Below are 57671 nucleotides of genomic sequence, written 5' to 3'. Positions count from 1 at the left end.
ATTTGCAGTAGCTTCCTCTATCTTCTTCGTGACTGCTTCATTATGTTCTTTACCTTCTTGTAAAATTTGAGAATATAGTTCTTGCCCTTGCTTTTCTAATTGCTCTAACTTTTTCGTATCATCAGCTAACGATTTTTCTTGTGTCGCTGCTGTTTCAAAAGCCGTATATAAATTTTCTTCTGGTTTTTCACCGAAACAACCTGATAATAATCCTACTGATAATGCTCCAACTACTGCTACTTTTCCATACTTCAACTTCAATTCCTCCAATTACATACGGTTATCGTGCCAGAAATTCACTGGGAAGTGATTCTCTTCATGGTATGCCTCAAATTCATAACCTTTTTCTTTTAGACCCTTTAAAATTGCTGGCACAGCAGCAACTGATTGCGGGTGAATGTCATGCATTAAAATGACTTCTTGCGGTTTTGTTGCACCAGCTAATACATTTTGAGCGATTTGCGCTGCCGCTGCATCAACTGGCACTTTATTGTATTTCCAGTCTAAAGAGTCAATTGTCCAGTCCCACACTTTTAAACCATCCTCAACTACTTTATTTCGGAGACCTTCATTTAAACCAGGCATCGATCCGTATGGAGGACGTGTTAATTTAGGGGCTTTCCCAATAATATTTGCGATTAAGCCTTGATCTTCTTTCATTTCATTAACATACTCGCCATTTTTATATAACTTCGCAAAATTGTGTGTCATACTATGCATTCCAACATAATGTCCTTCTGCATTTTCACGTTTTACTAAATCAGGAAACTGTTTCACATTCGCACCAATTAAAAAGAATGTCGCCTTCGCATCATGCTGTTTTAACATATTCAATAATTCAGCCGTATATTTTCCTGGCCCATCATCAAATGTAAGGTAAGCAACTTTTCTTTCCTGTCCATTAAAACGACTTGGTGCCGTTTTATTCATTTCAACTTTCGGTTGTTCACTTGCAAGCTGTATTACATTTTCTTGTTTCGCAACAGCTTTTGCTGGTGAAGTAATAGATTGAAACATGAAATACCCAATAGCTACTGCTGCAATCGCTATTAAAACGACTACTACTCGTTTAATATTAAAAGCTTTTTCCATTCTATCGATTCCCTCTCCCTATTAATCTTATATATAAATCACCCAATATAATTATACATCTATTTATTCTTATTACACTATATAAACTTTATATAAATTATAGTGGGAGTTTTATCAAAATTGTTGTTCCTGCCTCAACAAACTCTTTATTCTTTTCATACCAATTCTTGATTGCACTATGTACAACTTTCAAGAAGATTTGTTTTAACCTGTTTGATCTTCCATCAATTCAATTCGCTTTCAATTTGTAATGAGATGAATCTATTTTCTCTACTTTAGGAGTTAATTACCAATTATTCTCCTCTAGTATATCGTACAATTACACCTTTTGTTTATATAAATTTAAATGATTTGAATGTAGACTTGAAAAACCTAGTAGCTTTTCTACTAAAAAAACAAATAAAGCAATCCATTTCCATAAAAAAAGATTGGCTGAGGCCAACCTTTTTTTATACTTATTCATTTCGAGTTGGTTTTGGTGTAACACCTAAATGCTCATTTAACTTATTCGAAATATCTTTCACATTTTTTTCGTTTGGAATGTAATAATAAATACCACCAATACGTTTATCCGTTCCTTCTATTTGCATCTTTTCCATTTGCAAATCTGATCCTGCCATATTTTTCGTAATAGCAAGCATATCATCAAACGTTAAGTTTGTTTTCATATTTTTATCAACTGCATCAAGTAGAGAGCCCATTTTACTAATAGATTGAACAGACATTGCTTTTTTCGCAATTGCTTCAATTACAAGTTGTTGTCTTTGACCACGCATTGCATCACTGTCAATTTTACGCGTTCTCGCAAGTGCAAGTGCTTGTTCTCCATTTAAATGTTGGAAACCTTTTTCTAAATGAATCATACCTGCTTGATCTTTACTATCTTGTTCTGTGAAAGTAACCGGTACATCAATATCAATACCACCAATTGAATCTACAATTTGTACAAATGACTCGAAGTTAAACTTCACATAATAATCAACTGGAACATTTAAAAATCGTTCCACTGTATCTCGTGTACTTTCAACACCACCAAATACGTGTGCGTGTGTAATTTTATCTAATTTTTTTCTAGATGGAATATAAACACGTGAATCACGTGGAATACTTACTAATTTAACTGACTTATCATCTTTATTAATTGTCGCTAATAAAAGTGCATCTGTCCGAACTGCTTCGCCGTATTGGCTTTTTCTCATTTCACTTCCATCTACACCCATAATTAATATTGAAATGTTATCCTTTAAAGGTTCAACTTCTTTATCACGCTTTGATGACTTATCAATTTTTGCATACGCATCACTTACAACAGCTTTTGCTTTGTTATATATAAACGATCCATATCCTACTCCTCCAAAAATAAGTAGGAAAAATGGAATTAAAATGAACCATTTTAATGACTTTCTTTTAGAACGTTTTTTATTACTTCTCGTGTTTTGTTCTAATTCAGAGCTCATACCCATTCGCCTCTCTTTCTCTTTCCCTAGTATAATGTAAGTCTATTAATCTTCATATTGAATTTCCTTTCAATTACCTTACAATTTTGTAAGGTTACTTCATGAATCCAACATGTATTCCATTTCACATTATACTCTTGTGCTTATTTTTGGCAAGTCACTATTTATCAACTTAAAAAACCCAACACTTCGGAACATTCAGATTTACAGAATTATCATTCTGTTATTTGAGGTAGTAAGATTTTCATCTCACAATTTAGTAGGAATAAAGAGTCAAGTTTGTGCCGTAAAATTTTGATTGGTGATGACTAATAATCAGTGAGAGATAAATCCCCCACTGATTAAAGTTTCACTTTATTATTTCTCATTTGGTGTGTATATTATTTGCTTCCCATTATTATTAATTAAAGCTGACTTTGCTTTTATTTTCGTTTGTTCTATTTCCACATCATCATTAGAGAAATTCACAATGATTTTAATGTTTTTTCCATATGAAGCAGATTGTACTAACTTATCTTCTGACAAATATGCAAAGTTCGTCATTTCTTCTTTTACTGCCTTTTCATGAACTTCATTCCAAACTTTCAGATGCTCTGTAATTTCTTTTTTATGCTTATTCCACTCTACTTCATCTAAATGGTACAAAGGAGGAACATTATACAATAACTCATACAACATACGATTTCCTACCTCATCTTTTACTTTCAAACTTCCCCATTCCCAGTGATGCGTTGTAATAACGGAATCATTGTATACTAATTTATATAACGGTACCGAATATACCGGATTTAAATATACTTGTTTATATTCTTCTTTCAACGGTACTTGTTTTGCATATTTTTCAGGAACATTTTGATTTGGTGACCAATACCCACCGACATAATACGGGCTTGTTTTATTTTTCCTCATATCTTCATCGTCCCACTTAATAACTGGTGTTTCAATGCCATGAGCAAATGCAATCGTACTACTCGCAAAATCATTTCCGCCCTCTGAGCCAACTACCATACCTTTTTCTTGTGCAATATAATCCATTCGTTTTAATCGTGCTTTTAAATCTTGTTCTTGTGTCGTTACATGTTTTGTTGAATAATCATCATAAATTTCGCCCGTCGCGTCACAATCAATAAACCATGAATTATATTTAGGGCCATTTTGTAATATATCGTTCATTCGTTCTTTTACACTAGGAAGTGATAATGTCGGATTTAATTTTCGGCCTCTCCCTAAAAACCCTTGCACTTTCTCTCCATTTTTCTTCGTTACAGTACCCTCTTCATATAACGATGGATCATTAAAGGACGCTGTGTTCCAATTTTTATCACCTTTTTCATGAATGGAATGATAAGAATCATACGGACCAACTAAATATCCCATTTTCTTAGCTTCTGTAACAAAATTAGGTTGCATATATCCTTGTTCCCAGTTCGGTAGACCAATCCACGCCTTTTCTATCCCGGCCTCTTTCATTTCCTTTAGTATATCCGTTCCATCTGCATTACCCCATTTACTTACTTCTTCAACCGCATCACCGAGTACTGACTTTAGTAAATGTTTATTTAAGCTATACAGCTCTGTCTTCGATAAGTGATCTACACCTTTCTTTAATAACACACTCGCTTCCTGATCAACTTTCGGGAAAATATCCTCTTTATACAATTCCTTCATTGATAATGCTTCGTTTACATAACGTAAAATAACATTTTTTTGATACTTATCAATGAAATCTTGTTTACTTACTTGTTCAAATACATTCAGTTCCCCAGGCTCTGAACTATTCTTTTGAATAAGCTCTTTTATATGGCTAAACAGCGGACTATTTATTTGCTCCCTTAGCTTTGGCCAATTTACATTACTTTCTGATAAACCATTTTGATTCCAAAAATAAAAATGACCTGCACCGTAAAGTTTTTCAATTTCTTTATTTTTTCTTGCCTTTTCTTGTAATGTTTTAAATTCACCTTTTTCAATAATATTGTCCTTGTATAGTTTTGCGATACTTACTGCATCATTATTTGTCACATATAATTGAAAGCCATATGTTTTATTTTTATTTATACTCGGGAATTCATGTGTAAAATCAAACCCTATTTTCGGATCTGAATGAAATTTCAATTCATTATTAAACATATTATTCGCAATATATACGATCGAATATTTAGAACCATTTAATGCAAAAAACTTCATAGAAAATGATTCAGCAAATGAATATGCATCATCCTTTAAAAACTTCTTCCAATTCTCATCATTACTTGGAATTTGCTTACCTTCCCATAACGGAAGTGTATAATTTTCAGCTTGTACTTTCGGCCATGTAAAACTTTCTGCACCAGTCGATTCCACTTCAATATTTAAGTGCTCTTTTTTCTTTTCTAAGTTTACTTTTACTTTTTGATCTGGATATTCCCACGATGTGCGATCCTTGTCTTTTTTAAAATTCGACACCTTCATTTTCGGTAACGGTTGCGATGCCTGTTCCTTTACACCACCATGTTCTACAGTTAACGTGAAAGTCTCTGGATTTACATCGTAAGTAAAATCTTTATACGTCGCTTTCTTTATTTTAGACTCTTGTAAAGCATTATTACCTTTTACATCACACCCGACTAAAGTCGAAAATGACATAGTAGTAAGAAGACATATTGCTATCATTTTTTTCATCTTCTGCACCTCCACCACTGAATATACAGGAGCTTTGTTACAGGAATGTGGCAAAAAATAATAGGGCCTGCCCCAAAAGCCGAACTTTGAAATGGAGTCATGTTCTTATTGGGTAAATTTGCAACAGTACATGAAATTATATCGAACACAAATAATAAGAGAGGGCCGTCCAATTTTTTTTGGACGACCCTCTTCAAAGTGTAAAAATAAGTTCATTTTTACTAATTATGAGTTCAAACAAATCAAAATTTTAACAAGGTTCCTTAACTGAAAAAGTAACTGTATATAATATATCCTAAAACTAGCACTAAAATTAATATACCTGTACCTTTCCAATTCATACCACCTGTCCTATCAACAGGGCTACCTGATTCCGCCCTGTTGAGTCCATCATTCAAAGAACCGGTAGGATTATTTTTCAATTCACTTTGTCTCATACGCTCTCTTTTTTCTTCTGGTGACTCTTTTGAACTCATATAATCACCTCTAAAATTAATATTCATTTTATATTCTCTTTCTAAAATATTATTACTCCCAAAAAATCCTAGTTAAAATAAATTCCCCATAACTTAAAGAAAGCTAGCGATGCTAGCTTTCTTTATAATCCAATATGTTCTTCCTTATTTACAGTAATCCCTTTATGATCGATTTCAAGCTCACATACTTTCATAGCTGCAAATACTCTTGCTAATTGGTCAGCAATTTCTTGACGCTTCTCATACGGAGTTAAAATAAAAATGGATGGTCCCGCGCCACTAAGCGCTGTGCCATATGCTCCGAATTCTTTTGCACATTTACGAATTGATGGTAATAACGGTACAAGTTCTAAACGATATGGCTCGTGGAAATGATCTCTTTCCATCATTTCACCTACAACTTCCCACTTCTTTTGACATAACGCAGCTACTAATACGTTACTTATCGCACTAGCCTTAACCGCTTCATGAAACGGAAACATCTCTGGTAATACAGATCGACTTTCATCCGTATTTAGCTCTTCATTCGGAATAAGAGAAATTACGCCTAATTCCTTACTTTCAATCCTTACAACCGAAACATTCTTTCCATCCAGTGCTCCGATTACAGTTCCACCTAAAATAGAAGCAGCAACATTATCTGGATGTCCTTCAAAATTTGTAGCAATTTGGACCTTTTGATCAGTTGTTAAATGTAAATCTCCAAGTTGATTCGCAAGCTCTATTCCTGCTACAATCGCTGATGCACTACTTCCTAGCCCTCTTGTCAGCGGAATATTACTAGTAACTTCTATTATATGGGATGATAAAGAAGGACATACTTTACATGCCGTGCTAACAATTAAATTTTTATCGTCTGTTGGAATTGAATCGTCAAAAGAATGTATCACTTGCCACTTATCAGCTTCTCCCTTTACACTCACTTCTAAATATAATGACAAAGCTATCCCAACAGAATCAAATCCAGGTCCAACATTCGCTGTACTAGCAGGAACACGAACTCTTAATGGTATCACGACATAATCACCCCTTTAATATGCTCTTTAATTTGTTCTATATCATTTGACACACTTGCAATATCAAATTTATTAGAAGAAATTGCGATATCAGGATCTTTTAAACCATTTCCAGTTAAAACTGCAACAACTGTTTCGCCTTTTTTGATTTTTCCAGATTGAACATGTTTAATTACGCCCGCTAATGAAGCATTCGATCCTGGCTCTGCGAAAACTCCTTCAGTTTTTGCTAACAATCTATACGCATGTAATATTTCTTCATCTGACACCATATCTATTTCACCATTAGACTGCTCGGCTGCCTCTACTGCATACGACCAACTTGCTGGATTACCGATGCGAATCGCTGTTGCAATCGTTTCAGGTGCCTCAATGACATGTCCTTTTACAATTGCCGCCGCCCCTTCCGCTTCAAAACCGTGAATTCTTGGCTTCTTATAGCCTTTTTCTTTCTCGTATTCACAGAACCCTTTCCAATACGCTGTAATATTCCCAGCATTTCCAACAGGGATAGCTAGAACATCTGGTGTGTTTTGCAACTGGTCACAAATTTCAAATGCCGCTGTTTTTTGCCCTTCAATTCGATAAGGATTCACTGAGTTTACTAATGTAATCGGCTCTTCTGCAGCAATATTTCTTACAGCTCTAAGTGCATCATCGAAATTCCCTTCTATTGAAATGATCTCCGCTCCATAAGCAACTGCTTGCGCTAATTTCCCATGCGCAATCTTTCCTTCTGGTATTACGATAATACATTTCATTCCGAGGCGTGCCGCGTATGCGGCAGCTGATGCTGATGTATTACCTGTAGATGCACAAATGATAGCCTCTGAACCTTCTTCTTTCGCCTTTGCAACTGCCATTACCATACCACGGTCTTTAAAAGAACCCGTTGGATTCGCTCCTTCATATTTTCCGTATAACTGAATCCCTAATTGTTTTGATATATTTAATAATGGAATCAGGGGTGTATTCCCTTCCATTAAGCTGACATCAGGTGTGTTTTCATTCACCGGTAAATAAGAAGCGTACTGTTTTAATAGTCCTTTATACATATTGTTTTTCCTCCTCAATAATGTAGTAACTGTTTATTTCACTTGCGACATCTTCTATCGCTCCTAAAACTTGCTCGAATTGATATTTTGAAGTTTGATGCGTCACAACAACGACTTCTGCAAGCTCACGATTCAAAGGTAATTGAATTACCTCTTTTAAACTCACAGAATAATCGACGAAACATTCTGTTATTTTTTTAAACATTCCAGGCTCATCTCGTAATGAAATGCGCAAAAAGTATTTTGAAACTACTTCTTCATCTCCTTGTAATTCATACGGCTCCGGTTCTTTTAATACACTTTTATTTTTCGGAACTTGATTCATATTTTTAACGATTGAAATAATGTCACTTACTACAGCAGAACCAGTTGGTAACTTCCCAGCTCCAGGTCCGTAAAACATCACTTCTCCTACTGCTTGACCGTGAACATACACCGCATTAAATTCATTATTCACATTCGATAGCGGATGATGACGTGGTAATAAAGTCGGTTCTACACTTAAGTGAATGGATGATCCTTGTTTTTCAGCTTTACCAATTAATTTCATTGTAAATCCTAATTTTTCGGCCATCTCTAAATCTTCTTTTTCAACCTTTCGAATACCTCTAACTTGAACATCATCTAAAGAAACATTCATCGAAAAACCTAAGTTTGCAAGAATTGCTACCTTTCTCGCAGCGTCTAGTCCATCTACATCCGCTGTCGGATCTGATTCTGCAAACCCTAATTTTTGCGCTTCCTGTAAAGCCTCTTCATACGACCATCCATTTTGACTCATCTTTGTTAACATATAATTTGTTGTTCCATTTACGATTCCCATTATTTTTTCAATTTGATCTGAAGCTAGCCCGTCTGATAATCCTCTTAATATTGGAATCCCACCGGCTACACTCGCTTCGTAACATAGGTCACATTCATTTTTATTTGCCAGTTGCAGAAGCTCCGCACCATATACAGCCATTAAATCTTTATTTGCTGTTACGACATGTTTCTTACTTTGCAAAGCCTTCACAATATGCTCTTTCGCTTCTTCAATTCCGCCCATTACCTCTACTACAATATCAATATTTGAATCATTTAGAACTTCATCGACATTACTTGTTACTACGATTCCATCAATGCAAACATCACGTTCCTTTTCCAAATCACGTACAACGACTGTCTTTACCTTTACTTCATATCCTGTATCAAGAGTGATTTTTTTATAATGTTCTTTCAAAATATGGACAACACCACTTCCGACAGTACCTAATCCTAATACCCCAACATTAATAACGTTATTCATCTTCTAATCTCCTCCTAAATAGTTTAATTGTTACACCTGTGAATCACCTTACTCTGCTTTTTAATCATGCAGGTGGTGGTTATTTCCGTACGTACTAATCGTTTCATGTTACCGCACCTCCTTTCAAAGTAATAAAAAAACACACTCATCCCTAGGAAAGGGACGAATGTGTTTTCGTGGTTCCACCCTTGTTCCAACCTAGACTTACTTTCTTCTAGATTGCTCAAGTTCAGATAACGGCTGATACCGTCAATAATTACTAGATTACTCGTTCACTATTGAAGTTCAAAGGTGGTAAGATCATTTTTCGTGTTAGGAAGCTCACAGCCTTGTCTTCCCTCTCTGTAAACCGTAAAAATCATCTCATGTCCTTATCGTTACTTTTTCGTTCATGTCTATTTGTTAACTTATTATAGTTATCAACTTTTCAAAAAGCAAGCCTATTTTTCTTCACAATTTTTAAGAATATGAATAATTATATTTTAAAATAACAAATCATCTAATACAGATTTATTCTCTTGCACATATATTCATCACATACAAATTAGCAATATTCATAGTTAAAGTCTCACTCTAAAACGTTTAGAGTTTCATACTTCAAAACTATATTTAAAAAATAATTTTTAATACAATCTTTCCCTATAACTTTCTTCTAAAGAACGTGCAACTTCCTCTTCTGAAGCATTCACTTTCGCATGCTCCATTAACATTTTCGGTGCTGAAGGTAGCTCTGTTTTATTTAACCATGACTCTGGATCCCACATTTTTGAACGAATAAAAGCTTTTGCACAATGAATATAGCATTCTTCTATTTCAACAACAATTCCAAGTAACGGATTGCGTCCATTCGCCTGCATTTCTTTCAAAATTTCTTCATCGTTCGTAATATATGCTTTACCGTTTATTCGGAGTGTTTCCCCAAGACCCGGAATAAAAAAGATTAACCCTACGTGCGAATTTGAAATTATATTTAAAATAGAGTCTATACGACGATTACCCGGTCTTTCTGGGATGATAATTTTATTTTCATTTAATACATATACAAATCCAGGTGCGTCTCCCCTCGGCGAAGCATCACACTCTCCGAATTTATTTGCAGTAGATAATACTAGAAAAGGCGATTTAGACAGGAAATCTACACAATGGTGATCAAGTGATGAAATAACTTTTTTCAAAGCCCGTTCACTTGGTTGCCCCAATATTTGTCGTAATTCTTCCTCAGTTGAAATTATTGATTTTATTTCCTTATTCTCTATCTTCACTAATAATCACTCCTTTTTCTTTATTTTCCCAAAATTCAATACAAATATTGTATAATAAAATTTGCAGAAAGGGGAATTAAAATGACAGAGTGGTTAACAATATTTGATCCTGAAAGAAATACACTTGGAAAGAAATTACGTGATGACGTGCATCGTGACGGTGATTGGCACGAAACATTTCATTGCTGGTTTGTAGAAAAAGATGCTGAGGATATGTTCTTATATTTCCAATTACGCTCTAATAATAAAAAAGAAGCTCCGGGTATATGGGATATTACATCCGCCGGACATATTATGCATGATGAAGATGTACTAATTGGCGGTCTACGTGAAATTGAGGAAGAACTGGGTCTTTCCTTCCAAACGAATGATTTAACATACAAAGGAATCTATAAAATAGATTATGAAATTTCAAGCCTTACTGATCGTGAGTTTTGTCATATGTATTTCCACAATGTAATAAAACCACTTCCATTTGCACCAGGTGAAGAAGTAGACGATGTGATGAAAGTACATGCAACTTCTTTTCTACAACTATTAAGAAGAGAGATTTCATCTTTAACGACTAATTCTGTTTTAAACAGTAATCCGATAACGATAACATTTGAAGATATTTATCCTTATGCTCTTGAATACTATGAATTTGTTATAGTGCAAGGACAAGAATTGCTAAACAAAAATAGTTTATAAAAAAATAGGACTCCCAGCTTACTTTATTCGGGAGTCTTATTTTTTTATTGCTCAAGTATCTTTAATTTTTTCTCTACTCGTATAAATAATCGTATAATTAACAACAGCATAACAATCATAATCGCTATCATTGTATGTGGATATCTAAACAGTATACTAATAACACTTCCAATTAACATCATAATGAATCCATTTTGTTTCATCACTTCTGCACTATACTTGTTACCTGCATCCCATAATTCCTTATTTTTCATAGACCGTTTCGTACGGTAACCATATGCTGCGTTAATATCCGTCGGTGGATTTTTTTGAAGAATAAGTGCCGCAAGTATAAATATAATACCAATCAATATGCTCATTCCTATGTTTACTAGTGCATCCATCAATTATATCCCCCCTAACTTACACCTTCATTATACTATACAACTCTTAAAATCCCAATTATTAACATTTTTATTTTCTCTCTTTAGATGTCTGGAACATACTTGGAAGTGTTACAAAACGTGCCCCTTTCGTTTTTAACTGCGGAATGATTTTGTCTAGTGCATCGACAGATCCTTGCAAATGTCCACCTGGAGTCGAATGTTGAAGTATGACACTTCCTGGAAATGAATTCCCTAACACATTATTTGTAATCGTATCAGCACTTACCCCTTTCCAATCAACTGTATCAACACTCCACTGTACAATCATAAAATTTTGCTCTGTCGCCCACTTCAATTGATTTTCAAGTATTTCACCGTATGGTGGACGTATAAACTTCGGTGCATAACCAGCTAAATGATTTAATATTTCTTCCGTTTTTATAATTTGATTACGGTATTCAGCCTCATTTACTTTCGCTAAATTCGGATGATTATACGTATGGTTACCAATTACATGCCCTTCATTCGCGATACGCTTTACTACATTCGGAAACTTTTCTGCATTTTCACCAAGTAAGAAAAAAGTAGCTTTTACATTATATTGTTTTAACTTATCTAAAATTTTTGGCGTAAATACTAAATCTGGTCCATCATCAAATGTAAGAGCTACTTCCGCTTTATTGTATGGTCCTGAAAATGCATACGCATATTTTTCAACCCATGAAAAAGGTGTCCATGACCCCCGATTCTCTTCCTTCACTTTGACTTGATCATTTTGCGGAACATTTAATACATACGGCACTGCGTCTATATAGTTTCCATAATAAAATGAATGATATGGCATATAAGCATACGAAACATTTCGTTCTAGTCCCCAATGAAATGGAACGAACATTTCTGGTGCGTAAAAATAATACATGATAAAAACCTCCCTAAAATTTCATATGTGATTCATCTGTACTTTGTTAGAGAAATTCTTATTCATGAACAAAAATAAGACTGTCCGTAATTAGGACAGTCTTACTGCTTTATACAATTAATAAAGTGAAACTTTAATCAGTGGGGGTTTTACTGCCCGTTTATGCGGGATAAATCGATGTACTATCTTTCGGCAAAACTTTCACATGTTTTAAATAGCTTGTCACTTTGTCATCATCATCTTGCGGGTATTGATATCCATATGTGTTAGCAATTTCGTTCGCAACTTCCCTAAATAAATCACCCATTACAAAGAATGACTCCCATATATTTTCATATTCTGCATTTGAAAATGTCTTTCTAAATTGCTCCCACGTATCTTTTTCAACATATTGCTCGAAATGCTTACCAAACTTTCCGGTATTCACTGTAAAATTTGTTTTCATACCAATATGCCATTCTAGCATTACGATTAACATATCACGCATTGGGCCTTCAAGCATTCCTTTCGCATAAGAAAGTTCCTCGCGCCACAATCCTTTTCCTACATTTGTACTGCACCACCAAAATTCATTACAGCAATCCAAAAACTCTTTTTCTGTAGGATTTTTTATAACGTAATCTTTATCACTTGCTGGCGGAAATTCTCCAATACATTTGTCTTTATCCAGTAGTAATTTACTTAAACTATCCTGTCCAATAAATTTATTTATTAAATCAACTGGAACTAGCATTAAATCAATTCGATTCCCATCCATGAACTGCATTAAATACGGAAATTTCCCGTCTTTATCAGCTGGAAGTAACGACATTTCTTCCGGCATTTGCACAATCATTATTTCTCCAAATCTATTAATCCAACTATGATTACACGTAAAAGATTGTATATCTTTTACAACATAAATAATATCATAGTCTTGAAAACAATCTTTTTTCACATTTGGATTCACACGTGACCCATTCATGATGACAGCTCGAATTCTTTCATCCTCTTTTGCTGTATTTATAATTAAGTCTAACATTTCTTTTTCAGTTCTCATCTTCTTATAGCCTCCAAGTTTTTAATATATAATATAAAGCTATGTAAATTGGAGGTCCACGAGCTAAATTCGTTGTACAAGATACACGTTATAATTTTTGAAACTTCTTTTTCATCCCTTTTTCCTCCTTAGATTACTCTGTTACGACTGCCATTACAAACCCATCGTACCCTTTACTTCCTACAGTTTGAAGCGCAGTAGCACTTACACGCGGCTCAGCAGCTATTAGCTCATAGAAATGGCGTATCCCTTGTACACGAGGATCGCTACTAGTATTATCAATAACTTCACCTTCACGTACTACGTTATCCCCAATAATTACAGTACCAGGGCGTGATAGTTTCAGTGCCCATTCAAAATAAGCAGGGTTATTTTGTTTATCCGCATCTATGAAAATAAAATCAAATGGTTCATACTTCTCATTTTCTATTTGTTTTAAAGAATCTAACGCTAATCCTAATCGTATTTCAATTTTATCATTCAAATTGGCACGCTCAATATTGCTCCGTGCAATTTCAGCATGCTTTTCACTTGCTTCTAATGTAACAATTCGCCCTCCAGATGGCAATGCTCTTGCAAGCCATATTGTACTATATCCGCCTAGAGTGCCAATCTCTAAAATGTTACGCGCTCCTTGAATTTGTACTAATAGTTGTAAAAACTTCCCTTGAGTTGGCGATACATCATGTGCCGGTAAATTAGCTACAGCGTTTGCTTGAAGAACTTCTTCTAATGTAGAGTCTTTCGGTATTAATACATCACTCATATATTGATCAACAGCCGTCCATTTCTCAATCGTACTCATGGAAATACCATCCCCTTCAAGTTTTTAATACTTATCTACCATTCAAATTTAATTATACCGAAAATTCCGTTTCATACACAAAAAATAAAGAAGGGACACCCACTCCATTACAGAATAGATGTCCCTTCTTTGTATTTTATATTTATCCCTTACGGATTAGTAGACCAAAGTCCTGCTGATTTAATAAATATACGTTTATTTAATTTCAGCTGCGCTACGATAAACTCTGCAATATCTTCTGCTTGCATTACTTTATCAGGGTTTCCATCAGTTAATCCTAAGTCTACAGCCATGTCAGTTGCTACTGTACTTGGAGTTAACGCTGTTACACGAATGTTATGTTTACGAACTTCCATTGCTAACGATTCTGTTAAACCAAGAACACCAAATTTAGAAGCACTATATGCACTTGTTACAGGTGCACCTTTTTGTCCTGCTGTAGATGAAATATTAATAATATCACCAGATTGTTGTTCAATCATGCTTGGTAAAGCGGCGCGGGTTGCATAGTATACACCCATTAAGTTTACTTGAATGATTTTTTCCCAATCAGCAACTTCTAGTTCTAAAAACTTACCGAACTTAGAAATGCCAGCGTTATTAATTAAAATATCGATAGATCCTAAACCATTTTTTAACGTTTCAATTCCAGTAGTCACCTCTTCATATGAAGATACGTCAGCAGTCGCAATAACAGCTTTTACGCCTTCTGCTTCTACTTCTTTCGCAACTGCTTTTAAGTTTTCTTCTGAACGAGCTAAAAGACCAACATTTACGCCTTCTTTCGCTAATGCGATCGCTACGGCGCGACCAATCCCTCTACCTGCTCCTGTAATTAAAGCATTTTTTCCTTGTAATAATTCTGCCAAGTGTAACACTCCTTAATCATCTCAGTTGTTTATTATATTAAAAGTGTATCTATATTTATGCAAAAAGGCAATGATGCACTTTCATGTGCGTAGGTTACTTATAGGTAACTATGGTAATGGTAAATGTATTTTTAAAGAGAAATAGTGTTAGAAGGATATCCTCCTAACACTATTTTTCTTTATACTTAGGAATACACACAATAAATTCCGTACCATTTCCTTCCACGCTTTCGAATTTTATTTCTCCTTGATGAAGGTCGAGTACTTTTTTTACAATCGCTAAACCTAGGCCACTTCCTCCATAAGCACGGTTTCGTGAAGAATCCGCTATATAAAAACGCTCAAAAACATGTTGCTTCTGTTCTTCTGATATACCAATTCCCGTATCATGAATACTTACTTCCAGGAACTCCGCATGTTCTTTTAACTGAATTGTAATCGTACCACCACTTGGAGTAAATTTAATACTGTTATGAATTAAATTGATCCATACTTGACTCATACTTTCTTGGTCAGCAGTCATTTGCACTTTTTCTAAATCAAGGTCTAACTCAATTTCTTTTTCAGCCCAAAGCGGTTCACTATTTAATACAACTTGCTTTAACTGCTGATCTAATCGATAAGTCACTCTTTCTGGTACATACTCTTCTGATTCTAAAAGTGTTAACTTTAATAAATTTTGACTCAGTTTAGATAATCTCGTTGTTTCAGTTTCAATAATGGTAAGATAATGCTTTCTTTTTTCAGCTGGCAGATTATCATCTTGTAGCGCTCTAGCAAATCCTTTTATAGAAGTTAATGGTGACTGTATTTCATGAGAAACATTCGATACAAATTCCTGGCGCAGTTTCTCCATCGCATTCAGTTCATCTGTCATATCATTTATACTTTTTACGAGTACTCCAATCTCTCCATCATACTTTTCTTCATTTCGTATTTTTACGGAGAAATCTCCTTTTGCAATTTTTTGTATCGGTTCAATGATCGTCCAAATCATCGCTTCTCGCTTCGGTCTCATTAATATTCCGATCAATACCCAAATAAGAACAATAAATACAAAACCGACCATATCACTAATTAGAAACGTAACAAAAGGCGATACGTTTATTTCCAAAGCTTTCATTACACTAGATGATACAAAAAAGGCTATAGACCAAATTATAGTAAGAAAAGTAAAGAGCGCTATTATCGCCCCCATTATTTTTAACATCTTCATCTTACTCATTCGTTTTCTTTGTCTCATTTACTTACCTCTAAGCGATACCCTAAACCCCTTATCGTCTTTATACTAAACTTCGATTGCTCTTCTTGAAACTTTTCACGCAACCGATTAATATGAACGTCTAGCGTGCGTTCATTCCCTTCAAAATCATATCCCCATACGTCTTCAATTAATTGCTCTCTTGAACAAGTTCTTCCCGCTTTAGATCCTAATGTAAAGAGTAACTCAAATTCTTTTAGCGGCAACGTGACCGTTTGTTCTCCGGCGTTAACTTCAAATGTTTTACGATTTAACAGTACATTCCCAACTTGAATAGATTGCGATACTGTAATTTGGTAACGTTTCAATAATGCCTTCACTCTCACAACTAATTCTAGAGGATCAAATGGTTTCACAAGATAATCATCTGTTCCGAGGTGAAACCCTTTTATCTTTTGAGATGTTTCTCCTTTAGCAGTTAGCATCAAAATCGGAATATCATAGTATTTTCTTAATTCAAAACACAAATCAAACCCATCCATATTTGGCATCATAATATCAAGAATCGCCATATCGACTTTCACTTCTTCTATTTTTCGAAGAGCATCTAATCCATCAACGGCCTCATATGTTTGAAAACCTTCTCGTTCCAAAAATACAGAAACAAGTTCTCTAATGTGCGGATCATCATCCACAATTAATATTTTAGGTATCAAGGAATCATATCCTTTCTGCTTAACATACTTTTTAGCACTCTAAAATCAACAATCAGTGAAGTGCCCCCTCACTGATTGTTTTCATTCTATAATGCTCCTTCTTTAATTTTCAACTGCTGCATTGCAAATTCACGGTACATGTCATGTGTCCGTAATAACTCATCATGTGAGCCACTTCCTGTAAGATTCCCTTTTTCAATAAAGATAATTTTATCTGCATCGACAACAGTAGAAAGTCTATGCGCAATAACTAAAGTTGTTCTACCTTTCATTAAGTTATTTAACGCCTTCTGAACAACTGATTCCGATTTACTATCAAGACTTGAAGTCGCTTCATCTAACATCAAGATTTGCGGATTTCGTAGTAACGCTCGAGCAATCGCAATTCGCTGTCTTTGCCCTCCAGAAAGCTTCACACCACGCTCTCCAACTTCTGTTGCATATCCACTTGGTAAATCATGAATAAACGCATCAACATACGCCATCGCTGCTACTTTTTCAATTTCTTCGTCAGTCACTTCGCCCTCAACACCGTAGCAAATATTATCACGAATCGTTCCATCAATTAACGGACTATCTTGTGAAACGTAACCAATTTGACGTCGCCATGACTGTAATGAATATGCTGTAATTGGTTCTTTCCCTAATTTTATGAAACCACTAGTCGGCTCATAAAAACGTTCTAACAGCGAGAATAAAGTTGTTTTTCCGCTACCACTTGGTCCTACAATCGCTGTTACTTTTCCAGATTCAATCGTGAAGTCGATATTTTTCAATACTTTCTCTTCTTCGTTATACTCAAAATGTACATTTTCAATAACGATCGACTGCTTCGCATTTGTAACATTCCTACCTGTTTCATGATCTTCTACTTCATATTCTAAAATCGTATTAATTCTTTCGGTTGCACCAATTGCTTTTTGGAACTGAGTAAAGAACATAGATAACTGACTCATCGGCATAATAATTTGAACTAAATACAAAATAAATGCTACAAGTTCACCTGTTGTTAATGCACCGCTAGAAACTCGCATTCCACCATACCCTACGATAATAACAAGTAATGCCATTAAAACAAACGACATAACTGGTGAAATTAATGCTTGCACTTTTCCTTCTTTCAAACCAAATTGCAATAATTTTTGGATACCTGCATTACCTGTCTCATATTCTTTTTTTTCCGTATTTGAAGATTTCACTAAACGAATTTCTGATAACACTTGTGTTAACACACTTGTAAACGAAGCCGTTTCATCTTGAAGTGCTTTTGAAATCTTATACATTTTTCGTCCAAGTGGAACTAAAATTAGTACCGATAACGGAATAACCGTTAAAAGTAAAATTGTCATTTTCCAGTCTAAAACAAATAATACAATTAATGATCCAATAATTGAGATACCGCCTGTTAATAAGTTTGACAAATGCTCAGAAATTAATGTTTTAACAACACCTGTATCATTTGTCATACGACTAATTGTATCTCCCGTTCTGTTTTGATCATAATAAGACACTGGTAAAATAAGTACCTTTTTCCACAATCGTTCCCTAAGTCCAGCCACAATTTTTTGTCCAATATAATTCAGTAAATAAATAGACAATCCTGCAGCAATTGTTTGAATAATAAAGAATGCAATTAATCCAACAATTTGTCCCGTACTAATTGAGGAAAGCGAAAAATTATCAACTAAACCTTTTGTTAGCATTGGAATAAACAAACTCGCTCCAGTAGAAAGTAAGCTCATTAGTAATGCAAAAATAAGAATGCCTTTCGGTGGATTTGTATCTTTAATGAGACGTAAAAACTGCCTCCAATTCCCTTTTTTCTTTTCTGTATTCCTAACTTCCATTGTCGTTCATCTCCTCGTTTTCAACAAAAATATGATTTCTAAAAATAGAATACGATATAAATGTAAACTGAATGTAAACACACTTTTTCTATTTTTACAAAATATACATATAAACTCATCTTTACAACAGATATACACATCTGATATTATTACCTGGTACTTAATATTATTCTATGTGAATTATAGACTACGCATAGAATAATATTAACTGATTTTATCAATTAGCTAATTTAAAATACTATATAAATCTCCAGCATTGAAAGGAGTATCCTTTTTGCAAACAAATACACATTCCGAAAAGGAAACAATCATTTTTATTCATGGATTAGTTGGAAATCGCCGCGCCTTCAAAAAAGAGCATAAACGATTTTCTGCCTCCTACAACATTATAACTTATGACTTATTAGGTCACGGCGACGATAAAGGAGAAGCTATCGACTTTTCAATACAGCGCCTCGTAGATCAATTATTGAATTTGTATGAAAAAGAGGGAATTAAAGAGGCTCATATTTGCGCTTTAAGCTATGGCTGTTATATCTCTACGACATTTGCACAAATGCACCCAGAAAAAGTATTAAGCATTTGTCATATTGGTGGACATTATAATAATCCTTCCCGTTTATATAACGTATTTCAAAAGTTTTGGGAGAAGCGTGGAGATGACTATTCATCGTGGCTTTCCCAGTATGCAAATACTATTTTTCCAAGCGGGATATTAAGGGCAAATCCGTTCGCTGTTATTTCACGAAATATTTATTACCGTTTCGGATTACAATTACACTCGTCCATTATTGCTGAGTCATTACGACACCGCTTAGAATTCGACTTGAAATCTAAATTAAAAGCACTTCCCCATCCTATATTATGGGTGATGGGAGAACATGATCATCTCTATAAATCTTGTCTCTTTGATTTGAAGTCCATTCTTCCGAACGTTTTATATAAAGAAATTCCATTAGCAGGTCATGCAGCAAACTTATTCCGTCCAAACTATTTTCATGATTTATATGCTAAGTTTTTGCATGGAAAATTGACATAAAGTGAAACTTTAATCAGCGGAGGTTGTCCATCCCCCGCTGATTATTATCCCGCAAATAGCGGGATAAATACTACTATACTGACAGTTTATCCAACTATGAAAAAGGCTTCCCAAGTTTCCCTGGAAAGCCTTTTCTCTATACGAAAAGTATATAAAATACTTTTTCTTAGTATGCTTTTGTGTAACCTAATAGGTGCTTACTCCAGTAAGAGTTGCTTACAGAGCTAATGCGTACACCAGTTGTGTCAGTTTCTGCACTGATGAACTGTCCATTACCTAAGTAAACGCCCATGTGAGAAGGACCTGATTTATAAGTATTTTGGAAGTATACTAAATCACCTGGTTGTGGATTGCTAGTTTTTGTTTTAGAGCTCCAGTATCCAGCAACTGTTTGACGAGCGCCGTTATGACCAGTTTGATTTAATACGTAGTGAATGAATCCACTGCAGTCAAAACCAGCAGGTGTTGTACCAGCAGTTCTGTATGGTGAACCATTTAAAGATCTTGCGAATCCAGCGATTGAAGATGTGTCTCCACCTGTTGGTGCTGTTGGTTTTTGTACTTGATTCGTACCTTGGTTACCACCAGTAACTACATTGTTCACTCCGCCTTTTACAAACTTCACAAAGTCTGCACTTACGTAACCTGTGCGGCCGTTATGGTTAATTTTATACCAACCATTTTCAGCGCCAGTAACGTTTAATACTGTACCGTTTGTTACCCCACCAATTACAGGGTTATATGTAGCTGGACCTGTACGTACTTTTAAAGCTCCTGTATTAACAACATATGATCCACCAGTTTGAACTGTAGTAGTATTGTTGTTGTTGTTTGTAGTTGGTTGCTGAGTTTCGTTAGATACAGCTGAACCACCTTTTGTTACGAAGTCTTTGCTTACGTATCCAGTTCCACCATTGAAGTTAATTTTAAACCAATCTTGAACTTCACCTACAACTTGAACTGTTTTTCCTTTATTTACAGAACCTAAAACAGTATGAGATGCACTTGGGCCTGTACGTACGTTTAATGAAGAAACGTTTACTGTGTAAGTACCTGTTCCTTGCTGAACAGTAGTAGTAGTTCCTTTATTGCCACCAGTTGTTACGAAGTCCCCACTTACATAACCTGTTTGACCATTTACACTAACTTTGAACCAACCGTTTTCTTGTCCAATTACTTGAAGTACTTGACCTGATTTCACTTTAGAAATAACGTTATGTCCTGTACCAGCACCTGAACGTACATTTAATACATCAGCTGTTACTGTGTATTTTAATTCAGAAGTTGTTTCTACCGTTTTTGTTTCAGTTACAGTCGTTTGAGTTTGAGTTTGAGTTTGTCCATTAATTTCTTTTAGCGCATCATTTGAAACTTGTGCATGAGCAGAATCCATTCCAGGAACTGCTACACCTACTACAGATGCTGCTGCTAAACCTGCGATTACTTTTTTCATAAGTTGTCTTTACTTCCTTTCCCTACTATCCTCTTGAGAAAACTATAAACTTAGTACTTTACAATATTATCAAAGTAAAATATTCATCCAGTTCCATTTTTTAGCAAGAGTTTTATTTTTCACACATCGTTTATTTTAAACGATTGAAGTGAATTTAGTGTGAACTTCATGTGAACTTTATCATTAAACAGTGTGTTTTTGCAATGCTTTTTTCAAATTTCTTATGTATTTCATTGAAAATTCGACATTTCATTCATTATCTTAATATATATTTTTCTTTTGCTATCCACTTTAAAAAACTCTATTAATCTAATACAATGCAAAGAATGTATTTTCTAGTAAAGTCCCTTCCATGAAGCATACTCTTCTCATGACAAAAAATGCTTTTTTTATCAATAGTATAATATTTTTAGAAAACTATTTTTGATATTATCCATCGTTTTTAAAAGGTTTGACGATTTGTAAGATTTAACTCCAAAAATCCTGTTCTAATTTGACGAAAATGCACATTCCACTATCTATTTTTCACTATCTATGGAATTTTCAGTATATTTATATTATCATATATAAAGTAGGATTTTAATCCATACAAATTTTATTCACCCCACACTGAAACCAATCGAACTTTTACAGGTCGGTATTCTATACGTATCATTGAATTTTGATATGGAAGCCTTACTGCCCGCAAATAGTGAGATAAAAAAAGGAGATATATTTATGAAAAACATAATAGATGATCCTATACATAAAAATATAGAACTGTACTATGCTTTTTTTCAATTCGTTTCAATTATAACATTACAAAAAGTATCAACTATTGAAACACGTAAAAACAAATTAAAAAATCAGATGAAAAATTCCTACAAAAAAAATCCTTACTACTTATAAAAGGTGAACAGATTATATCTCTGTTCACCTTTTATTTTTTATTTTATTTGTAAATTTTCACACGAGTTTCTAATGGCTGATATTCTTTATCTCCTGCCGAAACTACCGGTTTACCAAATGGCATTTGCGCAGTTAACTTCCAGTTTTCAGGTACATCCCATTCTTTCCTTACTTCTTCATCAATCAACGGATTATAATGCTGTAGTGTAGCACCAAAACCTTCAATCTCTAATGCTGTCCAAATCGCAAATTGCAACATTCCAGAAGATTGCTGAGACCATGTAGGAAAATTATCTTTGTATAGTGCAAAGTTCTTTTGCAAACTTTCTACTACTTTACTATCTTCGAAATACAAAACTGTTCCATAGCCACTTTTAAATGCATTCATTTTCTCTTCAGTAGGTGCAAAATTATTTTCAGGTACAATTTTTCGTAACGCTTCTTTCGTAACATTCCATAATTTGTCGTGTTGTTCACCTAGTAATACAACAACTCTTGCACTTTGAGAATTAAAAGCCGAAGGTGTATGTTTCACAGCATGATAAATCACTTCTTGAATTCTTTCATCAGAAACTACTTGCTCTTTACTAATCGCGTAAATAGATCTTCTGTCTTCAATTGCTGAGTAAAAATCTTTTGCCATCACAATTCCCTCCAATTTTTCATTTGAGGCAATATCATATGTACGAAGCATATAACGCCTCTTAAACTTATTAATAATAAGTTCTTAACTTTATAATATCAACAAACAAAAACAAACTCAAATGATATCACTTGAGTTTTTACTCCCCATACTCTCAAAAATTTAAAAACAGCTTATTAGCACCAACATCAAGGTTCAAATAAACTGTCTGTCTTTTTTTATAGCAATTAACTTACTTCTTCACCTAATTAAGCAATTGAAATGCATAGGACATTAATTTATTTGTTTCTGTAAAACGTTTTGTTTTACTTTTTGTCCCCATAACAACTGTAACAATGCGATTATCGCCTTGTTTTGCAGTACCTGTAAAACAATACCCTGCGCTATCTGTAAATCCTGTTTTTAATCCGTCTATTCCTTCTATATATAAAGCTTTATTATTTTTGTTTAACATCTCATTTGTGTTTGTAACATTAATATTATTAAATGCTAACTGACTTTGACGTAAGTGAGTCACTTCTAATATCTCTGGATAGTCTTTTATAAGATGATACGCTAATTTTGCTACGTCAGCTGCTGTCATTTTTGTTTCACTTCCGTCGGGCTCCTGTAATCCGGAAGCATTCGCGAATTTAGCTTTATCTGACATTTCTAACTGCTGGGCTTTTTCATTCATAAGTTGAACAAAGTTTTTTTCTGTCTTAGCTACATGTTCAGCTAAAGCGACAGCCGAATTATTAGCCGATTCAATCATTAACGCATGATATAAGTCCTTAACAGTTAAGGTATCATTTACTTGCATTGGGATTTTTGCACCCTCTGTTTGTGCCGATTTTGCACTTATTTTCACTGGATCTTCCCAGCGGACTTTCCCATTATGTATACTCTCTAAAACGAGATATGCTGTCATCATTTTTGACATACTAGCAGGGGCAACAGCTTCATTTTCATTATTTTGATAAATAACATCTCCATTACTCGCATCGATAATAATAGCTGCTTTTGCATCAATTTCTGGTGGTATATATTTTGGTGGAACTACTTTTTCAGATAGCCCTGTTTTAGGTAGCTCTGCCACTTGTAAAGGCTGAGTATCTACATTTGTTTCACTCTTTTGAACTCCTTGGAAAAAGAACCAACATATACCCAGAATTACTACTAATGGGATTGTTAATCTTCCCCATTTTAACTGCTTCATTCTAAAACTCCTTTAGCAAACCTTTTATACACTCATGTTTAACCATAACAACAATTACTTTATATCGTCAAGGTAAAAAGCATATTTATTCATCTACAGCAATTATAATTTCAACCGCTTTCTCTTTTCATGTATGTTACACTAAAAACAACGAAATATAAGAATATTCAATAACATCTAAGTACAAAAACACTATATAATAGAAAGGATTTATACAAATGATACTTCCAAAAGCATTAAAATATGGCGATACAATTGGCATCTACTCTCCCTCTTCACCAGTAACCCATACTTCTCCAAAGAGATTTGAGCGAGCAAAATTATACTTACAAAAGAAAGGATTTCATATATTAGAAGGTTCACTAACAGGTCAATATGATTATTATCGTTCAGGGAGCATTAAAGATCGTGCTGAGGAACTAAATGAATTGATTAGAAACCCTAATGTTTCTTGTATCATGTCGACAATTGGGGGAATGAATTCAAATTCATTATTACCTTATATTGATTATGCTTCTTTTCAAGAAAACTCTAAAATAATGATTGGCTATTCAGACGCAACAGCATTATTACTAGGAATTTATGCAAAAACAGGAATCCCTACATTTTATGGTCCAGCACTCGTTCCTTCTTTTGGTGAATTTGAGCCTTTCGTAGATTGCACATACAAATATTTTGCGGATACTTTATTAACTGATCAACACCTTCCTTACGACATAAACCAGCCGTTATTTTGGTCAGATGAATTTATTAATTGGGAAGAAAAAACGAAAGAAAAAGATCTTCGACCGAACAATTGGATTTCAGTAATTGGTGGAAAAGCTACTGGACGTATTATTGGTGGGAATTTAAACACTATACAAGGTATTTGGGGTAGCCCCTATATGCCACATATTCAAGAAGGTGACATTCTCTTTATTGAAGATAGCTCAAAAGATGTAGCTACTATCGAAAGAAGTTTTTCATTACTTAAAATTAACGGCGTTTTTGATAAAGTTTCAGGTATCATCCTTGGAAAACATGAGCAATTTGATGATTGTGGTACAAATAGAAATCCTTACGAAATACTATTAGAAGTATTACAAAATCAAAAGCTTCCTTTTCTAGCCGATTTTGATTGTTGTCATACTCATCCAATGATTACTTTACCAATAGGTATTCAAGTAGAGATGGATGCAACAAATAAAACGATACAAATTATAGAACAGTGGAAAATCTAACTCTACTACCTCTATTATCTTCAACTCTAAAGCTACGTATGGCCTTCTATTGTTTTATATTTTAAAGACAAATTTATAATTAATGTCGGATTAAATGTAATCACCTTAAAAGGCTTGGCATTAAAGCAAGCATCTGCATTAGAATCATTAAGTTATATCATCATTTTAATTTTTAGTTGGTACTTCCTAGGAGAGAAAATAACGAAGCGAAAAATCATTGGCAACATTATTATTGTCATTGGTGTAATCATCTATTGTATACAATAATAAAAAGATCCGTTTATGATAAACGGATCTTTTTATTATTGTCCTAAATTTTGAACCTTATCTTTCAAATCCTGAACTTGTTCTATCGTCTGCATAAGCTCAGAGTTTTTAAACTGCTCTACATTCATTTTTCCTTCCTCTATTTTTTGCATAGAGGTATCAATTAATGTATTTAACTTTTCATTATATCCGACGATTTGCTGGTGAAGGTCCTTCGCTACATCTGGTGGTGTTAATTCATTAAAAGCTGGTATATCTTGTTTAATTTCAGTAAGTTTCGTTTCTAGTTCTTTTCGAGCTTCTCCATTATTAACAGCCTTTTCAGCTAATGCTGGCGCTTCATTTGCAAATGCACTTATTTCATTTACATAGTCTGTCGCTTTTTGAGCGTAATCTATGGAGTTCTTCCCTTCCTCCACTAGCGAACATCCCATCAAACCAATTGAAACTACAATTGAAAGTAACATTGTTTTTGTAAACTTCATTTTGACCTCCTAAATAATTGTCATACTTTTATTCATTTATAAACACTTTATTTTCTTCTTATACACCTTATCACATCATATCTTATTTTTTAATCTTCCTCTTATACATTCTAAAAAAATCATTATTATCCTGTTCAACATGTACCTCGAAACTATCTTCATTTAAATATAAAAACAGACATACTTATTTTAAGTACGTCTGTTTTCCAGGTACGTATAACTCTCACTAATTAAAGTTTCTCTTTATCCTCTCACATGCCCTATTACTGTTATAATATCTATGTCTATATGTACACTAATAATATCTTCTATAATGTCCGTATATCCTTGGCCTAAAGGTGTTCCGTAATGTAATAAAATTTCTTTTTTTTCATAAACTGACTTCGGTACTGTAAAAATAAATTTCCTCATATTCCGCTCATCAGCAGGCTCCAGAATTAAAACAATGCCATCCTCTTCAAACATATAATCACGCCTTCCAACAATCCATTCACTATGGCTCAAGTATTGCCTTGAAAGGATAGGTTTTAAACACCCTTTCTAACAATATATAACCATTTCATGATCAAATAGCTTATACGGCTTATATGATAAGCCACAAATACAAAAAAACACAAACCTTGAACTACCAAGAATTTGTGTTTTTTTTGCATTTCATTCTTATATACCTTTATCAAGCTCATATAACCTACGATATTTCTCATTTTCTTTCAGTAGCTGTTCGTGACTACCTTGCATAGCGATTTGACCACTATCAAGGAAAATCACTTCATCTACATGTTCAATCCCTACAAGATGATGTGTAATCCAAATAACAGTCTTTTCTTCTGTTGCAGAAAACATTGTTTCTATTAAGGCTAATTCTGTTTTAGGGTCTAAACCGATAGTCGGTTCATCAAGTACAATGATTGGTGTTTCTTGCATGAGAGTTCTTGCAAATGCTACCCTTTGCCTTTCTCCGCCAGAAAACCTCTTTCCCATTTCATGCATTTTTGTTTGTAATCCATCAGGAAGAGAAGCAATGTGTGGTGCTAGCTGTGCTTTCTCTAAAGCTTTCCATATCTCTTCATCATTAGCCTCTGGTTTACCGATCCGCACATTATTTCCAATTGTCGTATCGAATAAATGTGGTTTTTGGTTTAATACAGAAATATATTTTGACAGAAAATCCGTATGAGCTTGTTCACCATTCAATATAACTTGGCCACTCACCGGACGTAGTGCCCCAGTTAACAATTTTAGTAAAGTAGATTTCCCTGTTCCACTTCTACCTAAAATAGCAATTTTCTTTCCTGCCTTTATTTGCAATGATACGTCTTTTAATACGGATTCATTACTATTCGGGTAATTATACGACACATTACTCAGTTCAATATCTACATGTTTTGGTACAACGTATTCTTTATCTCCAGGTAACTCCTTACCATCATCTAAAGCGGTATCACTTTCTACGCCATTAAGCCGATGAACAGATTCTACATAAGATGGAATTCGATCAATAGCATCTGATACAGGAATAAGCACATTCGTCACAGATAATGTCATTAATACGAATGCTGCGATAACTGTAGGTGCAATTTGTTCACTTGCTGCTTGATTTCCAGTCCACAAAATCATCGAAATAACTACAATACCTACTATTAAATGAATGATACTATCTCGAATATGGTACCAGCGTTTCACTCTCTTTTCTGTCTTTAACAGCTGGACATTTTGCTCTACATACGCATTAATAAATTCATCTTTTCTACCACTCGCCTGCCAATCAGATAACCCAAATACAGCATCTGTCAATTGTTGATACAAACGATTTCTTCCTCGCTTCAAAGTGACATGATGTCGTTTCATCAAAAGTAGTGATACGAATGGAAGAAGAAAAACAATAACAGCTAACATACAAGCTGCGATAAGTGCAAATACTAAGTCAAATGCACCGATAACAAGTACGAAAATGCTATATACAACTAACGCTAATATACTAGGGAATATTGTACGTAAATATAGATTCTGTAAATGTTCTATATCATCAGACAATACACCTAGTACATCACCAGTTTGAAATCTTGAGCGTAAAAATAACGCCTGTGGTTCTACAATTCTATATAGTTTTGTCCTCATTTTTTCTAAAATTCGTAGAACGACGTCATGCCCTACTAAACGCTCTAAATAATGAAAGACAGCTTGCCCTATACTAAACGCACGCGTTGCAACTATAGGAACATATACAACCATTACATTTTCTGGTCTGAGAGCAGATTTAGAAATTAAATAACCTGAAATGAAAAGTAACATCGCACCTGAACTAACTCCAAGAAACCCGAGGAAAATAGTCAACGTCATTCTACCTTTATTTTGCTGTATATGAGGTTTAATCCAGTTACTCATCGCTCTCCCCTCTCTTCCCTATGAAAATGTAATGTCTCATTCTTTAAAAGCTCTTCATATGTTCCACTTTCTTTAATTTCCCCTTTATTTAAAATAAGAATATGATCCATTTGCTTCATCCAATGGAGACGATGCGTTGCAAGAAATACTAACTTACCTTCAAACAGACGTAACATCGATTGCTTTATTTCAAATTCAGTTTCAATATCAAGATGTGCTGTAGGTTCATCTAATAAAATGATTGGCTTTTTACTTAAAAGTGCACGTGCCATAGCGACACGTTGTTCTTGTCCGCCACTAAGCATACGTCCACCTTCTCCAATCCTTTCGTACATCCCATGTGGTAATGATGCAACGAGCGAACGAAGACCAACTTCATTAATAACTCTCTCAACCTCTTCATCAGGTGTATTCGTTTCATAGAAACAAATATTATCTTTTAACGAAAGTGGAAAAATATAAGGTTGTTGCGGAATATAAGCAATATTTTTTTGCCAATCTTCTCGAGTAGATTCATCAATTTCCACACCATTTACTAACATCTTCCCACCCGAAGGAGGGAGAAATCCTGCTAACACATCGATTAACGTTGATTTCCCTGCCCCACTTTCACCAATAATGCCTATAGCACCGTTACCTTGCCAAGTAAAATCAATTCCCTCTAATATAGCCTTTTCAGATTCATCATTATTTACTTTTACATCTTGTAATTTCAAACTACTAGAAGAATTCCATACTATATCTACATGTGAATCTTTCTTTTCTATTTCTTTTTGTTTCTGTAAAATTTCTTCTATTTGCTCCATTGCAAGTTGTCCATCTAATGTAGCATGATAATTCGCTCCAACTTGTTTTATCGGCAGAAAATATTCCGGCGCTAAAATTAAAATCGTAAGAGCTGGTAACAGTATAATTGTCCCATCTATTAACCGTATCCCTAATCCAACTGCTACAAATGCAATTGATAAACTCGTAAAGAAATCTAATGCAAAAGAAGAAAGAAAAGCAACTCGCAAAGTACGCATCGTTGCTTTTCTATATCGTTTACTTACTTTTTCAATCTTTCCTTCGTGCTGTTTACTTTTCCCTAAATACTTTAATGTTTCTAATCCTTTTAACGTATCTACGAAATGATTAGAAAGTACACGATATGTTTCATATTGGCTATCCGCCATTTTCTGCGCCGCTAATCCTAGAAGGATCATAAATATAATCACAATTGGAATCGTTACAACTAAAATGATTCCAGACTTAATGTCCAGTGTAAAAACATATAGAACAATTAGTCCTGGTACGATACTACTTCTAATCATTTTAGGAATTGTTAATTCAATATAAGTTTTAAATTTCTCAATACCTTCTATCGATAAAGTAACCAGATGGCCAGTCCCATTCGTTTGGACAAATCTCGGCCCTAATGTAAAATATGCTTCTATTAACTGTTTACGTAATGCCAATCCTGTTTTTTCAGCGAAACGCTCAACCAATATTTGCGATGCTCGCACCAACATTTGGCGTGCTGCGAACATGATTCCAAAATAAACAGTTTCATTTAGCACAGCTTGTACTGTTTCTCCTTGAAATAAAAATGTGATTGCTCGTGCTAAAAACACTGTCTGCGCAATGATACTACACGCCTCTAAAATGCTAATAAAACTTAAAGTCACATATAAAACTCGGCTACCAGGATACGACGGAAGTCCTCTTTTTCTTTTCATTAGTACTCCAAATCTTTGTCTGACTTAACAGGTTGTCTAAATACATAGAAACTCCATATTTGACTACCGATAACAAACGGTAAAATAGCAAGAGAGAAATAGCTCATCAGTTTTAATGCATAAGGTCCTGATGCCGCATTATAAATTGTCAAATCATTTACCGCTCCTAATGAGCTAATCATGACACGCGGGAACATACCGATGAACACACTTGCACTTAGCAAAATGATTGTTAAACTTGTCATAAAGAAGGCCCAACCATCTCTTCTTCTTTTATTTAATAAAGTAGAAACAAATAGCGCTACAAAAGCTCCAATTGGAACCATTAGCCACTCTGAACCATGTGCGGTGAAAATATCTGTTTTCCATAACCCTACAGCTGCAAAAACAAGAAGTGTTATTAATGCAAAAGGTGCAATCTTTGTCGCGGCAATACGTGCGCGTTCTCGTAATTTTCCTGTTGTACGTATAGTAAGGAATTGCAAACCATGAACAATACATAGAAGAAGAAACATAACTCCCCCAAGTAACGCAAATGGGTGAAGTAATTTCATGAATCCGCCTACCATATTTTTACTTTCATCAATTGGTACACCTGTCATAAAGTTTGCGATTGCAACTCCCCAAAGTATAGGAGGTAACATACTTCCAATAAACATGCCCCAATCCCAGAAACTTTTCCACTTATGGTTTTCTATTTTCGCACGGAATTTAAAGGAAACGCCTCTTATAATTAAAGCAAGAAGCATAAACACAAACGGAATGTAGAACCCACTAAATAAAGTTGCATACCAGTGCGGAAATGCCGCAAACATAGCGCCACCAGCGCAAACAAGCCATACTTCATTTGCGTGCCAAAACGGTCCAATTGTATTTAAATATATACGCTTTTCCAAATCATTCTTTCCTAAAAACCTTGAAACGATTCCTACACCAAAATCGAAACCTTCAAGTACAAAGAATCCAACGAATAAGGTTGAAATAATTAGAAACCATAACTCATTAAGAGATAACATACTCTTCCTCCTTATCAAATGGATCATGGCTTTGATAATCCTTTTTCACTTTCTTATTCGCATGCCCTTTAATGATACGAACGAATAAGTAAACAGTAATGCCTCCAATAATTACATATAGTGATGTGAATGAAACAAGAGAGAATAATACTTCTCCAAATGAAACGTTTGGAGATACAGCATCTTCTGTTTTCATAACACCAAAGACAACCCAAGGCTGACGTCCCATTTCAGTCATAATCCAACCTACTGTATTTCCGATAAACGGAAGTGCAATTGCATATACCATTAATTTTAAATACCAAGTTTTTTCAGCTAAACGATCTTTTCTTGATAAGAACCAGCCGTATACTCCTAGAAGAAGCATGAATGTTCCACTCATTACCATCGCTCTAAAACTCCAGAACATAGTATGTACTGGCGGAATATAATCTCCAGGTCCATATTTTTCTTCATATTGTTTTTGAATTTGATTCATCCCTTCAACTTGACCGCTAAATTTATCGTATGACAATAGACTTAGCATATAAGGGATTTGAATTTCAAACGAATTTTCTTTCTTCTCTGTATCAATTTTTGCAAATACTGTAAATGGCGCTGGATCCTCACTCGTATTCCATAATGCTTCAGCTGCTGCCATTTTCATCGGATGTGTCTTAATTAAATTTTGTGCTTGTGCATGACCGAAAAATAATACCAATGCTGTTGAAATTGTTCCAACAACGATAGAAACTCTGAAAGACTTCTTAAACACCTCAGTCTCTTGTTGTTTTGCAATTTTCCATGCACTAACACCAGCAATAAAGAATGCGCCTGTTGCAAGTGCCGCTGTAATTGTATGCGGGAATTGCACCCATAGTTGTGGATTTTGAATAATCGCCAAGAAATCATTCATCTGCGCACGTCCATCTGCAGCCATTTCATATCCTACCGGGGACTGCATAAATGCACTTGCAGTTAAAATCCAAAATGCTGATAACATTGTTCCTATTGAAAGGAGCCAAATACATAAAAGGTGAACTCGCTTCGGCAGTTTATCCTCACCGAATACCCATAAACCTAGGAATGTGGACTCAATGAAAAATGCTAATAAACCTTCAATTGCCAATGACGGTCCGAAAACATCACCAACAAAACGTGAATATGTTGACCAGTTCATACCAAACTGAAATTCTTGTAAAATACCTGTTACAACACCTACTGCAAAGTTAACAAGGAATATTTGTGTCCAAAACTTTGTCATTTTCTTATAAACTTCTTGTCCCTTTACCACATACAACGTTTGCATTAACGCAATGATAAAAGCTAAACCAATAGATAGCGGAACGAAAAAGTAATGAAAAATCGTTGTAGATGCAAATTGTATTCGTGCCAATTCGAGCGTTTCCATGCTAAAGTCACTTCCTTCATAATTTTTTATATCGTAATATCGATTGAATTGTATGAATTCACTTCATAACGAACAATTCAATCATTTGGAAATACAAAAAGATAAATTCGTTTATGTACTTTCTGAAAATATAGATTGTCAGTTTTTTAGATAATTACAAAAGAACTTTCTTCATACGATTTACCTTTTCACTATTTCAGTAGTGTTTTATTCGCTAATCGAATTGTATAATATACTTACATAATAAATTCAGGTGATTTTTGACGTATTATTGACAGGATTTTGTCTGAAATATGTCTTTTGTAATTTTTTTGAATTAGATTTCTCACATTTAAAAAACGTATTTTTCAAACATATAACATACTCTTATATCAATTATTATTACGTTTTTCTCTTCATACGCTTGACTTTCCTCTTGAAAAATGTCCTCGAATCAAATCCGGAAATACGCTAGATTTTTGTCAAGAGAAAAATGTATTTCCAAAATTCAAATCAATAATATTGTTATTCACAAATAGAAAAATCCTTTCCTTTTTTAGACTAAAAATTCATTTTTTCGTCATTTTTTCAAACTGCCTAAATAAAAAAGTACCGAGAATAGATTATATTCTCGGTACTTTTATCATTATTTTGTTGTATATTTTCTAACAGCCGGCATAATTTCAGTAGCAATTAATTCAATATTTTTCTCAATCTTATCAAATGGTACACCGCCAAAATCAATTTGTGCCATAAAACGTTGCTGTCCAAATAATTCATATTGGTAAAGCATTTTTTCAATAATTTGTTGTGGGCTACCAATCATTAACGCGTCACGGTGGTCTACTGCATTAGTAAATTGTTGTTTCGGATACCCACCACCGCGTAGCGCAAGCATACCAGCATTAATATGAGGATAATATTCACTAAGTGCATCTTGTGAATTTTCTGCTGTATAAAATAAACTTGTTGTCGCAATTGGTAATGTTGCTGGATCAAAACCACTTTGCTCAGCAGCTCCACGATATGCATCAACCGAAACTTTAAAATTAATAGCTGGGCCACCAAGTGTCGTAAGCATCATTGGTACACCTGCGTGCCCTGCCTTAATCGCACTAGCAGGTGGCCCTCCGACAGCACGCCAAATTGGCATATTGTTATTTTTAGCTCTCGGTATAATTGCCGCATGTTCAAGTGGCGTTCTAAACTGCCCTTTCCATGTTACACTTTCTTCTTTATTTATTTTTAATAAAAGATCCATCTTCTCTTCAAATAGTTCTTCATAATAATTTACATCGTAACCAAGTAAACTATATCCCCCAATACGAGATCCACGACCAGCAACGATTTCAGCACGACCATTAGAAATTAAATCAATTGTAGCAAAATCCTCATATACACGAACCGGATCTGACGTACTTAATACTGTTGCAGAACTCGCGATTTTAATATTTTTCGTAGCTTGTGCAATAGCTCCTAAAATAACTGTATGAGCTTGCGTTGTAAAATGCGCTTGATGACTTTCACCGACAGCAAACACATCAATTCCAGCTTCATCTGCTAACTTGGCTGTTTCAATTAGTTCATGAATTCTTTTTTCTGCACTTATTTTCGAACCATTATGCGGATTTAAAATATGATCTCCAATTGAATATAATCCAAATTCAATTCCTTTACTTGTATCAATACGGTATTTTTCCATAGTTGCTCTCTCCCTTTTAATCAAGTGGTATTAATTTCTCTTCAATCTCTTTTCTTCTCTCTTCTAAAAATGGTGGTAAATCCAGCTCTTTTCCTAATTCTTCAACTGCTGAATCTACTGTAAATCCTGGTCCATCCGTCGCAATCTCAAATAAAATGCCATTTGACTCACGGAAATATAAACTTTTAAAATAAAAGCGATCGATGATCCCTGTTGATTGGAACCCTTTATCTTTCACCGCTTCATTCCAATAACTCAGTTCTTCATCATTTTTTACACGAATAGCTAAATGATGAATACTTCCTTTTCCAGGTCTTTCACTCTCTCCCACTTGCTGTTTCACCAAAATTTCTCCAAAAGATTGACCAGCAATAGATTGATAAATCCCCTCATCGTCTGAACGAGATACTTCTTTATAACTAAACAAGCCTGTTAATGTTTTTGATAATTTATTTAAACTGCGCACTGTCATTTCAACTGTTCCCATACCTAAAATACGATGATTCTGCTCTACAGAAGATTCATCCCATCCAGTCCAATATTCAGGCACCTCTTCACCTTTATTATTTAACAGCACTAACCGTAGGCCATCTGGATCTTCAAAGTGCAGTGCGTCTCTTCCGGCGTAAGTTGTAATTTCCCCATGCGCCACCTGGAGCGACTCAAAACGTCTCTTCCAAAATGTAAGACTTTCTATTGAAGGTACGAGCAAGCCTATTTGTGTTATTGCATTTGTACCACGGATTGTTCTTCCTACATTCGGTATTTCAAAAAATGATAATTCAGTTCCAGCACTCCCTGTTAAATCGCCATAAAACAAATGATACATAAATGGATTATCTTGATTGACTGTCTTTTTCACTCGGCGTAATCCTAATACTTTTTGATAAAAATCATTATTTGTTTTCGCATTTTTTGTCACCATAGAAATGTGGTGATGCCCTGGAATTGTATACATAATATTTCCTCCTCTAATCATCACTTGATTAGTCAATTGATAATGTAAAAAAAATTACTCATGTGGTAATTCTTTTTTTTCACTATGCTTATGAACTTTTGTCATTAACGCGTATAGTATTTTCTGTTCTTCCTCATCTAATACATCATCAAAAAAGGATGATTGAAATGCAAGTTGCTCTGGCAATGCTCCTTCTAATACTGCTTCACCCTTCTCAGTAAGGCTAATCATTTTCGTTTTCCAATCTTGTTTACGTACTATATACTCTTCTTTTTCAAGACGTGTTAACATTCTAGAAATACCACCTTGCGTCACAGTAACTTTTTCGGCTAACTCCATTTGTGTAAGGGGCTGATAAATCCGTATTTGCATAAGTACATCAAATTGAGCTGTCGTCAAATCAAAACGTTTCAAAAACTCATTTGACATCTGATTACTTTGGTTCGTAAACCGTATTAAACGTAACCAGATTAACGATCCTATCGTATTTTCACGCATATATTGTCACTTCCTATCGTGAATCTTACTATCACTTTACCACTCAAGTGATAAAAAAGCAAGTAAAGAGTAAATACATATTTGATCCTAGAAAGCTTACCCATCTGTTTTTCCAATTAGAAATAATAAATTAGCATCAATTGAACTATTTAATTAACGCAATAGACTTTTATACAAAACAACAATCCCACGAATTCCATACACCAGAGTTCTTTTCTAGAAATGGCAAACCCTCCTTTAGATAAGTTAAAGGAGGGACTTCATATTATATAGCTTCACCTAAAACCTTTTTATCTTATATAGAGCTATTCCTTATTACCAAAACCTTATTCCAAAGGGTTTAAACGTTCTGCTCCACCCCTGTACTCTTCTCCTTCTTATCCCTTTTAAAATTCTTCAACTTCTTAACTGTTCCAACTAATCCTTTTGGAAAAACTAGTAGCACGATAATATATAATAAACCAAGTATAATCGTCCATCTTTCAAAAATCGGATACTCCGTCGCTAGTTCTGATAAATAGTATTTCAGTGATTCAATAATCCCAGCTCCAGCGATTGCTCCGATTAACGTTCCAACTCCTCCAATCATTGTCATCAATAATGCGTTTAGTGTCATTTCAATTGAAAATACCGTTGTATTTACAAAACGCAATGTGATAACGAATAAACCACCGCTAATTGCAGCTACTACTCCTGCCACTACACTTGCGATAATTTTATAATGGAGAACTTTATATCCAAGTGCTTCAACACGTTGTTCATTTTGTGAAATTGCCTTTAATACTTTTCCAATAGAAGACTTTGTGAAAAGACGTAATAAAATGAAGATGCTAATTAAACATATAAGTGTTACGTAATAATACGTAAAACGATCACGGAATATATCTGGTACACGAAATGTAAATCCATCTCCTCCGTGAGTCAGCGAACGCCATTTTTCAGCAAGTACAAAAAATAACTGAGAAATAGCGAGTGTTAACATTGCATAAAAATGACTTTTCAAACGTAATGAAAGCATACCGATTATATAACTAACGATAGCTGATACAACAATAGCGGCTGCTATTCCTATAAAAAAGTTCACTATAGACACCCCTTGCCGATCAAATAAGAGTGCCACACCATACGCCCCTATTCCAAAGAACATACAATGACCGAATGAAACAATACCCGTATATCCAAGGAGAACATCAAAACTCATAGCGAAAATAGCAAAGATGAAAATTTGAGTGAACAAAATTAACAAGCTCCGTGAATCATTTACGAATGGAAATACACTTAAACAAATGAGCATAAAAACTCCGAAGTATACTTTAATTCGACCCGATATGCTGTTCACCATGTCACCCCTTTTCACCAACGAGTCCCGTCGGCTTCACTATTAAGAAAAATAGTAACATTAACATATTAATTGCAAGAGATAAATCTGGTATAAAATACGCTGTAAAAGCACCGGCTAATCCGACGATTAAAGAAGCTAGAGCTGAACCTTGTACACTACCTAACCCTCCAATTATTACTACTATAAAAGCTAAAATCGCATACTGCATGCCCATCTCGGCGAAAATAACGCCTGAATATGGTGCAAGTAGGAAACCACCTAATGCTGCCATTCCTGCTCCTAATAAAAAGACAAATGAGAATATCGCTTTTACGTTAATACCGAGAGCTTGAACCATCTCTTTATCCATTACACCCGCGCGAATCATAAGTCCTATCTTTGTTTTTTTCAGCAATAATAGTAAAGCGATGTAAATTAGTATCCCAACTAAAATAACGAATAGGCGATATTTTATTAAGATAACTCCTCCAAATGTAAAACTTCCTTGAAGCCATAACGGTAATTTTGCAGCAATTGGATTAGGACCCCAAAATATTTTGATGCACTCGCTAAGGACGAGCATTCCTCCGAGTGTAACGAGAAGCTGCCGAACATGGTTTCCATACACTGGTCTAATAAGAAATCTTTCTAAAATGAAACCAAGAAACATACCCATAGCGACTGCGCCAATTAGCGCTAATAAATAACTATCTGTCATATTAAATAACCAAACGCCTGTAAATGCTCCCCATGCAAACAAACCACCATGCGCAAAATTTAGTACGCTCATTAAACCGAAAATAAGTGATAGACCAGACGCTAATAAAAAAATAAGCATCCCTGTCGAAACGCCGTTTACAAATAAGTTAATTAGCACATCCACGTTCTATCCCCCCGTATCAATGTTAAGAAATACCTAAATATTTATGACATGTTTCCTTATCCTCTCGCAGTTCCTCCATGAAACCGTTATGCACAATACGCCCATTATCCATAATGTAAAAATAATCACCGATTTGACTAGCCATCATAAAATTTTGTTCAACAAGTAAAACAGTCGTTTTTTCCTTCATTTTCAAAATAGCTACCATTAATTTTTCTATCATTATTGGAGATAGCCCTTTACTCGGCTCATCAATAAGCAATAGTCCATCACTATTAATAAATGCTCTTGAAATTGCCAACATTTGCTTTTGTCCCCCACTTAATAGTCCACTTTTTTTATACCAAAATTGCTTTAAATCTGGAAATAGTTCGAGCATCCATTCTATCTTCTCTTCAGCTTCTTCCCCATTTTTTCCCCTAGCAAGTGCGAATGTCTCTTCTACTGTTAAATCATGAAAAATACCTTGATTTTCTGGTACATACCCTATACCTTTTCTTGAAATTAAATGTGTAGATAATCCATTTACTTTTGTGTTATCATAATAAACTTCTCCATTTGCTATCCGGTGAAACCCCATAACCGAGCGCAATGTTGTTGTTTTTCCAGCTCCATTTCTTCCAAACAATACTGTAATCGTTCCCTTCTCAACCGAAAGGGACACTCCTTGTAAAATATGAAACTGATCTAAATACGTCTCTATATTATTCACTTGTAGTAGTGCCACTATATAATCCCCCTAAATAAGCACTTTGTACTCGTTCGTCTTTCATCATTTCTTCTGGCAATCCTTCAGCCAATAACTCACCATGAAATAAAACGATAAGACGATCTGATAAATCTAGCACCATATCCATTTTGTGTTCGATAAGTACGATTGTGCTCTCTGGATTCTTTTTAATATTTTCGATTACTTGTAATATAGCCGGAACTTCCTCAACTGAAATACCTGCTGTCGGCTCATCTAGTAGTAATACATCTGTCTTTAATGCTAACAACATAGCAAGCTCTAACTTTCTTTTTTCTCCGTGAGCTAAGTCTTTAGCTAATACGTCCCCTTTCTCGTGAAGGAGTACTGTCTTCAAAAGACGTCTCGCTTCTCCAGTTTGCTGCTTTAACTTGGCTGCATTCGGAAAGAAACTGTAATAATCCTGAACAAACGATTGAACACTTAGACGCACATTTTCAAGTACTGTTAGCTCTGGAAAAATATTTGTCAACTGAAAAGAACGACCAATCCCCAAACGCGTTCGATCTGAAATTGATAATTTTGTAATATCCTGCCCTTTAAAATAAACTTCACCTTTCGTCGGAGAAATTTGCCCACTTAGTAAATTGAATAGTGTTGTCTTTCCAGCACCATTCGGTCCAATAATTGAAATGAGCTTTCCTTTTTGTACCGTTAAATTAACATCCTTAATAACATGATGATCCCCAAAAGATACACAAAGATTTTTCGTCTCTAACAAATGTGTCATGAAATCCCTCCCACTGAAAACCATGTTTATGAAAGAAATAAGTATAAAGAGGGTATCCCCTCTTCATACAAAAAACAACAGAAAATTCAGTCTATTTATTTTGAACAGACGGTTCTGTTTCTTTCATTGTTAATTCTCGTTCTAACACTGGTACTGGATAATCAACACCCTCTTGCTTTTTCAGCGTTATAGAATAAAGAGCTTGTAATGCTTGATGATCCTTCTCTCTAAATTTCATCTTTCCTTTCGGTGTCTCAAATTCCATCCCTTCCATTTTCTTAATAAGTGTATCTACATCTGTATCGCCCTTCGTTTTCTTTACAGCTTCGACGATAGAAATTGCTGCTGACATTCCTCCTGCTGTAAACAGATCTGGAACAGCACCATTAAATCGTTTTTTATGTTCTTCTACTAACCAATCGTTCACCTTATTTTTAGGAAGTGAGTGATAATAAACGGAAAACCCTTGCATCCCTATTAGCGCATCCATCGTTTTTAATGCTGGTATATCAGGTGCACCAGTAGAAATTTTAATGCCTTGCGCTTCCACATTCATATCTTTCAACTGTTTCCACGGTGAATTCGCACCTGCCCAAACGATAAATAAATAATCTGGTTTTGAGCTAATAATATTTTGAATATTTGCAGTGAAATCAGTTGAATTCGTATCCGCGTATTGCTCGTTTACAATATTCGCACCTAATTTCTTCGCTCCCGCTTTAAATGCTGCAATTCCTTCACGACCGAAAGCATTATCTGGAGCAAACGTCGCAATCTTTACATCTTTTTTAGCAATTGAGGCAGCCCCAGCAATCGCATCTTGCGAAGAGTTTCTTCCTGTTCTAAAAATATATTTATTCCAGTTCTTCCCGGTAATACTATCAGCAACTGCCGGTTCTACAACCATAATCTTTTTATACTCTTCAGCTAGTGGTAAAACTGCTAATGTATCACTTGAACTAGATGATCCGACTAAAAAGTCAACTTTCTCTTCTTCTAATAATTTCGTAGCCTTCTTAACCGCTACATCTGCTTTTGTTTCCGTATCTTCTACAACAAACTTAATCTTCTTTCCTTCTACTTTCCCTGTTCCACCAGTTGCATAGTCTAACCCTAATTCAAATCCATTTACCGTTTGTTTTCCATATGATTCTAATGGACCTGTTAACGAAGCAAGAACCCCTACCTTAATCGTTTTTTCATCTTCTGTACTTGTCTTCTTTCCTGAACAAGCTGCTGTTACTAATAACGACCCTAAAACACAACCAGTAACCACCGTTTTTAGCCATTTACGTTTTTTCATCGACATTGTGATCCTCCCCATATTTTTCTTTCTGATAGAATCAAATACGCCAAAATAACCCATCCGTAATTATGACTTTTTCTTTGAAAAATACAAACAAATTTGTTAAAAGAATTTAACGAAGTACTTCTACATTCGCCACCACTTTCCAAATACCTCCATTTCTCACAAGTTCATATAGGACTTTCACCACCTAATCACAGTAGCTGCCCAAGTATACCCAGTACCTGCACTAACCGCTACTGCAATATCTCCAGGCTGTAATTTCCCTTGTTCATTTGCAATGTGAAGACCGATACACGGATCAAGCGCTGACATATGCCCATGATGATCTAAATATACAACTTGTTCTTCTACTAATCCCAATCCTTGTAACAATTCTATTAACATAGAACGTTTTGTATGCAGTGGTAATAATACTTTAATATCTTTGGGAGTTAATCCACTTTTTCTTAACGCCTCCCGAATAACCTTTTCAAAATTAGGAGTTGAAACCAGATCTAAACGTTCTTTCATACTAATAGGATCTATTACATCGATATAATGTTGTCGATTCTCAACCGTATCATAGCTAGCAATTTGTTTCGATCCACCTGCTGGAATACGTACATCTTCATGAAATGAACCATCCGTTATAATAGCACTTCCTAATATTTCACCGTTGCTAGCGCCTTTTTTTACTAAGGCTGCACTTCCGCCATCAGCGAAATTAAACATGAAACGTGAGCGTGGATTATCATAATCTACAATTTGAGATTCTTTACATCCACCTACTAATAATATGTTTTCAATTGATTTATCAGAGTAGAGCATATCTTTTGCGACTTTGAGAGCAATTGGAAAGCAAGAACTAACATTCATAATTTCAAAAGCATAAGCATTCTTCAATCCAAGTTCATGCTGAATTTTTGGGGCACTAGACCATACGTGGTAATCTTTATGTGGACTGCCAAAATAAATGACTACATCAATAGATTGAGGATTAACTTGTAGTAATATTGGCTTTGCAGCAGCAATAGCTAAATCTGATGCATGCATCGTTTCGTCTGCGACATGCTTTTCATATAGCCCAAATTTTTCTATAATAATATTCTCAGGGATACCTGTTTTTTTAGATAGGTCTGCAGCTGTCTCTACGCCTTTTGGGAAGAATACTCCTGTCGCTTCAATCCCGATATTCATTAGACTACTCCTCCTTCTTTTGGCACCATCATAGTAGCTACACCTGTTAAAACTAAATCTCCTTTTTGATTATGACACTCTGTTAACAATTTTATTACTCTCTTTTCGATAATAAACTCTTGTACTGTAGCCGTAGCTGTAATCGTATCTCCTATAAAAACTGGTGTTGTAAATTTAATAGTTTGTTCCATATAAACAGAACCCTTTCCTGGCAAATGTACTCCTAACAATTGTGATAATAGACTAGAAGTTAATAAACCATGTGCTATTCTTTGATTAAATCTAGTTTGTTTCGCATACTCATGATCAATATGGATTGGGTTAAAATCCCCACTTAAACCTGCAAATAGTACAAAATCTGTTTCTGTTATTGTTTTACTACAAGATGCTTGTTGCCCAGCGCTATATTTGGTCATCCCTTCACCTACTTTTCAATTGATTAGCTAACTGTACTTTTTGAATTTTACCAGTTGCATTTTTAGGTAATTCCTCTAGAAATACAATTTCTTTTGGAATTTTATATTTTGCTAGAAATAGAAGACAATGTTCAATTACTTCTTTTTCAGTTAATACACTGCTACTCTTTTTCACAACAAAAGCGATTGGTATCTCTCCCCACTGTAAATGTTGTGTACCAACGACCGCTACCTCACATACATCCGAAAGCCTATTAATGACTTGTTCTACTTCAAGTGGATAAATATTTTCACCACCTGAAATTATCATTTCTTTTTTTCTACCGACAATGTATACAAAACCATCTTCATCAACTTTAGCTAAATCACCAGTATGTAACCAACCACCTTGAATAGTTTCTTCTGTTGCATCTGGCCGATTCCAATACTCTTTCATTACATTTGGCCCTCTTATAATTAACTCTCCAACTTCACCAACTTCAACTTTATTTTTATTTCCATCGATAAGTACATAATCACAAAATAGAACAGGTTTTCCAATTGAGCCTACTTTACGTCTTGCATCTTCTTCTGAAAGCATGAATACTGTTGGTGATGTTTCAGTCATACCAAAACCTTGACCGAATAAAAATCCTCTATCTATAAATTCTCTTATCAACTCTTCTGGACACGGAGCACCGCCATTATAAAACCAACGTACTGATTGTAAATTCGTACTTTCAAACTTTGAACAATTAATTAATGCTTGATGAATTGTAGGCACTCCCATCACTACAGTCACTTTATGTTTTTCTATCATGGAAAGCGCTGTGATTGGCTCAAATTTTCTTGGAATAATGATTATTCCACCTGCAAATAAAGTTGGGAATGCGAATAAACCAATCCCACCAATATGAAATAAAGGCAATAATACAATGGAGCGATCATGAATAGTTAGGTCAATCGCAAATGTATTATTGAGCGCATTCCAAAACATATTTTTTTGTGTAAGTACAGCTCCTTTCGGTGTTCCTGTTGTTCCCGAAGTGTAACATATAATAAAGGATGCGTTTTCATTTATATCCTCAAAATAGTGGTTGTTTCTATTTTCTATTCGCTTTAAATTTTTTATCGAAAGAACTCTTTGTACATATGATTCCTTCTCCATTGAAAGTGCCATATTTTGAAATGTTTCCTCTACAAATAAAACCGTGGTTCCACTATCTTTCAACTGAAATATAAGTTCATTTTCTGTTAACCTTATATTCAGTGGAACAGCAATGCATTCTACTTTCGCTATAGCAAATAAAAGCACAATATATTCCAAGCTATTTTGTGATAAAATAGCTACTCGCTCTCCTTTTTGCACATTTAAGTCGTAAATTAAATATGCTGCTACTTTACTCACATACTCATGTAACTGTTTATATGTTATTTCCTCTTCTTCCGTAATAACGGCAATGCGATCTGGATGTAAATATGCTCGTTTTTCAATCCAATAAGCAATGCCTTCCATATTTACCACTCCCTTATCTTTTTCTCAATCCTTCAAATATTAATGACATCGCTGCCTCAAATACCTTCTCCGGAACATCCTTCTCTTCCCAATACCCCCAGCGCATTCCTAGAAATTGACCAATTGACATAAGACAATACGCAATTGTTTCTTTATCAAGTTGTTTAAACTCTCCCGCTTCCATACCAGCCGACAAACTTTTTAAAAATCCATTTGCGAGCTTTGCATAGTACCATCTATATAAATCATCATCAACAACTACCGCCTGTTGTACAATGTTATATAGATTAGGACGATCTTTTACCCATCGAAAAAATGCCTGAAAACCTCTTCTTTGCGCCTCTTCATAACTTGATATCCCCTTCATTTCTTCTTTAATAATTAAGCGTAACTCACGGTTCAATCTACGAATCAATTCATCAAATATATCTTTTTTAGCTGGAAAGTAATTATAGAAAGTTCCGTGCGCTACCTTTGCTGCTTGCGTAATATTCACGATAGAAGCCTCATAATATCCTTTACTACCAAACACCTCTTCTGCAGCACACAATAATTTCTCTCTCGTTTCCAGTCCTTTTGTTGTTAGATTTTTTACATCCATTATTATTTTTTCTGACACCTGAATCACCTCTTAGATTTGATTATAAATTTATTTTTGAATTTTACAATTATTTTCATTAGACAAAATCCGCCAAGTATTTTTCTACATACAAAAAAGACTAACTTATCTTTAAGTTAGTCTTTTAATCTTAATTAGAGCTAAGTTCCACTTTCTCTAACCCTTCAGCCAATTGTTTCTTATCTAACCCTTCCCCTATTACCACCAAGTTTGTCGGGAAACCGAAGTCTTGTTCCAGTAAAGTTGGTACCCCAAACGAATATTGGAATAAGTGAGGGTATTTATCTCCATGGAATTTCACAAAACCTTTCACACGATAAATACTATCTGGTAAATTCGAAAGCCATTCATACAATTTCTCTTGATCAATCGATTTCGTAAATTGATACGTCATTGTTTGTATATGTAAATGTTGTTTAACATGAAGTGTCTCGCGTTCTCCATCACTCACAAATTCAGCTTCTTCTATATCATTTAAAGATATATTACAATACTTTGTTTCAAACAATTTCGCATGATTATTTATTGCTTTTACATCTTCAAATACTTTATTTTTATCTTCATCTGTTAATAAATCTGATTTATTAATAAGAATATGACTTCCATATTTCATTTGCTCATGTAATAGCTGTTGTACATTTGCACTTAATATACTTCGGTTTAACCATCTTACTGCATCTAATACGACTACTATGGACTTCACTTCAAGGAAAGGTGCTAAAATTGGTGATACACATGCATCTAACACTTCAATTGGATGTGCGACGCCTGTTGTTTCTATATAAATTACATCTGGTCTTTCTTGCTGATATAATGAATGCAATTGTATTTCAAGCTCTTCTTTCAACGTACAACAAATACATCCTTTAAGAAGTTCTCTTAAAACATTCTCTTTTCCAATAATATCTGTATCTACCGAGTATTCACCAATTTCATTCATTAATACTGCAACTTTTCTATTCTTCTTTTTCTCTGCTAACAATAAATTTTGTAATAATGTTGATTTTCCACTACCTAAAAAGCCACCTAATATATGAATTTCTACTTTATTCATTCGATCGACCATCCATTTCTTTATTCTAAACGTATTCAAAGCGTAATAATTACGATTTATATTTATCATTTTATTAAAAGAACAACTATTTGTAAACAAAACTGCTAGATTATCGTTTCATTTTCATTCACTTCATGAGCAACTCTAATTCCAGACTCAATCGCTCCTTGCATCCATCCATGTGTTAACGTCGTATGTTCTCCTGCAAAGTGCACCCTGCCAGCTGGCGGCGTAATATATGGAAATACTTCAAGCTCTTGCCCTGGTTCAAAAGCTGTAAATGCTCCGCAAGAATACGGATTTTGACTCCAGCTAAAAGATTCTCCTGCAACATACTCACTATAAACCACGTTTCCATATATTTGCGCTAAATTTTTCAACGCATAACGAATACGTTCTCTATGCGAGAGACTATCCCATGTTAATGCCTCATCTGTCCACGTATAACTTGCTAAAACGATCGCTGCCCCTGGTGTATGAATGCCGTAGCTCGGATAATATGTAAAGCGGATAGGTAAATCTGTAATGGACTTACCACCATATTGTCCTGCTCTTTCCCAAAACCTACTTTTAAACTCTATCGCAATTTTAGTTGAAGCAATATAATTTAATTCACGAATTGCCCGCCTTTTATGATAAGAGAATAAATGATATGGCTGGACTTCTACAAATCGCAAAGCTGAAAATGGAATTGTGACAATAGCGATGTCACCAGTTACTATAAATGAATTTAACGTTTGTTCATGGGTTACTTGCAGCATTACTTTATTATCTTCCTGTATAATTTTTTCTACTTTATACGACATAAAAATATTATCCTTTAGCTCTGGTAAAAATGAATTTGGTAATTTATCCATCCCGCCCGTTATCTCATAATATTTCGTCGTTGAAGTGAAAAAGATCATTTCGCGTAATACTTCAATTAATGACATTCCCATGTATGCTTCCATATCAAGAAGTACTCCGATCATATCTATTGCTCCATCTGAATAATACTCAGTTAAAAATGAAGCGAGCGAATATGTTTTATACTTTTTTTCAACAATAATCCAGTTTTTATCAGGATCTTTCTTAATATAATTAAGTATCGGTTCCAATACCTCTAACATTAACCCTTCTGCCGTTTTCCCTCTTTCTTTATCTAAAACTGGATATCCAAGTACACTTGGATCCTTTTCAAACACATCCAATCTCGTTCTTTTGTTATTCGTATAAATTATATCTGAAGAAGTTTTATTAATAAAAAGGTTTAACGGTAGTTTAAATTTACGAATGTAGGCTAAAGTTAAATCATGAGTATCTGGAATACGCATAGGACCTGCGTTAAAATATAATCCTGCACTAAATGGTTCACGAATCGTATACACCCTGCCACCTATTCTGTTATTTGCTTCTATAATCGTTACCTCATGCCCAGCCTCTTTTAATAAAGATGCTGCAACTAATCCAGATATCCCTGCACCGGCAACTGTAATCCGTTTGGGGTTATTCGTTTTGGCAAGCCCTTCATGAACAATTTGAAGCATTTGTTCCATCGATAATGGATTCCCCATGCCAATTCCCCCTTTACGAAGGATTTTACTGAATTATATTCATTTAACAGGATTCCTATGTTTCATTCCAGTAATTGAGTGGATACATTTTCAATCACTTGAATATCTTTTATAAAATGTAATAAAATAGATATGAAACTATAGAAGTAAGACGTATTATCTTACATAATAAAATTTATGAAATAGCGAGGAATTTTGAAATGAAAAAAGGTATTAACCGTGTTGTATTAGTAGGAACAGGAGCAGTTGGATGTAGTTATGCTTACTGTATGATTAACCAAGCTGTAGCTGAAGAATTTGTTTTAGTTGATGTAAATGAAGCAAAAGCTGAAGGAGAAGCAATGGACTTAAGCCATGCCGTTCCTTTCGCACCAGCTCCAACAAAGGTTTGGAAAGGTAGTTATGAAGATTGTAAAGACGCAGATCTTGTTGTAATTACAGCTGGATTACCACAAAAGCCAGGTGAAACACGCTTAGATTTAGTTGAGAAAAACGCTAAAATTTTCAAGCAAATTGTTCGGAGCATTATGGATAGCGGCTTTGACGGTATCTTCTTAATTGCAACAAACCCTGTAGATATTTTAACTTACGTAACTTGGAAAGAATCTGGATTACCGAAAGAACGCGTAATCGGTTCTGGTACAACTCTTGATTCTGCTCGTTTCCGCTATATGCTAGGTGAGTACTTCGATATTGGACCTCATAACATTCACGCTTATATTATCGGAGAGCACGGTGATACAGAACTTCCGGTGTGGAGTCACGTATCAATTGGTATTCAAAAACTACAAACGCTTCTTGAAAAAGACAACACATATAACCAAAAAGATTTAGATGATATTTTCGTAAACGTTCGTGATGCAGCTTATCACATTATTGAACGAAAAGGTGCTACATACTACGGCATCGGCATGTCACTTTTACGTGTTACGAAAGCAATCTTAAGCAATGAAAACAGCGTATTAACTGTATCAGCATATCTTGAAGGTCAATACGGCCAACAAGATGTTTATATCGGCGTACCTGCTGTTTTAAACCGCGGCGGTGTTCGTGAAATTTTAGAAGTTGAACTAAGTGAAGAGGAAGAATTAAAATTCGATCACTCTGTTCAAGTATTGAAAGAAACAATGGCTCCTGTTCTTTAATCATATTTTTCAATCAAAAAAGCAATCCAATTTATATTGGATTGCTTTTTTATATTTTTATAGTTCCCCCTCAATTTAAACGGTAATATTATCTATAAAAAGGAGTGATTTCATGAATGATTCTTGGACGATTGTAATCCTCTTGCTAGCTGTAGCATCCTTAATACTTTTCCTCTTCTTAATCATCAGAACGCTATTTCCAACTAAAAAATATGATAAGAATCTCGGATTGATTCTACTTATTTTAAGCTTGTTAGCAATACCGATAAGTATCTTCCTTATAGGAGGATGGGCAGGTATGGGAGTTGGTGTAATCGCAGTCTTTATTTTTGCTGCTGTTATTATAGCTTTAATTGCAAATACCTTCGTTAAACTACCTCCTCCAAAGAAAAAATAACAAATGAACGATGTTTTCATCAAAAGAAAACATCGTTCATTTTCTATCACCTAGTATCATTAATCGGTTCATCATTATTTACATCAAGTACATCTAATAAAAAGATAAAGATTGGAATCCCAATAATAAGCCCCCATATTCCAAGGAAATGTTCTGAGAAAATAAGAATCATAAATGTATAAAAAACAGGTAAATTCGTTTTTGCAGACATAAATTTTGGATTTAATAAATAACTTTCAAGAGCGTGGATTACTGTAATGAACACTAGTATGTAAACAACATACATAACCCCGCCGACGTTATAGGCAATGATACAAAGTGGAAACAATGAAATGATAACACCAGCAACTGGAATCAAACCGAGTAGAAAGACCATGACAGCCAATACAAGAAGCTGCGGAAATCCTAAAATGACAAGTGCAATTACAGTGAGCACACAATTGACAACCGCAATTAAAAACTGTGCTTCAATTACTTTTCCGAACGATCTTGCAAATCTTTCACCAAAATATGCAATCTCCTCATAAAAAATTTTCAGCTTACTATCTTTAAATTTCGAAGTAAATGCTATAATGCGTTCTTTTTCTAATAAGAAAAATAAGCTTAAAATAAGAGAAAGTAGTATTTGTAAACTGACTTTTCCTATGTTTGCTATCGATTGATATATGACATCTACACCTTGTTCGATATATTTCGATACTTCCATTCCATTAATTGTCGAAAGTGCATATTTAATTATCTCGTTATCAGGTGGATTCTGAAAAAACAATTTAAATTGATAAATTAATTGTGAAATTTGTATCGTTAGTACAGGCAAATATTTATATAGTGTAGTTACAATAAACGTCACTAATACAATATATAAACCAGCAATAACCACTTTCCTATTTACTTTCAATTTTTTTGAAATAAACTTTTGAAATCGATCCATCAAAAACGTGAGAATAAACGTAATTAATATTAAATTAATCATACTTTTTAATCCATACAATACAAGCACTAATATTATTAAAACGAGAAACCGTTGAAACCCTCTACTTCGAAAGAAATTTTTCACTTCATTCATTAAAAATTAACCTCCCCCTTCAATGGATGGAAATTGAATATATTACATTTTATGAACTTCTATAGACAATCTTTCTTACTAATTAGGAAGAATCCTTTTTTTCTTTTCTAATGTCGGATTTTTCATCTAATACTTTTCTAAAAACTATTTTTCAACTCTATATTTTAGGAGAACGTCTATTTTTAGACTGTTGCTCCTTAGTAGATTTTTCATATTGAAAAAAGAGAGTTATCTATTACTTAACTCTCTCTAGAAAAATGCTAAATGAAAAGCTTAATTATTTCAATCTAATCATTTCTTTTTTGCATTTGCTTCGCTAACAATTCCTTCACTTGGTTATACGTTAAACCTGAATTTTTGTTTAAACGCTTTACTTCCTCGACATCAGTACCTACCACTGTATATTTTTTCTCATCACTCATATTTCCACTTCCTTTTTCACCAGATCATTTCTTATATTTCTTCCCTAAACTCTTATAAATTAACACAAATAAGCTGTACTAAATTAAATAGCTAAAGGGAGTTTAGTTGCATAAGAGGAATAGATAAAAAAATGTCGAATTTATTTATTTGTTGAAATTGAGGACTTGGAGGATACATTTTGAAGAAATATGAGTTTAAAAATAACATTGCAACATTGGAAGAGTACAAATATTTGTGCGAGTCTGTTGGATGGACTAATTATATGAATTTTGAAGTGGTGGAAACATCACTAAAGAATTCTATCCACTGCATCACAGTCAAAGATAATGAACAAATTGTGGGCATGGGGAGAATTGTTGGTGATGGGGCTATCTATTTCTATATTCAAGATATAGTGGTTCATCCAGATTATCAGAAAAATGGTATTGGGAAAAAAATAATGCATATCTTGGTTGAATACTTAAATCAGAATGCCCCTGATAAGGCGTTTGTCGGTTTGTTTGCATCGCAAGGTAAAGAATCTTTCTATGAAAAATATGATTTTAAAGATTACTCACCAAACATGACGGGGATGTTTACTGTCATTTCAAAAAAATAAAGTGAAACTTTAATCAGTGGGACTGCATTCAAATAGTGGGATAAACACAATAGATTTTTCATTTTAAGTCATCAATCCATATTTAGAAATTTTTTCCTATAACAACTTTTTCATTATTATGCTAAAGGACAGCCCATATTATAATATGGGCTGTCCTTTAAATTTGATAAGTATGTAACAAATCCCTTCTTGTTACATATTGAATTTCTTAATAAAATTTCACTACATCTTCAGTAGGTAAGAATGTTCTTTCCCCTGGTTGTTCATTTGGCTCACCAAATGGCATTTGTCCTACTAAGCTCCACTCTGCTGGTATGTTCCAAGTTGCTTTCACTTCAGCATCTACGATTGGATTGTAATGTTGTAATGACGCTCCAATTCCTTCAGCAGATAATAGCATCCATACAGTATGTTGTAACATTGCATTTCCTTGATGAGACCAGAATGGGAACTGATCTTTATATAATGGTGCATTTTCTTGCATTTTTTCTACCGTTGCTTGATCTTCAAAGAATAGTACTGTTCCTACACCTGCATGGAAGCCTTTTAGTCTTTCTACAGTCGCTTCAAAGTTTTCTGCTGGTACGCGGGCTCTTAGTGTTTCTTTTACGATATCCCAAAACTTTTCATGCTCTCCATCCATTAATACAACCATACGGCCACTTTGCATATTGAAAGAAGTCGGTGCATGTAAAGCTGTTTTTAAAACTTCTTCAATTCTTTCTTTCGTAATTGCATCGCTCTTTGTTACTTTACGAATTGAACGACGGTTCACAATTGCTTCTTTTAAGTTTGTTGTAGTTGCTGACATAGTAATTCCTCCAAATGTATGTTTTTTTTATTTAAACAAATCAATATGATTCTTTCATGCAAGACGAATTAACAATATCCATCCGTATTACATTTCATTCCCTCAAATGAATTTGTTTTATCTTTTTCAATTTCTTTATCAATTACTCTTTGTAACGTTTCTTTACTAGCAAGCCCTTGAATGACTTCATCACCAATCATGACAGTTGGTACCGCCATAATATTCGCTTCATCATATGCATGCTGAATTGCTTCTTGATGCTTCTCTTTATATTTACGAGTTACTAAAGCATCTTTAAATTCAGCTTCAGGAAGTCCTACTTCTACCGCCAGTTTTGTTAAAACATCAATATCCTCAATGTTTTGCTCTTCTTGGAAAAATGCTGTGAATACGCGGTGATGATACTCATTTCCTAGTCCACGTTCTTTCGCAAATTGACATCCTTCGAAAGCTAAATGTGTATATGGATGCGGTGAAACACGTGGTAAGCGCATTTCAATTCCTAATTTCTTCGCAGTAGGACGAATGAAAGCATCCCATGAACCTAACTTATCCGGTTCGTTCCAAGGATCTATTTTAGAATATGGACTTGGACGCAATTCAAATGGCATCCATTCGATTTCCACATCTTTCTCTTTCGCTACTTCATCTAATGGGCCTTTTGCTAAAAAGCAAAACGGGCATATAAAATCTGAGTATACTTTCATTTTTACAGTCATATCTTTTACACCTTACCTTCTTTTTATTTTTAGATGTAACTGAAATAGTTACAATTTTAAGAAAAAAATATGCATTCTCTTTTAGAGACTTGCGATTATCATATTATGCATTCATTTTTTGTTGTAAAGATTCAAATAACTGCCCCATCGAAATATTTCTCAAAACTTCTTCCATCGCAGATTGAGCTTGAATTAAAATAACTTCTAACACAGCTTGAATATTTGCTCCAATTGGACAATCTGGATTTGGTTGTTCATGAATGTTAAATAGTTTGTCTTCTTCTACTACATTCACTGCATGATACACATCTAACAATGTGATTTCATGTAAATCCTTTAATAATCCCGCACCACCTGGCCCACGATTTACGTAAACAAATCCAGCTTGTTTCAAGTAAGACATTATTTTACGAATTACTACCGGATTTGTATTTACACTTTCGGCCATATAGTCTGAAGTGCAAACTGAAGATGGATTATTTTTTAAAATAGATAACATATGAACAGCTATAGAAAAGCGGCTACTAATTTTCATCGTGATCACCACCTCGATGTAATCATTATAGTTACAACAAAAAGATAAGTCAATCTTTTTTACAGATTTTTTAAAGCAAATAAAAAAGGTGTCTCATTACATTATATGAGACATCCCTTCTTATTCTGCAAACAACTCTTGGAATTCTTCAATAAATAGCTGTACAGCGAGTGAAGAATCCTTTAATGAAGGAACAGCTAAAGCGATTTCTCTCCATACTTGCGGTTCCAATTCTCTCGTTTGTATATTCTTTGGTAAACTCGTCAAAGATAACTCAGCCAAAATTGCGAGTCCTAATCCTTCTTGAATCATATTTAAAGCTGTTGTAACTGTTGAAATTATATATTCGGCCCGAAGTGGTACGTTCGCTTGTTTAAACATATCGATAATGGGTGGTTCGTACCCACCCTTACATAATATGATTGGTTCATTCTCTAAATCATCTATTGTAATAGAATCTTTCTTACAAAGAGGATGATCCTCTCTTAAGACAACAACCATTTTCCCCTTCGTTAAGGGCACGATTTCCATATCTTTATTAGGTAAAATAACAATTCCGATATCAATTACTCGTGATACTAGCCAATCTTCTACTTCTTTAAGTGTACCCTCGCAAAGAACTAATTCTAAATTTGGATACTTTTCACGAAAGATATTAATCATTTTGGGTAAAAAATATGCCGAGGCACTCGGAAAACTCCCGATTCGAATTGTTCCAACTTCATGCCCTTTCTCCATCGCCACTTCTTGTTCAATCTTCTCAACGCCGTTTAAGATTTCTCTAATATGTACAAGAATTCTATTTCCAACATCCGTAACAATTAGCCCTTTTCGTTTATCGCGTATAAGAATGGTAACTCCTAACTCTGACTCAATACTTGAAATCGCATGACTTACAGCTGGCTGTGTCATATTTAACATCCCGGCAGCCTTCGTAAAACTCCCTAATTCAACCGTTTTAATTAAAACTTGAAGTTGTGTAATGGTCATAACTAATCACTTATACTCCTTATAAAAAAGATTCATTTTATTTATCATAGTCGATATCATATCATAGTGAAATGAATAACAACAAGGAGGTCTTACAGTGACACAGCTTTCTCGAACTAAAGCGACAATAATTCTTACCTTTCTCGTTATTATGTGGGGAATTAATTGGCCGTTATCTAAATTTGCTCTGCATTACACACCACCCGTACTCTTTGCAGGGATTAGAACATTAATAGGAGGATTTATCCTACTTATTTTCGCATTACCGAAATACAAACAATTAAATTTAAAGGAAACTTGGCATCTATACTTTATTTCATCTTTACTCAATATTATTTTATTTTACGGATTACAAACTGTCGGACTTCAATACATGCCCGCCGGACTATTCTCCGCAATCGTATTTCTCCAACCCGTCTTACTTGGCATTTTCTCATGGATTTGGCTTGAAGAGGCAATGTATGGCTTGAAAATTTTCGGACTTATTCTTGGATTTATTGGTGTAGGGGTTATTAGTTCTAGTAGTTTAACTGGACATATTTCTATTATCGGTGTTCTACTTGCTTTAGGCTGTGCTATCGGCTGGGCACTCGGCACAGTATTTATTAAGAAAACTGGACACCGCGTTAATGCCATTTGGATGGTAACACTTCAGCTTATTATTGGCGGACTTTGCTTAATCGGATTTGGTTCAGAATTTGAAAGCTGGTCTAACATCGCTTGGAGTATACCATTTGTAAGTGTACTACTATTCATCTCAGTCTTTGTTATTGCAATGGGATGGCTCGCTTACTTTACACTTGTAGGAGCTGGTGAGGCAAGTAAAGTTGGGGCTTATACGTTCCTTATCCCTCTTATCGCTATTATTGTAAGCTCTATTTTCTTACATGAGGCCATTACAATTAGCTTATTCATCGGACTTTTATTTATTATCGTAAGCATTTGTTTTGTAAATATAAAGCCGAAAGCACTTGCTGTAAGGCAGCAAGTTGAAGTGAAATAAATAGATAGAAAAAAGAGCCTACTGTTTTGTAAGCTCTTTTTCTATCTATTTTGTAAGTACCGTCACTATAAATATTACCTTTTGCAACTAAGCAATCCATCGGAATTTTTCTCCTTATTCATATCACTTTTATCCAAACCATTTTATGTCCACCTACTATCAATAAATTAATGCTGGGTTAAAACTCCTTTATAACTATCCATATCAATAATCTTTCAGCTCTATCCCGTTAGCAGCTTTCGCTATCATTTTCGAAATCATCTTAAATTGTACAACCATAATGGTTGGTATACGCAACATTAAATTGCGAAGAAAGATTTTGAAGTTTGATTTTTCAATCATACTCCCGGCAGCTATTAATCCTATTTTTTGATTTTTCTCAACAAACTTTCTCATTTTTTGTTCATAGGCAACAAATGCACGGGCAAAGTCGCCATCTGCAGCTTTGAGTTCACCAGCTAATACAAAAGCCCCGACAAGCGCCAGGCTAGAGCCTTGACCCGATAGAGGTGATGGGCCATACGCCGCATCGCCTACCAAGGTAATCCGCCCTTTTGACCATGTCGGCATGTAAATCTGGCATATCTCGTCAAAATAAAAGTCTGTCGCATCTCTCATGGTTTTGAGTAGATGTGAGGTTTCCCAACCTGTATGGCCTAAGAAGGCATTTTCTACAAGTTTCTTTTGAGATTCTATATCATAGCGGTCGTACTTCAATGCCTCTGATTTGAACAAGAACATACCCCTTGCTTCGGTATTGTCACGAGTGCTATACATACCTACTGTTTTGCCTGGTATCGTATAAAGCAGCTGGCGGTGGTCGAGGTTGAGGTAATTCTCGAGGTTAAAAATTGAGATATAACAGCCAAGCGTACGTTTAAACTGTGCTTCGTCGCCAAAAGTTAAGGTGCGCACATTAGAATGGAGCCCGTCCGCACCGATGACCAGGTCAAATGTCTGTGGCTTGCCATGAATAAATTGAACTTCTGCACCAGCTTCAGTCTCATGTATAGCGGTAATCGAATCGCCCCAAATGTATTCAACCGTATCCTTGGTTAAATCGTACAAAATGTTACTAAGATCGTCACGCATGATTTCTATGTCCAGACCCTGCTGGTTCCCCATACTCGCTTCGCTTATTTGACCTTCGAACTTGCCCTTGCTGTTCACGAAGTAAACACCAGTCAAGTTCGTGTCAGCTGCACGAACTTGATCAAGTATCCCCATCTCCTTAAGCACCGTAATGGCTGCACCACGGATATCAACCCCGTAACCACCCGTGCGCAATGCTGGTGCACGTTCTATTACAGTCACGTCGAATCCGTGGCGGTGAAGCCAGTAAGCGAGTGCCGGGCCGGCAATGCTCGCACCAGAAATAAGGACGCTCATCGTTTGTATCATAATTGCTTATTCACTCCTATCCTAATTAAAGTCTTAACATATCCACATTATATTCACGACCTATTCTACTTATTTACCACAATAAAATAATAGGAATTTAATTTTCCAACAAAATGGTCCACTTCAAAAAGATACTTCTTTTTATATGCACGCCTCGATTTTGGTTAAAGATTGATTTCAGTAGCTTTCAAAAATATTTAATATAAAAAGTTTCCTTATTAAGTGCTATGCTTGCGGGGCTTTTTGTATGGTAAATGAATATCGAAGATACTTGACACACTTACAGATGAAATTTATGTAAACAGTGCAAGGCATAAGGAAATATGTCCCCTTTATCTTTTTAGCCAAGAAGACTCCCTCCTCAAGGAAAGTGAAGGGTATATCCCAGTGAGCACGCGGGATTTGAATTGGCTTTTTGAGTTAGCAAAAAATTGCTCCTGCAGTCAGTAGTGGAATAAATCTTTTTAAAATATACACAATAAACATATTGAAAAGTTTTATCGAGGGGAGTCCATGTTGTGTTTCCTATTTTTAAATTTTTAAAACAAGGACGTTATTCTATAAATGATCAAGGCAATAGAACTTCAAATATACAGAAAGAAAATGTAGAAAATCATAACATCAACTGTGATTTATTCCAAAACATAAATAAGCTTCAAATACTTTTTCAACAAGCTCCGGATTTGGTAATTCGTCAATTTCAACTAGTAAATAAATCAGAAGCTGCTTTAATATATTTATCCGGATTAATAGATACACAATCTATTCATAATAATATTCTGTCCCCTTTGATGCATAAACCATTTGATATTAGTAATGGTCTCCCTGTCACAATAGGAGAAGTTCAAACAATTAATACTTGGAATCAAGTCGAAAATGCTATTTTTCAAGGGGATAGTATTTTATTAGTTCACGGTCTAAACTCGGGATATCAACTAAATACAAAAGGGTGGCCACAAAGGGATATAACAGAACCTAGAAATGAAATATCTCTAAAAGGAACTCATCAAGGATTTGTAGAAACATCTAGTCAGAATATAGCTTTAATACGAAGGTATATTCCTAGTAGAGAATTAGTATTAAAAGAAGTTTTAATTGGTAGTAGAGGAAAGACCAAAGTATCTATTTTATATTTAAGAGATATAGCTTCTCAAGATGTACTTAAGGAATTAGAAACTAGAATTCAAAATATTGAGGTGGACTCGATTATAAATACTGGTGAAATAATTGAATTTATTGAGGACAATCCATATTCACCATTTCCACAGTTCATTTTGACCGAAAGGCCTGATTCAACTGTATCTCACATTCTTCAGGGGAGATACGCCATTGTTGTGGATCGAAGTCCCAGTGTTTTAATTGCTCCTATAAATTTTATTTCCTTCTTTCAAGGGGTAGATGACTACAACACCCGTTGGCTAGTATCTTCCTCTGTTCGATTATTACGTTTTATAAGTTTTTTTATTGCCTTATTGTTACCAGCAACTTATGTGGCGTTTATTTCATTTAATTTTGAAGTTATTCCTGTACAGCTCTACTTATCAATCGCAGAATCAAGAGAACGTGTTCCGTTTCTTCCAGTGATAGAGGCTTTACTTATGGAGATTACCTTAGAAATGATGAGAGAGGCTGCCCTTCGTTTACCTACTCCCATTAGCCAGACCGTAGGGATTGTTGGAGGC

Annotated in this window: 56 protein-coding genes, 1 pseudogene and 1 other annotated feature (1 of these 58 running past the window's edge); of the genes and pseudogenes, 10 read left to right on the top strand and 47 right to left on the bottom strand. The window is 34.7% G+C overall.

Going from position 1 to position 57671, the window contains the following annotated elements:
• The 9 genes from JTF23_RS02580 to JTF23_RS02540 all read right to left on the bottom strand — a co-directional run.
• Positions 1 to 255, bottom strand: partial view of a YkyA family protein gene (locus JTF23_RS02580; protein WP_088078367.1) — the 5' end (the start) only. Its footprint begins 402 nt before the window's first position; the window shows 255 of its 657 coding nt (coding positions 1–255); it begins with the start codon at positions 253 to 255; its stop codon lies beyond the left edge, outside the window.
• A 15-nt stretch (positions 256 to 270) separates the two neighbouring features.
• Complete coding sequence (locus JTF23_RS02575) at positions 271 to 1092, bottom strand: peptidoglycan-N-acetylglucosamine deacetylase (RefSeq protein ID WP_002158249.1); 822 nt, start codon at positions 1090 to 1092, stop codon at positions 271 to 273.
• A 455-nt stretch (positions 1093 to 1547) separates the two neighbouring features.
• Positions 1548 to 2549, bottom strand: coding sequence for an LCP family protein (locus tag JTF23_RS02570; RefSeq protein WP_078173228.1), 1002 nt, complete (start codon positions 2547 to 2549; stop codon positions 1548 to 1550).
• A 357-nt stretch (positions 2550 to 2906) separates the two neighbouring features.
• Positions 2907 to 5210, bottom strand: a complete 2304-nt coding sequence (locus tag JTF23_RS02565) for a glycoside hydrolase (protein WP_204208021.1) — start codon at positions 5208 to 5210, stop codon at positions 2907 to 2909.
• Between the two features lie 263 nt (positions 5211 to 5473).
• The gene (locus JTF23_RS02560) at positions 5474 to 5686 is read right to left on the bottom strand and encodes a DUF6366 family protein (protein WP_131231300.1); all 213 of its coding nucleotides are present in this window, start codon (positions 5684 to 5686) and stop codon (positions 5474 to 5476) included.
• A gap of 122 nt (positions 5687 to 5808) precedes the next feature.
• The gene (thrB, locus tag JTF23_RS02555) at positions 5809 to 6702 is read right to left on the bottom strand and encodes a homoserine kinase (RefSeq protein WP_204208020.1); all 894 of its coding nucleotides are present in this window, start codon (positions 6700 to 6702) and stop codon (positions 5809 to 5811) included.
• Positions 6699 to 7757: a threonine synthase gene (gene thrC / locus JTF23_RS02550; protein ID WP_204208019.1), complete on the bottom strand. Its 1059-nt coding sequence runs from the start codon at positions 7755 to 7757 to the stop codon at positions 6699 to 6701. The genes thrB and thrC overlap by 4 nt, the downstream gene beginning before the upstream one ends.
• Positions 7750 to 9045, bottom strand: coding sequence for a homoserine dehydrogenase (locus tag JTF23_RS02545; RefSeq protein WP_002126929.1), 1296 nt, complete (start codon positions 9043 to 9045; stop codon positions 7750 to 7752). Before JTF23_RS02545 ends, thrC begins: the two co-directional genes overlap by 8 nt.
• A gap of 155 nt (positions 9046 to 9200) precedes the next feature.
• Positions 9201 to 9432 (bottom strand) — a binding site (T-box leader).
• A 236-nt stretch (positions 9433 to 9668) separates the two neighbouring features.
• Entirely contained in the window at positions 9669 to 10307 is a 639-nt protein-coding gene (locus tag JTF23_RS02540) for a pyridoxamine 5'-phosphate oxidase family protein (protein ID WP_002012360.1), read from the bottom strand.
• 81 nt (positions 10308 to 10388) lie between these two features.
• Here JTF23_RS02540 and JTF23_RS02535 point away from each other — a divergent pair, with 81 nt between their 5' ends.
• Positions 10389 to 10997, top strand: a complete 609-nt coding sequence (locus JTF23_RS02535) for an NUDIX hydrolase (RefSeq protein ID WP_002168603.1) — start codon at positions 10389 to 10391, stop codon at positions 10995 to 10997.
• A gap of 44 nt (positions 10998 to 11041) precedes the next feature.
• On the opposite strand, the gene JTF23_RS02530 is transcribed toward JTF23_RS02535, so the two are convergent.
• From JTF23_RS02530 to JTF23_RS02495, 8 genes are all read right to left on the bottom strand, one after another.
• Positions 11042 to 11380 (bottom strand): SdpI family protein, encoded by a 339-nt coding sequence (locus JTF23_RS02530; RefSeq protein WP_002012358.1) that lies wholly within the window; start codon positions 11378 to 11380, stop codon positions 11042 to 11044.
• A 70-nt stretch (positions 11381 to 11450) separates the two neighbouring features.
• Positions 11451 to 12281: a peptidoglycan-N-acetylglucosamine deacetylase gene (locus JTF23_RS02525; RefSeq protein ID WP_002031366.1), complete on the bottom strand. Its 831-nt coding sequence runs from the start codon at positions 12279 to 12281 to the stop codon at positions 11451 to 11453.
• A gap of 160 nt (positions 12282 to 12441) precedes the next feature.
• Entirely contained in the window at positions 12442 to 13320 is an 879-nt protein-coding gene (locus JTF23_RS02520) for an aminoglycoside 6-adenylyltransferase (protein ID WP_002168604.1), read from the bottom strand.
• A gap of 133 nt (positions 13321 to 13453) precedes the next feature.
• Positions 13454 to 14125: an O-methyltransferase gene (locus JTF23_RS02515; protein ID WP_204208018.1), complete on the bottom strand. Its 672-nt coding sequence runs from the start codon at positions 14123 to 14125 to the stop codon at positions 13454 to 13456.
• Positions 14126 to 14274: 149 nt separating this feature from the next.
• Positions 14275 to 14994: a 3-ketoacyl-ACP reductase gene (locus JTF23_RS02510; RefSeq protein WP_204208017.1), complete on the bottom strand. Its 720-nt coding sequence runs from the start codon at positions 14992 to 14994 to the stop codon at positions 14275 to 14277.
• A gap of 169 nt (positions 14995 to 15163) precedes the next feature.
• Positions 15164 to 16237, bottom strand: coding sequence for an envelope stress sensor histidine kinase HitS (gene hitS, locus JTF23_RS02505; protein ID WP_204208016.1), 1074 nt, complete (start codon positions 16235 to 16237; stop codon positions 15164 to 15166).
• Positions 16234 to 16911 (bottom strand): envelope stress response regulator transcription factor HitR, encoded by a 678-nt coding sequence (gene hitR, locus JTF23_RS02500; protein WP_002158263.1) that lies wholly within the window; start codon positions 16909 to 16911, stop codon positions 16234 to 16236. The genes hitS and hitR overlap by 4 nt, the downstream gene beginning before the upstream one ends.
• 86 nt (positions 16912 to 16997) lie before the next feature.
• Positions 16998 to 18758: an ABC transporter ATP-binding protein gene (locus JTF23_RS02495; RefSeq protein ID WP_204208015.1), complete on the bottom strand. Its 1761-nt coding sequence runs from the start codon at positions 18756 to 18758 to the stop codon at positions 16998 to 17000.
• 274 nt (positions 18759 to 19032) lie between these two features.
• On the opposite strand from JTF23_RS02495, the gene JTF23_RS02490 reads away from it, so the two are divergent.
• Positions 19033 to 19797, top strand: a complete 765-nt coding sequence (locus JTF23_RS02490) for an alpha/beta fold hydrolase (RefSeq protein ID WP_204208014.1) — start codon at positions 19033 to 19035, stop codon at positions 19795 to 19797.
• Positions 19798 to 19963: 166 nt separating this feature from the next.
• Here the strand turns inward: JTF23_RS02490 and entFM are convergent, their stop codons facing one another.
• A complete protein-coding gene (gene entFM / locus JTF23_RS02485) occupies positions 19964 to 21250 on the bottom strand; it encodes an enterotoxin EntFM (protein WP_204208013.1) in 1287 nt (428 codons plus the stop codon).
• Between the two features lie 717 nt (positions 21251 to 21967).
• On the opposite strand from entFM, the gene JTF23_RS02480 reads away from it, so the two are divergent.
• Positions 21968 to 22138 carry a hypothetical protein gene (locus JTF23_RS02480; RefSeq protein ID WP_002200846.1) on the top strand — a complete coding sequence of 57 codons (171 nt, stop codon included), beginning with the start codon at positions 21968 to 21970 and terminating at the stop codon, positions 22136 to 22138.
• 43 nt (positions 22139 to 22181) lie between these two features.
• Here the strand turns inward: JTF23_RS02480 and JTF23_RS02475 are convergent, their stop codons facing one another.
• Positions 22182 to 22781, bottom strand: a complete 600-nt coding sequence (locus tag JTF23_RS02475) for a nitroreductase family protein (protein WP_204208183.1) — start codon at positions 22779 to 22781, stop codon at positions 22182 to 22184.
• A gap of 244 nt (positions 22782 to 23025) precedes the next feature.
• Entirely contained in the window at positions 23026 to 23979 is a 954-nt protein-coding gene (locus JTF23_RS02470) for a D-alanyl-D-alanine carboxypeptidase family protein (protein ID WP_204208012.1), read from the bottom strand.
• A 218-nt stretch (positions 23980 to 24197) separates the two neighbouring features.
• On the opposite strand from JTF23_RS02470, the gene JTF23_RS02465 reads away from it, so the two are divergent.
• Both JTF23_RS02465 and JTF23_RS02460 read left to right on the top strand, forming a co-directional pair.
• A complete protein-coding gene (locus JTF23_RS02465) occupies positions 24198 to 25199 on the top strand; it encodes a S66 family peptidase (RefSeq protein WP_204208011.1) in 1002 nt (333 codons plus the stop codon).
• Positions 25200 to 25268: 69 nt separating this feature from the next.
• A pseudogene (locus tag JTF23_RS02460) lies at positions 25269 to 25466 on the top strand (EamA family transporter); the annotation flags it as partial.
• A 35-nt stretch (positions 25467 to 25501) separates the two neighbouring features.
• On the opposite strand, the gene JTF23_RS02455 reads toward JTF23_RS02460, so the two are convergent.
• The 20 genes from JTF23_RS02455 to JTF23_RS02360 form a co-directional block, all read right to left on the bottom strand.
• Positions 25502 to 25951 (bottom strand): DUF6376 family protein, encoded by a 450-nt coding sequence (locus tag JTF23_RS02455; RefSeq protein ID WP_016104561.1) that lies wholly within the window; start codon positions 25949 to 25951, stop codon positions 25502 to 25504.
• A 243-nt stretch (positions 25952 to 26194) separates the two neighbouring features.
• The gene (locus tag JTF23_RS02450; protein ID WP_002031341.1) at positions 26195 to 26416 is read right to left on the bottom strand and encodes a hypothetical protein; all 222 of its coding nucleotides are present in this window, start codon (positions 26414 to 26416) and stop codon (positions 26195 to 26197) included.
• A 195-nt stretch (positions 26417 to 26611) separates the two neighbouring features.
• Positions 26612 to 28336, bottom strand: coding sequence for a thiol reductant ABC exporter subunit CydC (gene cydC / locus JTF23_RS02445; RefSeq protein WP_204208010.1), 1725 nt, complete (start codon positions 28334 to 28336; stop codon positions 26612 to 26614).
• Positions 28333 to 30054 (bottom strand): thiol reductant ABC exporter subunit CydD, encoded by a 1722-nt coding sequence (cydD, locus tag JTF23_RS02440; RefSeq protein WP_204208009.1) that lies wholly within the window; start codon positions 30052 to 30054, stop codon positions 28333 to 28335. Before cydD ends, cydC begins: the two co-directional genes overlap by 4 nt.
• Entirely contained in the window at positions 30054 to 31070 is a 1017-nt protein-coding gene (cydB, locus tag JTF23_RS02435; protein WP_002126907.1) for a cytochrome d ubiquinol oxidase subunit II, read from the bottom strand. Before cydB ends, cydD begins: the two co-directional genes overlap by 1 nt.
• Positions 31057 to 32460 carry a cytochrome ubiquinol oxidase subunit I gene (gene cydA / locus JTF23_RS02430; RefSeq protein WP_070139148.1) on the bottom strand — a complete coding sequence of 468 codons (1404 nt, stop codon included), beginning with the start codon at positions 32458 to 32460 and terminating at the stop codon, positions 31057 to 31059. Before cydA ends, cydB begins: the two co-directional genes overlap by 14 nt.
• Before the next feature lie 625 nt (positions 32461 to 33085).
• Complete coding sequence (locus tag JTF23_RS02425; RefSeq protein ID WP_204208008.1) at positions 33086 to 34141, bottom strand: LLM class flavin-dependent oxidoreductase; 1056 nt, start codon at positions 34139 to 34141, stop codon at positions 33086 to 33088.
• 16 nt (positions 34142 to 34157) lie between these two features.
• On the bottom strand, positions 34158 to 35099 hold the full coding sequence (locus JTF23_RS02420; RefSeq protein WP_204208007.1) for a ring-cleaving dioxygenase: 942 nt from the start codon (positions 35097 to 35099) through the stop codon (positions 34158 to 34160).
• A gap of 54 nt (positions 35100 to 35153) precedes the next feature.
• The gene (locus tag JTF23_RS02415) at positions 35154 to 35597 is read right to left on the bottom strand and encodes a MarR family winged helix-turn-helix transcriptional regulator (RefSeq protein WP_002158279.1); all 444 of its coding nucleotides are present in this window, start codon (positions 35595 to 35597) and stop codon (positions 35154 to 35156) included.
• 340 nt (positions 35598 to 35937) lie between these two features.
• Complete coding sequence (locus tag JTF23_RS02410; protein ID WP_204208182.1) at positions 35938 to 36891, bottom strand: branched-chain amino acid ABC transporter permease; 954 nt, start codon at positions 36889 to 36891, stop codon at positions 35938 to 35940.
• A gap of 49 nt (positions 36892 to 36940) precedes the next feature.
• Positions 36941 to 37801, bottom strand: a complete 861-nt coding sequence (locus tag JTF23_RS02405; RefSeq protein WP_002158285.1) for a branched-chain amino acid ABC transporter permease — start codon at positions 37799 to 37801, stop codon at positions 36941 to 36943.
• 22 nt (positions 37802 to 37823) lie between these two features.
• Positions 37824 to 38528, bottom strand: a complete 705-nt coding sequence (locus tag JTF23_RS02400; RefSeq protein ID WP_002200863.1) for a branched-chain amino acid ABC transporter ATP-binding protein — start codon at positions 38526 to 38528, stop codon at positions 37824 to 37826.
• Positions 38506 to 39279 carry an ABC transporter ATP-binding protein gene (locus JTF23_RS02395; protein ID WP_078180881.1) on the bottom strand — a complete coding sequence of 258 codons (774 nt, stop codon included), beginning with the start codon at positions 39277 to 39279 and terminating at the stop codon, positions 38506 to 38508. Before JTF23_RS02395 ends, JTF23_RS02400 begins: the two co-directional genes overlap by 23 nt.
• A gap of 91 nt (positions 39280 to 39370) precedes the next feature.
• Positions 39371 to 40588, bottom strand: a complete 1218-nt coding sequence (locus JTF23_RS02390; RefSeq protein ID WP_204208006.1) for a substrate-binding domain-containing protein — start codon at positions 40586 to 40588, stop codon at positions 39371 to 39373.
• Between the two features lie 180 nt (positions 40589 to 40768).
• Complete coding sequence (locus tag JTF23_RS02385) at positions 40769 to 41764, bottom strand: 3-oxoacyl-ACP synthase (protein WP_002158289.1); 996 nt, start codon at positions 41762 to 41764, stop codon at positions 40769 to 40771.
• The gene (locus tag JTF23_RS02380; RefSeq protein WP_002158290.1) at positions 41764 to 42180 is read right to left on the bottom strand and encodes a MaoC family dehydratase; all 417 of its coding nucleotides are present in this window, start codon (positions 42178 to 42180) and stop codon (positions 41764 to 41766) included. The genes JTF23_RS02385 and JTF23_RS02380 overlap by 1 nt, the downstream gene beginning before the upstream one ends.
• A gap of 4 nt (positions 42181 to 42184) precedes the next feature.
• Positions 42185 to 43675, bottom strand: a complete 1491-nt coding sequence (locus tag JTF23_RS02375; protein ID WP_204208005.1) for an o-succinylbenzoate--CoA ligase — start codon at positions 43673 to 43675, stop codon at positions 42185 to 42187.
• 13 nt (positions 43676 to 43688) lie between these two features.
• A complete protein-coding gene (locus JTF23_RS02370) occupies positions 43689 to 44294 on the bottom strand; it encodes a TetR/AcrR family transcriptional regulator (RefSeq protein ID WP_002158292.1) in 606 nt (201 codons plus the stop codon).
• Positions 44295 to 44424: 130 nt separating this feature from the next.
• Positions 44425 to 45348: a CobW family GTP-binding protein gene (locus JTF23_RS02365; protein ID WP_204208004.1), complete on the bottom strand. Its 924-nt coding sequence runs from the start codon at positions 45346 to 45348 to the stop codon at positions 44425 to 44427.
• A 104-nt stretch (positions 45349 to 45452) separates the two neighbouring features.
• Entirely contained in the window at positions 45453 to 46901 is a 1449-nt protein-coding gene (locus JTF23_RS02360; RefSeq protein WP_204208003.1) for a flavin monoamine oxidase family protein, read from the bottom strand.
• A gap of 200 nt (positions 46902 to 47101) precedes the next feature.
• Between JTF23_RS02360 and JTF23_RS02355 the strand changes: the two genes are divergently transcribed.
• Positions 47102 to 48046: an L-lactate dehydrogenase gene (locus JTF23_RS02355; RefSeq protein ID WP_002012312.1), complete on the top strand. Its 945-nt coding sequence runs from the start codon at positions 47102 to 47104 to the stop codon at positions 48044 to 48046.
• A 112-nt stretch (positions 48047 to 48158) separates the two neighbouring features.
• On the top strand, positions 48159 to 48443 hold the full coding sequence (locus tag JTF23_RS02350) for a YesK family protein (RefSeq protein ID WP_002158296.1): 285 nt from the start codon (positions 48159 to 48161) through the stop codon (positions 48441 to 48443).
• Between the two features lie 46 nt (positions 48444 to 48489).
• Here JTF23_RS02350 and JTF23_RS02345 read toward each other — a convergent pair whose 3' ends face one another.
• On the bottom strand, positions 48490 to 49509 hold the full coding sequence (locus JTF23_RS02345) for an AI-2E family transporter (protein ID WP_204208002.1): 1020 nt from the start codon (positions 49507 to 49509) through the stop codon (positions 48490 to 48492).
• 287 nt (positions 49510 to 49796) lie between these two features.
• Positions 49797 to 49931, bottom strand: coding sequence for a hypothetical protein (locus tag JTF23_RS28085; protein WP_002118339.1), 135 nt, complete (start codon positions 49929 to 49931; stop codon positions 49797 to 49799).
• Between the two features lie 179 nt (positions 49932 to 50110).
• Here JTF23_RS28085 and JTF23_RS02340 point away from each other — a divergent pair, with 179 nt between their 5' ends.
• Complete coding sequence (locus JTF23_RS02340; protein ID WP_204208001.1) at positions 50111 to 50530, top strand: GNAT family N-acetyltransferase; 420 nt, start codon at positions 50111 to 50113, stop codon at positions 50528 to 50530.
• A gap of 208 nt (positions 50531 to 50738) precedes the next feature.
• Here JTF23_RS02340 and JTF23_RS02335 read toward each other — a convergent pair whose 3' ends face one another.
• From JTF23_RS02335 to JTF23_RS02320, 4 genes are all read right to left on the bottom strand, one after another.
• On the bottom strand, positions 50739 to 51341 hold the full coding sequence (locus JTF23_RS02335; protein WP_204208000.1) for a nitroreductase family protein: 603 nt from the start codon (positions 51339 to 51341) through the stop codon (positions 50739 to 50741).
• A 68-nt stretch (positions 51342 to 51409) separates the two neighbouring features.
• Complete coding sequence (locus JTF23_RS02330) at positions 51410 to 52060, bottom strand: DsbA family oxidoreductase (RefSeq protein WP_070139134.1); 651 nt, start codon at positions 52058 to 52060, stop codon at positions 51410 to 51412.
• 103 nt (positions 52061 to 52163) lie between these two features.
• Positions 52164 to 52595 (bottom strand): Rrf2 family transcriptional regulator, encoded by a 432-nt coding sequence (locus JTF23_RS02325; protein WP_204207999.1) that lies wholly within the window; start codon positions 52593 to 52595, stop codon positions 52164 to 52166.
• 120 nt (positions 52596 to 52715) lie between these two features.
• On the bottom strand, positions 52716 to 53585 hold the full coding sequence (locus tag JTF23_RS02320; protein ID WP_204207998.1) for a LysR family transcriptional regulator: 870 nt from the start codon (positions 53583 to 53585) through the stop codon (positions 52716 to 52718).
• Positions 53586 to 53682: 97 nt separating this feature from the next.
• Here JTF23_RS02320 and JTF23_RS02315 point away from each other — a divergent pair, with 97 nt between their 5' ends.
• Positions 53683 to 54588 (top strand): DMT family transporter, encoded by a 906-nt coding sequence (locus tag JTF23_RS02315; protein ID WP_002158303.1) that lies wholly within the window; start codon positions 53683 to 53685, stop codon positions 54586 to 54588.
• Positions 54589 to 54792: 204 nt separating this feature from the next.
• On the opposite strand, the gene JTF23_RS02310 is transcribed toward JTF23_RS02315, so the two are convergent.
• Positions 54793 to 55989 (bottom strand): FAD-dependent monooxygenase, encoded by a 1197-nt coding sequence (locus JTF23_RS02310; protein ID WP_088078338.1) that lies wholly within the window; start codon positions 55987 to 55989, stop codon positions 54793 to 54795.
• A 518-nt stretch (positions 55990 to 56507) separates the two neighbouring features.
• Between JTF23_RS02310 and JTF23_RS02305 the strand changes: the two genes are divergently transcribed.
• The coding region (locus tag JTF23_RS02305) for a spore germination protein (RefSeq protein WP_204207997.1) at positions 56508 to 57671 on the top strand (1164 nt) is incomplete at its 3' end.

The sequence above is a fragment of the Bacillus sp. RIT 809 genome, from assembly GCF_016892495.1.
GTDB lineage: Bacteria > Bacillota > Bacilli > Bacillales > Bacillaceae_G > Bacillus_A > Bacillus_A cereus_U.
This window is presented reverse-complemented; position numbering and strand designations above follow the sequence as displayed.

Excerpts from the sequence above, each read along its gene's own strand:
- JTF23_RS02385 (WP_002158289.1), bottom strand. The coding sequence starts at position 41,764 with ATGAATATCGGGATTGAAGCGACAGGAGTATTCTTCCCAAAAGGCGTA.
- JTF23_RS02380 (WP_002158290.1), bottom strand. The coding sequence starts at position 42,180 with ATGACCAAATATAGCGCTGGGCAACAAGCATCTTGTAGTAAAACAATA.
- JTF23_RS02570 (WP_078173228.1), bottom strand. The coding sequence starts at position 2,549 with ATGAGCTCTGAATTAGAACAAAACACGAGAAGTAATAAAAAACGTTCT.
- hitS (WP_204208016.1), bottom strand. The coding sequence starts at position 16,237 with ATGAGACAAAGAAAACGAATGAGTAAGATGAAGATGTTAAAAATAATG.
- JTF23_RS02410 (WP_204208182.1), bottom strand. The coding sequence starts at position 36,891 with ATGCTCATTTGTTTAAGTGTATTTCCATTCGTAAATGATTCACGGAGC.
- JTF23_RS02450 (WP_002031341.1), bottom strand. The coding sequence starts at position 26,416 with ATGTTTGAAGAGGATGGCATTGTTTTAATTCTGGAGCCTGCTGATGAG.
- JTF23_RS02525 (WP_002031366.1), bottom strand. The coding sequence starts at position 12,281 with ATGTATTATTTTTACGCACCAGAAATGTTCGTTCCATTTCATTGGGGA.
- JTF23_RS02565 (WP_204208021.1), bottom strand. The coding sequence starts at position 5,210 with ATGAAAAAAATGATAGCAATATGTCTTCTTACTACTATGTCATTTTCG.
- JTF23_RS02475 (WP_204208183.1), bottom strand. The coding sequence starts at position 22,781 with ATGGCAAAAGATTTTTACTCAGCAATTGAAGACAGAAGATCTATTTAC.
- JTF23_RS02575 (WP_002158249.1), bottom strand. The coding sequence starts at position 1,092 with ATGGAAAAAGCTTTTAATATTAAACGAGTAGTAGTCGTTTTAATAGCG.
- JTF23_RS02470 (WP_204208012.1), bottom strand. The coding sequence starts at position 23,979 with ATGAAGCAGTTAAAATGGGGAAGATTAACAATCCCATTAGTAGTAATT.
- JTF23_RS02515 (WP_204208018.1), bottom strand. The coding sequence starts at position 14,125 with ATGAGTACGATTGAGAAATGGACGGCTGTTGATCAATATATGAGTGAT.
- entFM (WP_204208013.1), bottom strand. The coding sequence starts at position 21,250 with ATGAAAAAAGTAATCGCAGGTTTAGCAGCAGCATCTGTAGTAGGTGTA.
- JTF23_RS02495 (WP_204208015.1), bottom strand. The coding sequence starts at position 18,758 with ATGGAAGTTAGGAATACAGAAAAGAAAAAAGGGAATTGGAGGCAGTTT.
- JTF23_RS02480 (WP_002200846.1), top strand. The coding sequence starts at position 21,968 with ATGAAAAACATAATAGATGATCCTATACATAAAAATATAGAACTGTAC.
- JTF23_RS02415 (WP_002158279.1), bottom strand. The coding sequence starts at position 35,597 with ATGCGTGAAAATACGATAGGATCGTTAATCTGGTTACGTTTAATACGG.
- JTF23_RS02465 (WP_204208011.1), top strand. The coding sequence starts at position 24,198 with ATGATACTTCCAAAAGCATTAAAATATGGCGATACAATTGGCATCTAC.
- JTF23_RS02545 (WP_002126929.1), bottom strand. The coding sequence starts at position 9,045 with ATGAATAACGTTATTAATGTTGGGGTATTAGGATTAGGTACTGTCGGA.
- JTF23_RS02375 (WP_204208005.1), bottom strand. The coding sequence starts at position 43,675 with ATGGAAGGCATTGCTTATTGGATTGAAAAACGAGCATATTTACATCCA.
- JTF23_RS02330 (WP_070139134.1), bottom strand. The coding sequence starts at position 52,060 with ATGACTGTAAAAATGAAAGTATACTCAGATTTTATATGCCCGTTTTGC.
- JTF23_RS02310 (WP_088078338.1), bottom strand. The coding sequence starts at position 55,989 with ATGATACAAACGATGAGCGTCCTTATTTCTGGTGCGAGCATTGCCGGC.
- JTF23_RS02535 (WP_002168603.1), top strand. The coding sequence starts at position 10,389 with ATGACAGAGTGGTTAACAATATTTGATCCTGAAAGAAATACACTTGGA.
- JTF23_RS02350 (WP_002158296.1), top strand. The coding sequence starts at position 48,159 with ATGAATGATTCTTGGACGATTGTAATCCTCTTGCTAGCTGTAGCATCC.
- JTF23_RS02355 (WP_002012312.1), top strand. The coding sequence starts at position 47,102 with ATGAAAAAAGGTATTAACCGTGTTGTATTAGTAGGAACAGGAGCAGTT.
- JTF23_RS02455 (WP_016104561.1), bottom strand. The coding sequence starts at position 25,951 with ATGAAGTTTACAAAAACAATGTTACTTTCAATTGTAGTTTCAATTGGT.
- JTF23_RS02325 (WP_204207999.1), bottom strand. The coding sequence starts at position 52,595 with ATGAAAATTAGTAGCCGCTTTTCTATAGCTGTTCATATGTTATCTATT.
- JTF23_RS02320 (WP_204207998.1), bottom strand. The coding sequence starts at position 53,585 with ATGACCATTACACAACTTCAAGTTTTAATTAAAACGGTTGAATTAGGG.
- JTF23_RS02390 (WP_204208006.1), bottom strand. The coding sequence starts at position 40,588 with ATGTCGATGAAAAAACGTAAATGGCTAAAAACGGTGGTTACTGGTTGT.
- JTF23_RS02420 (WP_204208007.1), bottom strand. The coding sequence starts at position 35,099 with ATGTATACAATTCCAGGGCATCACCACATTTCTATGGTGACAAAAAAT.
- JTF23_RS02360 (WP_204208003.1), bottom strand. The coding sequence starts at position 46,901 with ATGGGGAATCCATTATCGATGGAACAAATGCTTCAAATTGTTCATGAA.
- thrC (WP_204208019.1), bottom strand. The coding sequence starts at position 7,757 with ATGTATAAAGGACTATTAAAACAGTACGCTTCTTATTTACCGGTGAAT.
- cydA (WP_070139148.1), bottom strand. The coding sequence starts at position 32,460 with ATGGAAACGCTCGAATTGGCACGAATACAATTTGCATCTACAACGATT.
- JTF23_RS02335 (WP_204208000.1), bottom strand. The coding sequence starts at position 51,341 with ATGTCAGCAACTACAACAAACTTAAAAGAAGCAATTGTGAACCGTCGT.
- cydD (WP_204208009.1), bottom strand. The coding sequence starts at position 30,054 with ATGAAAAGAAAAAGAGGACTTCCGTCGTATCCTGGTAGCCGAGTTTTA.
- JTF23_RS02395 (WP_078180881.1), bottom strand. The coding sequence starts at position 39,279 with ATGACACATTTGTTAGAGACGAAAAATCTTTGTGTATCTTTTGGGGAT.
- JTF23_RS02520 (WP_002168604.1), bottom strand. The coding sequence starts at position 13,320 with ATGAGAACTGAAAAAGAAATGTTAGACTTAATTATAAATACAGCAAAA.
- JTF23_RS02345 (WP_204208002.1), bottom strand. The coding sequence starts at position 49,509 with ATGAATGAAGTGAAAAATTTCTTTCGAAGTAGAGGGTTTCAACGGTTT.
- cydC (WP_204208010.1), bottom strand. The coding sequence starts at position 28,336 with ATGAGTAACTGGATTAAACCTCATATACAGCAAAATAAAGGTAGAATG.
- cydB (WP_002126907.1), bottom strand. The coding sequence starts at position 31,070 with ATGTTATCTCTTAATGAGTTATGGTTTCTAATTATTTCAACCTTATTC.
- JTF23_RS02530 (WP_002012358.1), bottom strand. The coding sequence starts at position 11,380 with ATGGATGCACTAGTAAACATAGGAATGAGCATATTGATTGGTATTATA.
- JTF23_RS02365 (WP_204208004.1), bottom strand. The coding sequence starts at position 45,348 with ATGAATAAAGTAGAAATTCATATATTAGGTGGCTTTTTAGGTAGTGGA.
- JTF23_RS28085 (WP_002118339.1), bottom strand. The coding sequence starts at position 49,931 with ATGAGTGATGAGAAAAAATATACAGTGGTAGGTACTGATGTCGAGGAA.
- JTF23_RS02560 (WP_131231300.1), bottom strand. The coding sequence starts at position 5,686 with ATGAGTTCAAAAGAGTCACCAGAAGAAAAAAGAGAGCGTATGAGACAA.
- JTF23_RS02425 (WP_204208008.1), bottom strand. The coding sequence starts at position 34,141 with ATGGAAAAATACCGTATTGATACAAGTAAAGGAATTGAATTTGGATTA.